Annotated in this window: 43 protein-coding genes and 5 pseudogenes (1 of these 48 only partly in view); 33 read left to right on the top strand and 15 right to left on the bottom strand. The window is 62.5% G+C overall.

Annotation, left to right across the window (positions count from 1 at the left end):
* Together FS665_RS14485 and FS665_RS14480 are read left to right on the top strand one after the other, a co-directional pair.
* Nucleotides 1–2,029 carry the end of a non-ribosomal peptide synthetase gene (locus FS665_RS14485; protein WP_256675094.1) on the top strand. The gene continues 4,229 nt to the left of window position 1, outside the view, so the window shows 2,029 of its 6,258 coding nt (coding positions 4,230–6,258); the start codon falls outside the window, past its left edge; the stop codon is at nt 2,027–2,029.
* Between the two features lie 60 nt (nt 2,030–2,089).
* Nucleotides 2,090–3,040, top strand: a complete 951-nt coding sequence (locus tag FS665_RS14480; RefSeq protein WP_145189574.1) for an alpha/beta hydrolase — start codon at nt 2,090–2,092, stop codon at nt 3,038–3,040.
* Nucleotides 3,041–3,273: 233 nt separating this feature from the next.
* Here FS665_RS14480 and FS665_RS14475 read toward each other — a convergent pair whose 3' ends face one another.
* The 5 genes from FS665_RS14475 to pvdM all read right to left on the bottom strand — a co-directional run bounded on the left by FS665_RS14475 (nt 3,274) and on the right by pvdM (nt 11,163).
* Nucleotides 3,274–5,751 carry a TonB-dependent siderophore receptor gene (locus FS665_RS14475; RefSeq protein ID WP_145189545.1) on the bottom strand — a complete coding sequence of 826 codons (2,478 nt, stop codon included), beginning with the start codon at nt 5,749–5,751 and terminating at the stop codon, nt 3,274–3,276.
* 81 nt (nt 5,752–5,832) lie between these two features.
* Nucleotides 5,833–7,491, bottom strand: coding sequence for a cyclic peptide export ABC transporter (locus tag FS665_RS14470; protein ID WP_145189542.1), 1,659 nt, complete (start codon nt 7,489–7,491; stop codon nt 5,833–5,835).
* Nucleotides 7,492–7,635: 144 nt separating this feature from the next.
* Nucleotides 7,636–8,490 carry a formylglycine-generating enzyme family protein gene (locus FS665_RS14465; RefSeq protein ID WP_145189539.1) on the bottom strand — a complete coding sequence of 285 codons (855 nt, stop codon included), beginning with the start codon at nt 8,488–8,490 and terminating at the stop codon, nt 7,636–7,638.
* A gap of 25 nt (nt 8,491–8,515) precedes the next feature.
* Complete coding sequence (gene pvdN, locus FS665_RS14460) at nt 8,516–9,805, bottom strand: pyoverdine-tailoring periplasmic protein PvdN (protein ID WP_145189536.1); 1,290 nt, start codon at nt 9,803–9,805, stop codon at nt 8,516–8,518.
* Complete coding sequence (gene pvdM / locus FS665_RS14455) at nt 9,805–11,163, bottom strand: pyoverdine-tailoring dipeptidase-like protein PvdM (protein ID WP_145189533.1); 1,359 nt, start codon at nt 11,161–11,163, stop codon at nt 9,805–9,807. Before pvdM ends, pvdN begins: the two co-directional genes overlap by 1 nt.
* Before the next feature lie 177 nt (nt 11,164–11,340).
* On the opposite strand from pvdM, the gene FS665_RS14450 reads away from it, so the two are divergent.
* The 9 genes and pseudogenes from FS665_RS14450 to FS665_RS23710 form a co-directional block, all read left to right on the top strand.
* Nucleotides 11,341–12,975, top strand: coding sequence for a twin-arginine translocation signal domain-containing protein (locus FS665_RS14450; protein WP_145189531.1), 1,635 nt, complete (start codon nt 11,341–11,343; stop codon nt 12,973–12,975).
* A gap of 276 nt (nt 12,976–13,251) precedes the next feature.
* Nucleotides 13,252–17,504: pseudogene (locus FS665_RS14445) on the top strand (RHS repeat-associated core domain-containing protein).
* A 10-nt stretch (nt 17,505–17,514) separates the two neighbouring features.
* Nucleotides 17,515–18,099: an imm11 family protein gene (locus FS665_RS14435; protein WP_145189528.1), complete on the top strand. Its 585-nt coding sequence runs from the start codon at nt 17,515–17,517 to the stop codon at nt 18,097–18,099.
* Between the two features lie 25 nt (nt 18,100–18,124).
* A pseudogene (locus FS665_RS14430) lies at nt 18,125–18,583 on the top strand (type IV secretion protein Rhs); the annotation flags it as partial.
* Between the two features lie 165 nt (nt 18,584–18,748).
* Nucleotides 18,749–18,916: an AHH domain-containing protein gene (locus FS665_RS23930; protein WP_145189525.1), complete on the top strand. Its 168-nt coding sequence runs from the start codon at nt 18,749–18,751 to the stop codon at nt 18,914–18,916.
* 108 nt (nt 18,917–19,024) lie between these two features.
* Nucleotides 19,025–19,633, top strand: coding sequence for a hypothetical protein (locus tag FS665_RS14420; protein ID WP_145189523.1), 609 nt, complete (start codon nt 19,025–19,027; stop codon nt 19,631–19,633).
* Nucleotides 19,634–19,793: 160 nt separating this feature from the next.
* Nucleotides 19,794–20,956: pseudogene (locus FS665_RS23715) on the top strand (RHS domain-containing protein); the annotation flags it as partial.
* Between the two features lie 138 nt (nt 20,957–21,094).
* Nucleotides 21,095–21,538 (top strand): NTF2 fold immunity protein, encoded by a 444-nt coding sequence (locus FS665_RS14410; protein WP_256675093.1) that lies wholly within the window; start codon nt 21,095–21,097, stop codon nt 21,536–21,538.
* A 94-nt stretch (nt 21,539–21,632) separates the two neighbouring features.
* Nucleotides 21,633–21,988 (top strand): annotated as a pseudogene (locus FS665_RS23710) (sugar-binding protein); the annotation flags it as partial.
* A gap of 249 nt (nt 21,989–22,237) precedes the next feature.
* Here FS665_RS23710 and FS665_RS14400 read toward each other — a convergent pair.
* Entirely contained in the window at nt 22,238–23,194 is a 957-nt protein-coding gene (locus tag FS665_RS14400; RefSeq protein WP_145189520.1) for an endonuclease, read from the bottom strand.
* Between the two features lie 131 nt (nt 23,195–23,325).
* Between FS665_RS14400 and FS665_RS14395 the strand changes: the two genes are divergently transcribed.
* From FS665_RS14395 to FS665_RS14380, 4 genes are all read left to right on the top strand, one after another.
* Nucleotides 23,326–25,164 carry a diguanylate cyclase domain-containing protein gene (locus tag FS665_RS14395; RefSeq protein WP_145189517.1) on the top strand — a complete coding sequence of 613 codons (1,839 nt, stop codon included), beginning with the start codon at nt 23,326–23,328 and terminating at the stop codon, nt 25,162–25,164.
* A gap of 131 nt (nt 25,165–25,295) precedes the next feature.
* The gene (locus tag FS665_RS14390) at nt 25,296–26,294 is read left to right on the top strand and encodes a sensor domain-containing diguanylate cyclase (RefSeq protein ID WP_145189514.1); all 999 of its coding nucleotides are present in this window, start codon (nt 25,296–25,298) and stop codon (nt 26,292–26,294) included.
* A gap of 240 nt (nt 26,295–26,534) precedes the next feature.
* Nucleotides 26,535–27,401, top strand: coding sequence for a hypothetical protein (locus FS665_RS14385; protein ID WP_145189511.1), 867 nt, complete (start codon nt 26,535–26,537; stop codon nt 27,399–27,401).
* A complete protein-coding gene (locus FS665_RS14380; protein ID WP_145189508.1) occupies nt 27,398–28,120 on the top strand; it encodes a TylF/MycF/NovP-related O-methyltransferase in 723 nt (240 codons plus the stop codon). The genes FS665_RS14385 and FS665_RS14380 overlap by 4 nt, the downstream gene beginning before the upstream one ends.
* A 69-nt stretch (nt 28,121–28,189) precedes the next feature.
* On the opposite strand, the gene lpdA is transcribed toward FS665_RS14380, so the two are convergent.
* From lpdA to FS665_RS14360, 4 genes are read right to left on the bottom strand one after another with little or no spacing between them, the layout of a single operon-like run.
* On the bottom strand, nt 28,190–29,569 hold the full coding sequence (lpdA, locus tag FS665_RS14375) for a dihydrolipoyl dehydrogenase (protein ID WP_145189505.1): 1,380 nt from the start codon (nt 29,567–29,569) through the stop codon (nt 28,190–28,192).
* A gap of 2 nt (nt 29,570–29,571) precedes the next feature.
* Nucleotides 29,572–30,864 (bottom strand): dihydrolipoamide acetyltransferase family protein, encoded by a 1,293-nt coding sequence (locus FS665_RS14370; protein WP_145189502.1) that lies wholly within the window; start codon nt 30,862–30,864, stop codon nt 29,572–29,574.
* A complete protein-coding gene (locus FS665_RS14365) occupies nt 30,865–31,923 on the bottom strand; it encodes an alpha-ketoacid dehydrogenase subunit beta (RefSeq protein ID WP_145189500.1) in 1,059 nt (352 codons plus the stop codon).
* A gap of 1 nt (nt 31,924) precedes the next feature.
* Nucleotides 31,925–33,157, bottom strand: coding sequence for a 3-methyl-2-oxobutanoate dehydrogenase (2-methylpropanoyl-transferring) subunit alpha (locus FS665_RS14360; RefSeq protein WP_145189497.1), 1,233 nt, complete (start codon nt 33,155–33,157; stop codon nt 31,925–31,927).
* A 196-nt stretch (nt 33,158–33,353) separates the two neighbouring features.
* On the opposite strand from FS665_RS14360, the gene bkdR reads away from it, so the two are divergent.
* From bkdR to FS665_RS14345, 3 genes are all read left to right on the top strand, one after another.
* Nucleotides 33,354–33,839 (top strand): Bkd operon transcriptional regulator BkdR, encoded by a 486-nt coding sequence (gene bkdR / locus FS665_RS14355; RefSeq protein WP_145189494.1) that lies wholly within the window; start codon nt 33,354–33,356, stop codon nt 33,837–33,839.
* A 141-nt stretch (nt 33,840–33,980) separates the two neighbouring features.
* A complete protein-coding gene (locus FS665_RS14350; protein WP_178108351.1) occupies nt 33,981–35,222 on the top strand; it encodes a glutamine synthetase family protein in 1,242 nt (413 codons plus the stop codon).
* Between the two features lie 128 nt (nt 35,223–35,350).
* The gene (locus FS665_RS14345) at nt 35,351–36,694 is read left to right on the top strand and encodes an MFS transporter (protein ID WP_145189488.1); all 1,344 of its coding nucleotides are present in this window, start codon (nt 35,351–35,353) and stop codon (nt 36,692–36,694) included.
* A 126-nt stretch (nt 36,695–36,820) separates the two neighbouring features.
* Here FS665_RS14345 and FS665_RS14340 read toward each other — a convergent pair whose 3' ends face one another.
* From FS665_RS14340 to flgA, 4 genes are all read right to left on the bottom strand, one after another.
* Nucleotides 36,821–37,564, bottom strand: coding sequence for a flagellar brake protein (locus FS665_RS14340; RefSeq protein ID WP_145189484.1), 744 nt, complete (start codon nt 37,562–37,564; stop codon nt 36,821–36,823).
* Between the two features lie 80 nt (nt 37,565–37,644).
* Nucleotides 37,645–38,112, bottom strand: a complete 468-nt coding sequence (locus tag FS665_RS14335; protein WP_145189481.1) for a flagella synthesis protein FlgN — start codon at nt 38,110–38,112, stop codon at nt 37,645–37,647.
* A gap of 50 nt (nt 38,113–38,162) precedes the next feature.
* A complete protein-coding gene (gene flgM, locus FS665_RS14330) occupies nt 38,163–38,477 on the bottom strand; it encodes a flagellar biosynthesis anti-sigma factor FlgM (protein ID WP_145189478.1) in 315 nt (104 codons plus the stop codon).
* Between the two features lie 151 nt (nt 38,478–38,628).
* The gene (flgA, locus tag FS665_RS14325; protein WP_145189475.1) at nt 38,629–39,381 is read right to left on the bottom strand and encodes a flagellar basal body P-ring formation chaperone FlgA; all 753 of its coding nucleotides are present in this window, start codon (nt 39,379–39,381) and stop codon (nt 38,629–38,631) included.
* A 78-nt stretch (nt 39,382–39,459) separates the two neighbouring features.
* Between flgA and FS665_RS14320 the strand changes: the two genes are divergently transcribed.
* Both FS665_RS14320 and cheR read left to right on the top strand, forming a co-directional pair.
* On the top strand, nt 39,460–40,389 hold the full coding sequence (locus FS665_RS14320; RefSeq protein WP_145189472.1) for a chemotaxis protein CheV: 930 nt from the start codon (nt 39,460–39,462) through the stop codon (nt 40,387–40,389).
* A gap of 52 nt (nt 40,390–40,441) precedes the next feature.
* Complete coding sequence (gene cheR, locus FS665_RS14315; RefSeq protein ID WP_145189469.1) at nt 40,442–41,269, top strand: protein-glutamate O-methyltransferase CheR; 828 nt, start codon at nt 40,442–40,444, stop codon at nt 41,267–41,269.
* Between the two features lie 144 nt (nt 41,270–41,413).
* Here cheR and FS665_RS14310 read toward each other — a convergent pair.
* Nucleotides 41,414–41,832 (bottom strand): annotated as a pseudogene (locus FS665_RS14310) (T6SS immunity protein Tdi1 domain-containing protein); the annotation flags it as partial.
* Between the two features lie 274 nt (nt 41,833–42,106).
* Between FS665_RS14310 and flgB the strand changes: the two are divergent.
* The 13 genes from flgB to FS665_RS14245 all read left to right on the top strand — a co-directional run bounded on the left by flgB (nt 42,107) and on the right by FS665_RS14245 (nt 57,404).
* On the top strand, nt 42,107–42,514 hold the full coding sequence (flgB, locus tag FS665_RS14305) for a flagellar basal body rod protein FlgB (protein ID WP_145189466.1): 408 nt from the start codon (nt 42,107–42,109) through the stop codon (nt 42,512–42,514).
* Between the two features lie 3 nt (nt 42,515–42,517).
* Nucleotides 42,518–42,961, top strand: a complete 444-nt coding sequence (flgC, locus tag FS665_RS14300; RefSeq protein ID WP_145189463.1) for a flagellar basal body rod protein FlgC — start codon at nt 42,518–42,520, stop codon at nt 42,959–42,961.
* A gap of 15 nt (nt 42,962–42,976) precedes the next feature.
* Entirely contained in the window at nt 42,977–43,684 is a 708-nt protein-coding gene (gene flgD, locus FS665_RS14295) for a flagellar hook assembly protein FlgD (RefSeq protein WP_145189461.1), read from the top strand.
* A 31-nt stretch (nt 43,685–43,715) separates the two neighbouring features.
* The gene (gene flgE / locus FS665_RS14290) at nt 43,716–45,068 is read left to right on the top strand and encodes a flagellar hook protein FlgE (protein WP_145189458.1); all 1,353 of its coding nucleotides are present in this window, start codon (nt 43,716–43,718) and stop codon (nt 45,066–45,068) included.
* 8 nt (nt 45,069–45,076) lie between these two features.
* A complete protein-coding gene (locus tag FS665_RS14285) occupies nt 45,077–45,262 on the top strand; it encodes a hypothetical protein (RefSeq protein WP_145189565.1) in 186 nt (61 codons plus the stop codon).
* A gap of 175 nt (nt 45,263–45,437) precedes the next feature.
* Complete coding sequence (flgF, locus tag FS665_RS14280) at nt 45,438–46,178, top strand: flagellar basal-body rod protein FlgF (RefSeq protein ID WP_145189455.1); 741 nt, start codon at nt 45,438–45,440, stop codon at nt 46,176–46,178.
* A 47-nt stretch (nt 46,179–46,225) separates the two neighbouring features.
* Complete coding sequence (flgG, locus tag FS665_RS14275; RefSeq protein WP_145189452.1) at nt 46,226–47,011, top strand: flagellar basal-body rod protein FlgG; 786 nt, start codon at nt 46,226–46,228, stop codon at nt 47,009–47,011.
* Between the two features lie 60 nt (nt 47,012–47,071).
* Nucleotides 47,072–47,767, top strand: a complete 696-nt coding sequence (flgH, locus tag FS665_RS14270; protein WP_145189449.1) for a flagellar basal body L-ring protein FlgH — start codon at nt 47,072–47,074, stop codon at nt 47,765–47,767.
* A gap of 12 nt (nt 47,768–47,779) precedes the next feature.
* Nucleotides 47,780–48,889 (top strand): flagellar basal body P-ring protein FlgI, encoded by a 1,110-nt coding sequence (locus FS665_RS14265; RefSeq protein ID WP_145189562.1) that lies wholly within the window; start codon nt 47,780–47,782, stop codon nt 48,887–48,889.
* 11 nt (nt 48,890–48,900) lie between these two features.
* Nucleotides 48,901–50,064 (top strand): flagellar assembly peptidoglycan hydrolase FlgJ, encoded by a 1,164-nt coding sequence (gene flgJ, locus FS665_RS14260; protein WP_145189446.1) that lies wholly within the window; start codon nt 48,901–48,903, stop codon nt 50,062–50,064.
* Between the two features lie 12 nt (nt 50,065–50,076).
* A complete protein-coding gene (flgK, locus tag FS665_RS14255; RefSeq protein ID WP_145189443.1) occupies nt 50,077–52,125 on the top strand; it encodes a flagellar hook-associated protein FlgK in 2,049 nt (682 codons plus the stop codon).
* Between the two features lie 11 nt (nt 52,126–52,136).
* Nucleotides 52,137–53,708 (top strand): flagellar hook-associated protein 3, encoded by a 1,572-nt coding sequence (locus tag FS665_RS14250; RefSeq protein WP_145189440.1) that lies wholly within the window; start codon nt 52,137–52,139, stop codon nt 53,706–53,708.
* A 114-nt stretch (nt 53,709–53,822) separates the two neighbouring features.
* On the top strand, nt 53,823–57,404 hold the full coding sequence (locus FS665_RS14245; protein WP_145189437.1) for a glycosyltransferase: 3,582 nt from the start codon (nt 53,823–53,825) through the stop codon (nt 57,402–57,404).
* Nucleotides 57,405–57,671: the final 267 nt, after the last annotated feature.

The following is a 57,671-nucleotide window of genomic DNA, read 5'->3' as shown; positions in this document are numbered from 1 at the left end:
CCGAGGCTATCAGAACCGTCCTGGGCAGAGTGCCGAACGCTTCGTCGCCGATCCGTTCGGCGCCCCCGGCGCGCGGCTGTACCGTACTGGCGACCTGGTGCGCCTGCGCGAGGATGGCATCCTCGATTACCTGGGGCGTATCGACCAGCAAGTGAAGATCCGCGGTTTTCGTATCGAGCTGGGCGAAGTCGAAGCGGCGTTGCGCCGTCAGCCGGCGGTCGAGGATGCCCTGGTGGTCGCCCGAGACGGCGCCTCGGGCAAGCAGTTGGTGGGGTATGTGGTAGGTGACCCGGCCCTGTCGGGGGACAGCCTGAAGATGGCCTTGCGCGCCAGCCTGCCGGACTGGATGGTGCCCATGCAGGTGCTGGTGCTGTCTGCGTTCCCGGTCACGCCCAACGGCAAGCTGGATCGCAAGGCGCTGCCGGAACCGAACGTCCAGCAGCACGCCTATGTGGCGCCGCGCAACGAGCAAGAGCAGTTGCTGGCACAGGTCTGGGCCCAGGTGCTGCAGGTCGAGCAGGTCGGCATCGAAGACAACTTCTTCGAGCTCGGCGGTGACTCGATTCTCAGTCTGCAAGTGGTATCGAAGGTGAAGAACCACCCTGGCCTGGCGCTTGACCTGAAACTGCGCGACCTGTTGCGCTACCAGACCATCGCTGGGATTTGCGAGCGACCGGTCGAAACGCTCGGTGATGCGCTCGAGGACGGCAGCCTGGTGGCGGTAGAAGGCGCATTCCGCCTGCTGCCGATTCAGGAGTGGCTGTTCGCCGAGGACATGCGCGAGCCGCAGCACTTCAACCAGGCGCTGATGCTCAAGGCACGTGGCGCGCTGGACCTTGATGCGCTGGAACAGGCGCTGGGGGTGATCCAGTGCCATCATGACTCGCTGCGCTTGCGTTTCAGCCGTGACAGCGGCCGCTGGCTGCAGCATTACCTGCCCGAGGACGCCGAGGCCCCGCAGTTGTGGCGCCGTGCTGCTGCCGACGCCGAGGCGCTGGAGCAGCTGACCAACCAGGCGCAACGCAGCCTGAACCTGGCCGACGGCCCGATGTGGCGGGCCATGCACGTGACCATGGCCGATGGAGAGGCACGCCTGCTGCTGGTGATTCACCATTTGGTGGTGGATGCGGTGTCGTGGCGGGTGCTGCTCGAGGACCTGCGCAGCGCTTATGAAGCCTGTAGCCAGGGCCAGCAGCCCACCCTGCCGCTGCGCAGTAGCAGCTACCGGGCCTGGGTCGAGCGTCTGGCAGCGGATGCCGAGCGGATCGCGGCCGAGCAAAGCGCCTGGTGGCTGCAGCAACTGGAGTGTCCGGGGCAGGATTTGCCCTGCGACAACCCGCGTGGCCGCAACCAGGTAAGCGAGCAGGCGGTGGCTCGTGTGGTGCTCGACAGCAGCCCGACCAGCCGCCTGCTGAAGGAAGCGCCGGCCGCCTATGGCACGCAGATCAACGACCTGTTGCTGACCGCCCTGGGCCGGGTGCTGTGCCGTTGGAGCGAGCAGGATTCGGTATTGGTGCAACTGGAAGGCCATGGCCGCGAAGACCTGTTCGAAAACCTCGACCTGTCGCGCACCCTGGGTTGGTTCACCAGCATGTTCCCGGTACGCCTGCAGCCGGAGCAGGACATCGGCAGCTCGATCCTGGCCATCCAGGGTCAACTGCAAGCGGTGCCGGACAAGGGCATCGGTTATGGCGTACTGCGCTACCTCGGGCCGCCTGCGCTGGGCGAGCGCCTGGCGCGCCTGCCCCAGGCGCGGATCACCTTCAACTACCTGGGGCAATTCGACCAGAGCTTCGACGAGCAGGCGCTGCTGGTGCCGGCTGCCGAAGGCACCGGCGATTGCTACAGCCCGGTGGCACGGCTGGGCAACTGGCTCGAGATCATCGGTCAGGTCTATGACGGCTGCCTGGCGCTGCGTTGTGTCTACAGCACACGCCGCTACCGTCCCGAGACCGTGCAAGGGCTGATGGACGACTACCGTGCTGAGCTGGAGTTGTTGATCGAGCATTGCCTGGAGCGGCTCGCCTGAGTCTTTTCGTCTTTCACTACGAGGGGCGGGCCTGCACGGGCCTGCCTCTGCTTGGGGAACATCATGCTGCATCCTGAACTTGAAGCTTTTCTCGACCTCGCCGAAGCCAATGCTGGCAACGCGCCGCTTCACCGCCTGAGCCCTGAGCAAGCCCGGCGTGTTTTTCAGCAGTCCACCGAGCAGCTGCGTTGGCCAGCGCCCGCAGGGTTGGTCTGCCAAAGCCTGCACGCGCCGGCGCGGGATGGCGCGGCCGTACCGCTGCGCCTGTACCGGCGGCCTGAGGCTGGCGGACCGTCGCCGGTGCTGGTGTACTTCCACGGCGGCGGTTTCGTCGTTGGCAGCCTGGACAGCCACGACGGCGTCTGCCGTGAGCTGTGCGCCCGATCGGGCTGCGCGGTGTTGGCGGTGGGCTACCGGCTTGCGCCGGAGCACCGTTTTCCGGTTGCCCTGCAAGACGGTGAGGATTGCCTGGCGTGGCTGGCCACCGAAGCGCAAGCGTTGGGCCTGGACAGCACCCGCGTCGCTTTCGGTGGCGACAGCGCAGGGGCGACCTTGGCCACGGTGCTGGCCATCCAGGCTGCGCGGCTGGGTGAGCGAGCGCCGCTGGTGCCCAGCGCTCAACTGCTGTGCTATCCCGTCACCGACGCCAGCCGGCAGAGTGTGTCGCGGACCCTGTTCGGCGAAGGCTATCTGCTGGAAAGCGACACTCTGGAGTGGTTCTACGATCATTATGCGCGCACCCCGCAGGACCGCCATGACTGGCGTTTTTCGCCGTTGCTGGCCGAGGATCTGCACGGGGTCGCGCCCGCCATCGTCGCCCTGGCCGGGCTCGATCCTCTGCTTGACGAGGGTCGGGCCTATGTCGAGCGCTTGCGCGAGGCCGGCGTGGCGGTTGAGCTGATCGAGTTGCCGGGGCTTACCCATGACCTGTTGCGCATGGCTTCGGTGCTGCCGGAGGTGCTCGAGGTGCATGAGCGGTTGGGGGCGGCGTTGGGGAGGGCCATGGGGTAGGGGGCGAGCGCCGCCCGTGGGACGCATCGCGAGCTGCGCTCGCTCCTACACCGGGCCCGAAAAAAACCGTAGGATCGAGCGCCGCCTGCGCGGCGCATCGCGAGCTGCGCTCGCTCCTACACGGGCCCGAAAAAAGCCGTAGGAGCGAGCACAGCTCGCGATGCGCCGCGCGGGCGGCGCTCCACCGTTCAGGTGCTGCAACCTGCAAGGCGAACGCTAGCAGCGAGCACCCGTCAGAAATCCCCCTTCAGGGTCAGCATGAAGTTGCGCGGCTCGCCATAGTAATTACCCCAACCCGTGGCCCCGATGGTGCTGTAGTACTTCTTGTCGAACAGGTTGTTGCCGTTGACCGCCACGGTCCAGTGTTCGTCCAGGCGATATTGCACACGGCCGCTCCACAGGGTGTAGCCCGCTTGCTCGATGCGGGTGTTGCCCTGACGGCGGAAGTTGTCGCTCTGGCTGGACACCCCTGCACCGATCGTCCAGCGATCCAGCGCACCGTCGAGCTGGTAGTCACCCCAGACCTTGAGCATGTGCCGCGGAATGAAGCTGGAGGTGAAGGTCAGCTCGGTTGGGTCGGTGTCGTTGATGGTTTTCAGGTACTTGGTCTGGGTATACGTGTAACCGGCAAGCAATTGCAGACGGTCGATCGGCGAGCCGCTGATTTCCGCCTCGAAACCCTGGGCACGGACCTTCCCGCTGTCGGTGTAGCAATAGCCGTCGCTGGAACCGGCGCAGACATTTTCATAGTCGGTTTCAGCGCGGTGGTCTTCGATGGTGCGGAACAGGTTGAACGAGGTGTTGAGGTTGCCGTCGAACAGCTCGCCCTTGATCCCCAGTTCATAGCTGCCACCCGTCTTGGGCTGCAGCGACTGACCGTCAGCGGTGGTCAGATTGCCCTGTGGCTGGAAGATCTGCGCATAGCTGGCGTACGCGGTCCACTGCTCGTCGAGGTCGTAGAGCAAGGCGCCGAACGGGGTAACTTCGCCGTTTTCCTGGCTGCGGATATGCTCCCAGCTGTCCCAGCGCTGGGTGTAGGAATCGCGACTGTTGCGGTACCAGCTGACGCGGGTGCCCAGCACCAGGGTGAGGGGCTCGGCCAGTTTCAGGCGCAGGTTGGCGTAGGTGCCCCACTGGCTGGTAGTGGAATCGGTCGGAAATGGCCCGCCGCGAAGGGTGCCGGTCTGATAATCGGCCTTGGACGGGTGCGGAAAGTTGTCCGAGGGGTCGAACGGGTTCTGCCTGCCGCTCAAGGCCAGCAAGGCGAAGTAATCATGGTTCTTCTGCCGACTGGCGTTGACCCCGACGATCAGCTCGTGCTCCAGCCCGAACGCATCGAACTTGCCATCGATGTAACTATCGAAGCCGTAGTCGTCCTGGTCGTAGTCGAAGCGGCCCGAGTAACGACCCATGGCTCCGGCATTGGCCCCTACCGGCACCGAGCCCTCGGAATAGCCGTACTCGATGTTCTGGTTGTTGTGGGTATACACCGACGCAAAATTCAGCGACCAGTCATCGTTGAAACGGTGCTTGAGGTCGGCGAAGGCGGTGATGCGCTCGCTTTGCAAGTCGTTCCAGCTGGCGCCCAGGCAGGTCGAACGCGACAGCTTCAGGTCGCTGCCGTCGGCATAACGGGGCAGGCCGTGATAGCAGGGCGTGGCATCGACATCCTCGTAAGCCAGGCCGAAGCCGAGCGTGGTGTCGGGGGTCACGTCCCAGTCGATGGCGCCGTAGGCGATACGGTCCTGGCGCTTGGAGTTATCGTAGAAATACTGTTTGTCCTGCAGCGCCGCCACGGCCCGGCCGCGGACGCTGCCCGACGCGTTCAGCGGGCCGCCCACGTCCACCTGGCTGCGGTAATTGTCCCAGCTGCCAGCGGAGAGGGTGATACTGGTATGGGCTTTGTCCTGACCACGCTTGCGCACGAAGTTGACGCCACCGGCCGATGAACCCGAGCCTTTCATCATACCGGCCGCGCCTTTGAGGACTTCCACGCGATCATAGAACGCCATGTCGCTGGAAAAGCTGTTGGCCTGCACGTAGTTGCCGCCCACATCCAGCGGCACGCCGTCGTACTGGTACTGGCCGTCGAGATTGAAACCGCGCGAATAGAAGTACTTGCCGCCCATGGGCGAGTCGTAGGTGGTGATACCGGGCGTCTTGTCCAATACCTGCTCGAGGGTGTTGAGGTTCTGGTCATCGAGCATCTTGCGGGTCATGACGGTGACCGACTGCGGCGTCTCCTTGAGCGTGTGCACGCCCTTGCCGATGGTCACGGCGCGCGCGGCATACGAGTTGGTCCCCTCACTCGTCGCCGTCAGCGTGCTGGCATCGATATTCAATGGCCCCAATTCCATTGCCGATGAGCCAGAGGCGCCACTGAGCGTCACGGTGTGGCCGTCGAGCTGGTAGGTCAGGCCGCTGTCGCGCAGCAGTAGACGCAATGCCTGCTCCGGTTCCATGTTGCCGCGGATCGCCGGTGCGTTGGTGTTGCGCAAGGTGTCCGGGCTGTACAGCAATTGCAGGTCAGCCTGCTGGGCCAATGCGTTGAGCGCGCCGATCAGCCCCTGGGCCGGGATGTCCAGGGCGACAGGCTCGGCATGGGCGTTCATGCAAACTGCCAGCGCGCAGGCCAGCAGTGACGGGTTGAGCAACAGCGATGTTTTACTGCGAACCGCCCGGGCGAGCGGCGAAACCGTGATCATGGTCATGCGGATACTCAGTGTCAGCAGATTGATTAGTTATGAGTTTTTTTGCGCTACGTAGCGTGCCCGGTCGCCACACCGGGAAGATCACTGGGCCAGGGCGGCGAGTTCCTCCTCCACTCGCTTGCCGTCGCGCAGTCGCAGCAAATGATCGGCCACATCGAAGTAGCGGTCGTCGTGGCTGATGACGATGATGGTCTTGCCCAGGCGCTTGAGCTCAGGCAGCAGTTCGGTATAGAAAATGCGCCGGAACGTTGGGTCCTGGTCAGCAGCCCACTCATCGAACACCAGCACCGGGCGCTTCTCCAGCCAGGCGTTGACCAGCGCCAGACGCTTACGCTGGCCGGTCGAAAGATCGGTGGTGGTGAAGGCGCCGTCGCGGATCTGCACCTTGTGCGCGATCTCTAGCCGTTGCAGATATTGACCAGCGTCCTCGGGCAGGGCCTGGGCATCCTGCAGCAGGTCGTCGAACAGGTAGTAGTCGGCGAACACGGTGGTGAACAACTGGCGGTAGTCGTCGCGGTTGGCAGCGCTGACGGGCTGGCCATCGAGCAGGATCTGGCCGTGCTGAGGCGCATACAAGCCCAGCAGCAGCTTGATCAGGGTGGTCTTGCCGCAACCGTTCTCACCGACGATGAACAGGATGTCGCCCTGTTCGATGCGCAGGTTGATCGGGCCCAGTGCGAACGGCGCAGCGCCCGCCACCGGCGGGAAAGCGAAACCGACGTCACGCAGTTCCAGGCTGCGGATCTGCTGATCTGGCACCTCGGCTGCGGCCAGCAGCAGGTGCGGCTCAGGCGAGGAAAACTGCTGCGATAGCTCGGCGATGCGGCGGAAGGCAATTTGCGCGCGACTGACGATCGGCAGGGTCGAGACCAGGTGCTCCAGCGGCCCTTTCATGTAGAGCAGCACCAGCACGAAACCACTGGTGACCTTGGGGTCGCTGACCAACTGGGCCTGTTGCAGGGCCAGTACCAGGCCGATGACCACGAAGAACAGCATCGAGCCCAGGCTCTTGGCGATGACGAAGATGTTGATCGAGCGTACGTGGGTATCGCGGATGAAGTTCGCCGTGCGGCTGATGCGGTCATTGAACATGCGCTGGCGACGCGGGCGGCTGATGCGCAGTTCCTTGGCGCCGCTGGCAACGCCATCATAATGTTTCTGTAGCTCGTCCTCGGCTTCGCGCGCCGCGTTGAAGCCGCGTATGCCACGGACCCGTGCGATGTATTGCACCGCGGTGCCGAGCAGTACGGCCAGGGCGGCGATCAGAAACATCGGCCACGACAGCTGCGCCAGGTAACCCAGGCAGCCCAGGGTCACCGACAGCGAGATGGCCAGCGGTGCGAAGGCGAAGGCGAAGTCGCTGATGGTATCGACATCGTGGGTCAATACCGGGATCAGACGGTGGCTGCGATAGCGCTCGATCTGCTCGATGGGAGCGCTGAGCACTTTCTCGCCCAGGTCACGGCGCAGGCCGGCGATGACATGCTGGCCAACGTAGTTGGTGCCGATGTCCGATGCGATGGATGAGCCCAGTGCAACCACGCAGATCCCCGCGAACGCCAGCACCACTCCCCAGCTCAATGCCCCAGGCGCGTGCAGCAGGTTGTTGATGTTGGCCAGCAGCAAGGTGATGCACAAGCCGCCGACGATGCCCAGCCCGACGGCAATGGCGACGATCAGCCGGTAGGGCTTGAGCAAGCCGAGGAGTTCGCGAAGTGCGCCAGGGGTCGATCGGTTCATGGTGGGGTTCCTGGTGGATGCGCTTGGCAGCGCTGTGGGGCAGGCGCCATAGGGGCCATTGCCCTGTGAGGAAGACGTACGAGGGGTCTGCAAATTTAGGCGGCCCAGGCAAAACGCCTGGGCCGGGGGCGTCAAACGCCCGCGCTAGAGCTCGCGGGCGACCCTGAAACCTAGCCAGTCGCCGCGCACGTAGGGTTCGCGGTAGTTGCGATTGCCCGAGCGGGAGAACACCGGCGCCTCGCTGTAGTCGTTGCCGCGAATGTGGTTGTACTCGCAGCTCGTTTCCATCCAGGCGCTGCCATCGGCAGGGGCGCCGACATAATCGTCGTGGCGACAGTCGGCGACCCATTCGTAGACGTTGCCGTGCATGTCGTACAGGCCAAAAGCGTTGGCCGGGAAGCTGCCGGCAGGCGAGGTGTAGTTGTAGCCATCGGCGGCGCCGTAGGTGTTGGCATGCTTGGCGATGCTGTAGTCCTTGCCTTCGTCGAAGGGGAACGGGAACGGGCCGCTGCTACCAGCGCGAGCGCCATATTCACGCTCGGCTTCGCTGAGCATGCGATAGTGTTTGCCGGTTTTTTTCGACAGCCAGGCCACGTAGGCCTTCACCTCGTCGTAGGCGATGCACACCGCCGGTTGCTCGGGGCCTTGCGGGTAGCTGGGCTTGCCGTTGGTGCAGCGCCGGCCGGGACGGTCGTCGCCGTCAGGCAGGGTGATCTTGGCGTCGCGCTGCCAGGCTTGCAGCTGCTTGGCCTGCACCTGGAACTGACTGACCGCGAACGGCTTGGCGAAGGTCACGGTGTGCATCGGGCCTTCGTCCGGTTGGCGGCCCACTTCATCGTCTGGCACGCCCATGGTGAAGCTGCCTGCGGGCAGTACCACCATCTGCGGGCAATCCTTGCAGTCCTTGAACGTCTGGCCGGGCGCGTGCGCATCGGTGGCCAGGGCGCTGCCGCTGGCGAGCAGGGCGGCCACCAGGGCCAGGGGTTGGTAACTATGCATTGGCGGTACTCTTCAAAGGCAAATGTCAGGCGAGTTGCGAGGTGAGAATGGCCATCAGCCGGTCGATCTCGCTTTCGTCATTGAGCAGGCTGGGGGCCAGGCGCACCACCGGGCCCACGTCACGGTCAACGGCGTCGCTGATGACCTTGTTGGCCATGAGGTGGCGAGCGACGGCGTCGCAGTCGCGGCCCTCGACACGGAAGAACGTGAAACCGGCGCTGAGCTGGCTGCTGCGCGGCGTCACCAGGTGCACCTTGGCGTGCTCGGCGAGACGCTGCTTGAGGTAGTCGTTGAGCTGGTGCACACGGGCCTGCACGTCGGCCTTGCCCAGTTGCAAGTGCAGTTCGAACGCCTTGCCCAGGGCCAGCCGATGGTCGAAGGCGTGGTAGCCACCAGGGGTCATCAAGGTGCCGAAGTTCTCGCCCTTGGTGAAGGTCGGCAGGCTGGGCACCAGGTAGGGCTGGGGCGTGGCCTCGCGGGCGATGATCACGCCGGTGCCGCGTGGGCCGAACAGCCATTTGTGGGTGCCGGCGATGAAGTAGTCGCAGTTGAAGTCGGCGAAGTTCACATCCTCGATACCGAAGCCATGCACGCCGTCGACCACATAGATGATGCGATCCTGCTCGTCACGGCTGTGGTTCAGGGTTTTCACCAATTCGCCGACTTCGCGAATCGGCAGTTTGACCCCGCTACCGGATTGCACCCAGGTCATGCCCAGCACGCGGGTCTGCGGGCCGATAGCCTGGCGGATGTTGCCGAGCATCTCGTCCACCGAAACCTGCTGCGGGTCCTTGAACAACGCTACTCGGCGCACCTGGGTGCCCATCAGCTGTTCGCGATAGGCCAGGCGGGTGTTGGTGGAGTAGTGCTCATGGGCACTGACCAGGATTTCCTTGCCTGGCGCCACCTGCAGGCCACCGTAGATCATCGACAAGCCTTCGGTGGTGCTGCCGGTGAGGGCCACTTGGCCCGGCTGCACGCCGAAATAGCGACCGGCCCAGGCGCGCACTTGGTTTTCATAGCCCCAAAGCTCTTCGCGGTCCCAGTCGACCATCTCGCCCGGATTCTGATCCAGGCGCGCGCGAAAGCCTGCGATCGCCTCGCTGACCACACGGGGATGCGAGGCGAGCAGAAAATTGCAGAAGTGCAGGTAGGACGGGTCGAGGTCGAACTGCTGGCGCAGGGCCTGCCATTTATCCTCGCTGGGCCGGGCAGCAGGAACGGCAGCCAACGCGCTCGGGGTGAAGCTGCCACTTAACGGAAGGGCGGCGGCGAACAGGCCGGCCTGCTTGAGAAAACCGCGACGATCGTTCATCAGCCGCGCTCCGTATTGGCGTTGGCAGCAGGCTTGGCCAGGCGCTGCACCGCTTCCCAGACCCGCAGGAAGTTGCCGCCCCACAACTTGGCGATGTCGGCGTCGGAATATCCGCGCTGGATCAGCTCGGCGGTGACATTGCGCGACTCGCCGACGTTCATCCAGCCGGTGACGCCGCCACCGTCATTGAAGTCCGACGCGATACCGACATGGTCGATGCCGATCTTGCGCACCGTGTAGTCGATGGCATCGACCATGTCCTTGACCGTGGCGCGGGGCTCTTCGTCGAGGATGGCGTACAGCGCACTGGCATACTCGCCGAACTTCTTCTCGGGCCAGATGGCGATGATTGCGTCACCCGGCATCAGGGCGTTGGCCAGGCCGGTCAACGGCTGCAGGTCAAAGCGCTTGCGCAGGGCCGCGAGCTTGTCCAAGGTGCCTTGGCTCAAGGGCTTGAGGTAGGCCGGGAAGCCGACCACCTGCACCACCCCGCCGCTGCGCTTGATCAACTGCAACTCGCGGTCGCTGAGGTTGCGCGGGATATCCACCAGCGCGCGCGGCGCCGAGTGCGAAGCGACCATCGGCGCACGGCTCAGCCGCGCGACGTCTTCCAGGGCCAGGGTGGACATCTGCGAAACGTCGATGATCACGCCCAGGTCGTTGAGCCGGGCCACGGCCTGCTCCCCCAGCGCTGAGAGACCGCCGAGGGCATCAGGGGTGTCGTTGAGAAACGGCAGCGGGCGCGAGGAATCGGCCCAGGCATTGTTGCCCACGTAGCTGAAGCCGAACATGCGCATGCCGCGCGCGGCCCAGGTATCGAGGGCGCCAAGATCCTCGCCCAGCGGGTAGGCGTTGAGCATGCTCAGGAATACCGCGAACTTGCCTTCGCCGTGCAGACGGCGCAAATCCTCCGGGGTATAGGCAATGCCGACCTGGTTGGGGTAATCGCGGACCATGCCGGTGAGAATCTTGTAGCGCATCTCCTGCTGCAGGCGCGCTTCATCGACGAAGGCGGCGGTAGGCCGATGCGGCGCATTGGCGCCATTCCAGATTTCCGGCCAGCCGAAGATCGTCAGCGCCGCGCCTGAAAGCCGCCCGCGGCCGGCCTTGACCAGGTCGAACTGGCCATTGCCGTCTTTGTCGGCCTCCTTGCCTTCGGTGCCAAAATTCAGCGGCACGGTGATATGGCTGTCGAAAGAGATGATGCGTTCCTGAAGGTCCTCGGCGTGTTTCATCACCTCGCGCGGATAGCCGGCTGGCAGATAAATGAAGAAGTACCAGGCTGCGGCGCCGGCGAGCGCGAGGATCAGCGCCAGGGCAGCGAGGTAGGGGGCCTTGCGCAAGCGTGTCGTGTTCATTGCCATCCCGTTGGTTGCAGGGTCGATGCGGTTGCGGCAGCCGCATTCGCGGGATTTGCCTGTCCCCGAGGGACGAGGCCGCCAATGGGAAATTTAGCGGCGGGCACCCGGTAAATTTGCCGGGTGGCGTCTCGTTCTAGCTCGATAGGCGTGACTGACACGGATACGGATGTGGCGATGAGGTTTTCCAGGCGCGGGTTCATGGCGGGGTTGGCGGTGGCCGGGGCAGCAGGTTCGGCCGCGTGGTATGCGCGCCAACCGCGCGACTACGATGAACAGCTCGAACGAGACGAAGTGCAGACGCCTGGCGAAGCCACGGTCGAGGCCGCCGCCAGCGCAGGCGTGCGCATGGCCGACAAGCTGCGCGGCATCTGGGACGTGCGCTTCAGCGGTGCCGAGGCCGGCCTTGATGGCCTGCCGCTGGCGGGCGTGCAGATGCTCCTGGATGTCGGCCCCACGGGGCGTTCGCTGCGCGGCTATGTCGATGTCGGCGAGGGCCTGCGCAGCACGGCCGAGCCGCACTACCGGGTGCTCGGCGAGCTGGTCGCCGCTGATGCGCGCAGCGTGCGCTGGCGCCTGGTGCCGGCAGGGGCCAGCGCGCCCAGCCATGCGCTGCAAGCGACCCTCGACGAGGTTTGGGCAGGCTGGGGCGATGCCGGTGCCGGCACTTTGACCGGGCGCATTCGCCGCATCGATCGACCGTTGTCGAGCGTTGAGCCTGACAATCACTTCGTCGCCACCAAGCGGGCCTTTCCCGAGGCCCACCAGACCTCGCCGCTGGCGCCGGCCCTGGTGGCCTGGCTGGTCTCCCCCGAGCACCGGCTGTTCCACCAGCTGTGGCACGCGACCCGAGATAAATGGCACCGCCTGGATGAGCACAAGCGCGATGGCCTGCGCGGCGCCGGCTGGCAGCCCGGCCCGCGTGATGGCGAACGGGCCGCACGCGGACGGCGCAAGCACCTCAACGGCTCGGGCGAGGACTTTTTCTTCATGCACCGGCACATGCTCGCGCATGCCCGCCGCTTGCAGCCCGACCTGCCTGACTGGACACGCTTGCCATTGCCCTCGCCGCTGCTGGAGTACGACCGTCTGGGGTTCATTCGCTACCAGGAAAACCACGACGGCAACTCGGTACCGCCGGCCTGGGTCGCCGCCGATGACGACGAGCTGAGCCAGTGGCTGCACGGCATCAAGGCCGCCGAGACGTTTTTCAGCAACTTTCAGGTGTGGGAATCGCAGTACCAGGACCCGGACTACCTGAGCCAGCTGACCTTGGGCCAGTTCGGCTCGGAGGTCGAATTGAACATCCACGACTGGCTGCACATGCGCTGGGCCACGGTCACCCGCGACCCGGCCAACGGCATGCCGGTCACCGGCGATCGCAACCAGACCGACTACGCGCCGCGCTGGTTTGGCCAGGACAACGACTTTCTCGGCGACCCGTTCTCATCCCACGTCAACCCAGTGTTCTGGCGCTTCCATGGCTGGCTCGACGACCGCATCGAAGACTGGTACCGCGCCCATGAGCGTGCCCACCCTGGCGAGGTGCAACGCCGGGAGGTCAATGGTGTGCCGTGGTTCGCACCGGGGCGCTGGGTCCAGGTCGGCGACCCCTGGCTTGGGCCGCTGACCCATGGCTGTGGCGGCATTGCCGATGCTGGCGGTGGCGCCGGGGAGATGGAAGTCGAGGCGATGAAGCTGGCCCTGCGCATCGCCTTCAGCGGCGAAGAGGACGCCGCCGATCTGCTCCGGCGCACACCGCGCAGGCCCTGGTATGCGCGGCATATGCGCATGCCGAAGGGGCAATCGTAGGACCTTCAGCCTGCCTGATGTCGGGTATTCCCTCTTCGCCACAGTAGTCCGTGGGATTTTTCTTACAGACGTTTCTGAAATTCCAAAGCCGCGCCGCACAAGGGCTGCAATCGGTTGACAGTCCAACACGCGAGCCTATTTACTCAGCGCCTTCACGGATGATTACACGGCAATTGGATTGACATTCACCGTGCGTTTCAGGGAGATGCTGATGTACAGGGATCGACGCGAACCGGTCGCAGGCTGCCCCGTTTCTGGCGAACAGGAGTAACCCTCATGTTCGAAGCAGCCAGGTTCGGCGACCAGATTTCACACACAGGCGCATTGGGTGGCTTCCTGCTGGGCGCGGCCTTGGGCATCGCGCTGGTGGCCACTGTGGCCATTGCCACGTTCACTTGCGGATTCGGCGTGGCCTTGCTGGCCGGCCTCGCTGCCGGTATCGGAGGCAGCTTGCTGACCGCCGCCGGAGAGGCGCTAGGCAGTATGTTCTCGTCACCCACAGGGACGATAACCACTGCCTCGCCCAACGTCTTCATCAACAGCCGCAAGGCTGCCCGCGTTGAAAAGAGCATCGGGGCGTGTGACAAGCATCCTGGGCCGGTGCAGATCGCCGAAGGTTCGACCAACGTTTTCATCAACAGCGTGGCGGCCGCGCGCAAGGGCGACAAGCTGACCTGCGGGGCGAGCATTTCCAGTGGCTCCGACAATGTCATCATCGGCGGTGGCACCTATCGTTACCTGCCCGTGGACGACGAAATTCCCGAATGGTTGCGCACCACGGTAGACGTGCTGATGGCCGTCGCCGGTGCTGCGGGTGGTATCGCCCAGTTAATCAAGGCCGGTACCCAGGCCGGCATGAAAGCCATCATGCCTTGCGCCCTGAAATTCACAGCGGGCTTCGTGGCAGGTGAGGTCGCCAGCCGCTATGTGGTCGAGCCCGTGGCACGCCGCGCCATCGGTGGCTTGATTGGCAACCCGGTCGACCTCACCACCGGGCGCAAGGTCATCCCCGATGAGATCGACTTCAGCCTACCAGGCCTGATGCCCATCGAGTGGTCACGTTTCTATGCCAGCGACCTTACCGTCGATAGCGTGCTCGGGCGCGGTTGGGTGCTGCCGTGGGAACAGAGCCTGCGTCGCGAAGGCCGATTCATCTACCTCACCGATAACCAAGGCCGCGAAGTGCCGTTCGTGAGTCTGCAACCCGGCGAGCGCATCTACAACCCGCACGAACAGGTGTACCTGGTGCGCACCGAGGGTGGCCACTACATCCTGCAGACCCTCGACAATGTGTTCTTCTACTTTGGTGAAGTGCCTGACAGCAATACCGAGGTGCCACTGCAACGCATCGAAAACGCCCTTGGCCACTTCCTGCATTTCACTCGCACCTCTGACGGTACCCTGACCGATATCAGCGCCACCGGCGGCACCCGCGTGCACTTGCACTACGATAACCCACTGGGTCGCCTGACCGACATCAAGCGCGTGGTGAATAACCAGGCCGTCGAAACGCTCACGCAGTATCGCTACGACGAACACGGCCAGCTCAGCGCGGTGATCAATCGCAACGGCGACACGGTGCGCAGCTTCAGTTACGCGCAAGGCCTGATGGTCACCCACAGCAACGCCCTTGGCTTGGGCTGTCATTACCGCTGGGAGACCCTGGGCGGCAAACCGCGGGTGGTCGAACACTGGACCAGCGATGGCGAGCACTACCAGTTCCGCTATGACCTGGGTGCCCGCACCAGCTGGGCCACCGACGTGCTCGGCCGCGAACTGGAAGTGCGGTACAACGCCGATCACCGCGTCATCGCCAGCCGTGACTACGGTGGCGAGCGCTATGCCATCGAGTTGGACGAGCAGGGCAACATGGTCGGCCTCGACCTGCCGGACGGCAATCGCCTGACCTTCAAGTACGACGAGTTCGCCCGCTTGCTCGAAGAAGCCGACCCGCTGGGCCGCAAGATCCAGTACGAGTATCACCATCTGACGACGCTGGTCACCAAGGTTACCTACCCGGATGGCAGCACCTGGACAGCACGTTACGACGATAAGGGCAATCTGCTTGCCGAGTTCGATGCGCTCGGCCAAATGACCGAATACCTCAACAGCGACGATGGCCTGCCGCACACCATCATCGATGCGACCTACAAGGCCAAATACCTGTGGTGGAACGGCCTGGCCCAGGTCGAGCGCTATCAGGACTGCTCGGGCAAGAGCACCTACTACCGCTATGACGAGCGTTCGCAGTTGGTAGCCGTGACCGATGCGCTGAACCAAACCACTACCCTTGAGCGCAAACCGGACGGCGAGGTGGTGCGCATTACTCATCCGGATGGGACTCGGGAGTCGTTCACCTACAACGTCTATGGCCAGGTGCTTAGCCACACCGACGGCAAAGGCCAGACCACCCGCCTGATGCGCACTGCCCGCGGCCTGCCGAGCAGCCGTCAGGACGCCAAGGGGCAGCGGGTTCGCTATGAGTACGACAAGGCGATCCGCCTGACCGCGCTGGTAAACGAAAACAACGCGACCTACAGCTTTGCCTACGATGCCTCGGACCGGCTGAGCGAAGAAGTGCGGGTGGACAACCTGACTCGGCGCTTCAGCTACAACGAAGGTGGTCATCTCACCCGGCTGGATGAAATCGGCTATGGCGAAAACGCCGAGCGTCCGGAGCGGCATACGCTGTTCGAGCGAGACACCATTGGCCGTCTGGTCGCCAAGCTCAACCGCGATGCACAGCAGCGCTTCGCCTATGACGAGGCCGACCGACTGCTGAGCACCGAGCGACAGCCGAGCGGCATCGGCAAGCAGCTTGGGGTGACCGAAGAAAAGCTGGAATACGCCTACGATGTGCTGGGCCGGCTGACGAAAGAAATCACCCCTGATGGGACGCTTGGCTACGCGTACGATCCGCTCAGCAACCTGACCACGCTGACCCTCCCGGATGGCCGCAGGCTCAACCACCTTTACTACGGCAGCGGGCACCTGCACCAGTTGAACCTGGATGGCCAGGTGATCACCGACATGGAACTGGATGACCTGCACCGTGAGGTGTACCGCACCCAGGGCAAGCTCACCAGTTGCTTTGGCTACGATGCGATGGGGCGCAAAGCTTGGCAGTTTGCCTCGACCTTGCCCGCCGACAAGCTTTCGCAGGTGCACAACACCGGCATCAATACCTCGCTGCTGGTCGAGCATGCCTATAACCCGATTCATCGCCGCTATCAGTACGACCCAGCGGGCGAGCTAGTGCGCACGCTCGACAAACTGCGAGGCGAGATCAAGTACGAGTACGAAGCCAACGGCCAGTTGCGCAGCCGCGATACTGGTTCGCTGGTAGGCAGTGCAGAATTCCGCTACGACGCGGCGGCGAACCGGCTGGACTTCAATGCCCGGCAGTTCGACAAGGTTAAAGACAACCGGATCAAGCGGTGGCGTGATCAGGAGTACCGGTATGATCCCTGGGGCAACCTGGTCGAAAAGCGCTCTGGGCATACAAGCTGCAGACCTTTGCATACGACTGCGAGAATCGGCTGGTCCGTGCAGAAACGGTGGTCAATGGCAAGCTGGAGAGTACCGGCCAGTACCGGTACGACAGCCTTGGACGGCGGGTGGCCAAGCGGGCTGAGATCAATGGCGAGGTCGAGCAGAAGCGCTTCCTGTGGCAAGGGCTGAGGATGCTGCGGGAGGAAAGCCCTGGGCAGAACATCGTGTACCTGTATGAGCCGGGGAGCTATGCGCCGTTAGCGCGGGTGGATCAGGTGGAAGGGGAGGTGCAGAAGGTTTATTACTTCCATACTGACCACATGGGGCTGCCGCTAGAACTGACAGATATCAATGGAAGTGTGGTATGACAAGTAACTTATCAGAGCTGGGGGGGTAATGGGGCTACAATTAACCAGTTTGAGCAAAACTTGCGGTTTCAGGGGCAGTATTTCGATAGTGAAACTAGCCTTAATTATAGCCTTTTTAGATACTACTATCCTGCGATAGGTCGATTCATTACGCAGGATCCGTTGGGCGTATTAGGTGGCGAGAATCTATATGTGTATGCCCCTAACCCTATCTCGTGGGTGGATCCTACAGGCCTCTCACCCAGCAAACTCCTTGCAGCAGCCATGGGAAAAGCTGGAAATACTGTACCTCCAGGATATGCCGCTCATCACTTGATACCTACCAACGTGATCAATAAATCCAGCTTAATCCAGGAGGCTATGATGCGTGGGATATATAGTCCTGATGGAACAACTAACGAGTTAGCATTGCCAATCACGTCGGCCGAAGCACTAGCGACAGGGAAGCCTTTGCACAGTGGTGGACATTTGGGTTCATATTATGATGCTGCCCGAAGTCGTCTGATGGTTGCAGAGCAGGAAATAGGAAATCTATCAGCGGCATCTGATAAAGAGCTTCTCAAGAAAATTGGAGCGGTTGAACGCAGCATGCGTATGAGCCTAGGGTCGGACACCCTGCGGTTGCAAACTACTGATCCCAGGCCAAAAGGTACCCGGTCAACATGTTAGGAGATTAGAAATGATTTATTATTCGATGTGTCATGAAGTGATGGATGGAGGATATACGGACGGGGAAGTGTTATTTTCTCCAGCGCTAGATGATTACTATCAACTTGGGAAAAATTTTGCACTGGAAGGGTTGATGGTTTCAGTAACTCTAGATAAAAGAGTTCGAAATCTAAAGTCAGATTTCTTTCTGACTACTGTAGGCGCATTTTTTGTTTCGAAAGAATTAAAAAATATTCTTGAGGAAGTGAATGCCAAGGTTGAGTTTGCCTTGGCCAGTGTCAGGTATTTCAATGGGAAGCCTAGCGACAAAGAATATTTCCTCATTCACGCAAATGAAACGTGCAAATGTTTAGACTACCAGTTGTCGGAGTATTCTGGAAAGTCTATGGTTTTGAATAAAATTCAGGCAGGTGAGTTGAGCGCTGATTATAAAGTTCGCGGGATTAAGAGAATGTGCGTTGACGAAGCGGAAGCGGGCGGCTTGGATTTCTTTTTTGTAGGGGGGGTGATCTGGATCGATCCGATTGCCTCGGAAAGATTAGTGAGTAAAATCAAAAAGAAAAAACTTTTTATTAAATTCAATGCAATTGGGTGAGCTAGCGTGCAGACGTTGGCTTCTCGTGGTTTTCGGGCAAGCCGACGGTGAAGTAGTGGGAATTATGCGGTACGAGTACGACAAGGCGATCCGCCTGACCGCGCTGGTCAATGAGAACAACGCGACCTACAGCTTTGCCTACGATGTCTCGGACCGGCTGAGCGAAGAAGTGCGGGTGGACAACTTGACTCCGCGCTTCAGCTATAACGAAGGTGGTCATCTCACTCGGCTGGATGAAATCGGCTATGGCGGAAACGCCGAGCGTCAGAAGCGGCATACGCTGTTCGAGCGAGCCACCATCGGCCGTTTGGTCGCCAAGCTCAATCGCGATGCACAGCAGCGCTTCGCCTATGACGAGGTCGACCGACTGCTGAGCATCGAGCGACCGCCGAGCGGCATCGGCAAGCAACTTGGGGTGACCGATGAAAAGCTGGAATACGCCTACGATGTCCTGGGCCGGCTGAGGAAAGAAATCACACCTGATAGGGCTAGTATGCGGTCAACCCTCTTATCGGGATCGACTCATTAGGATTCTCATGCGCTACTGATGCTAAGGTGTTGAGAACCAATGTGATTGAAGCTGGTAAATCTGTGTCCGGGGTCAAAACGCTGCTTATCACATAGCTATTTGAAATTTGAAGATCACAGAATGGTCGCGCTGCAAGAAAAGATGGAACGGCTTGGAATCGATATAAATGCTTCGGAGAACGGTATGTTTTTGCCGTCTAGCAGCAAAGTGAAGCTAGCAGCAGGAAGTAGATTGCCGAGCCATGCTGGCATACATACAAACGCGTATAAGCAGAAAATACATCACTGATTAATCGACATTGATAACGCGGACAAATTTCTAAATGAGTTAAAAAAGATAGGAAACGAGATTGCTTGCGGAGTCTTTTAAAGATAGGCTTTGGGGCTGGAGAAGAAAATGTGGAATTTGCTAGAATTAGAAAAAGAGTTCAGCAATGCTGCTCTAAATAAAATCAGCGCATTAAGCGACATGTTGATTACTGCTAAATCCAAAGAAAAACAAAAAATTATTACGAAAGGACCATTTTTCAATTTTCGACCCTATGAATTGGAAAGAGCGGGTTACAAAAAGGGAAGGCAATTAAATGAATTGCCCAAAAATATAAAAAACACACACGTTTATCACTTCGATGTTAGTGATAAGATTCTGTACCTTGAAGTTTATGGGCAGCATAAAGACATTGTTAGTGTAGAGTTTTACGAGCATTACGATGATGGTCTTCGGCGGATTTATTACGATAGTGTTGGGAGGTTAAGAAACATTTCATTTTCAGGTTTTGTCGATGGCGTCCTGATGAAGGACATGAATTGGGGAAGGTTTGGATGTAGTGAGTCTGATTATATCTATGAATGTGGAAGGCTGACCAAGATATTGGTCAGGCAAGCGGAGCATGGCGAGTCGGATTTTTCGATTTATGAGGTTCGATTCGAGTACAAGCAAAGTGATCTAGTATCTATACATAACGTATTTACTAACGGTCATGAGGAAAAGATCTTTCCTTCATAGAATATCTATGGCTTGCGGGGCTTGGAATCACCTGGCAGGCAGCTATGAAAAATTTTTCCATCTAGCAAGAAGTCTCACGGTACGTCTGAGGGTTTGGTAAGGGGCGGCTAGACAATCGCCCTCAAAAACAACGGATACGAATTACTGAGGATCATAGGTTGTCGGCAAGCAGCATGGTGTAACTGAGGGGGAGCTGGAGCACGCCTACGATCTAGGGGGCCGGCTGACGAAATAAATCACGTCTGATATGACGCTTGGCTACGAGTCTGACCCGCTTAGCAACTTGACCGCACTGATTTTGCCGGATGGTCGCTAGGTCAATCACCTGTACCACGGCAGCGGGCACCTGCACCAGTTGAACCTGGATGGCCAGGTGATCACCGACATGGAACGGGATGACCTGCACCGTGAGGTCTACCGGACCCAGGGCAAGCTCACCAGTTGCTTTGGCTACGATGCGATGGGGCGCAAAGCTTGGCAGTTTGCCTCGGCCATGCCTGCCGACAAGCTTTCGCAGGTGCACAACACCGGCATCAATACCTCGCTGCTGGTCGAGCATGCCTATAACCGATTCACCGCCGCTATCAGTACGACCCAGCGGGCGAGCTAGTGCGCACGCTCGACAAACTGCGAGGCGAGATCAAGTACGAGTACGAAGCTAACGGCCAGTTGCGCAGCCGCGATACTGGTTCGCTGGTAGGCAGTGAAGAATTCCGCTACGACGCGGCGGCGAACCTGCTGGACTTCAATGCCCGACAGTTCGACAAGGTTAAAGACAACCGAATCAAACGGTGGCGTGATCAGGAGTACCGATATGATCCCTGGGGCAACCTGGTCGAAAAGCGCTCTGGGCATAGCAAGCTGCAGACCTTTGCCTACGACTGCGAGAATCGGCTGGTCCGTGCAGAAACGGTGGTCAATGGCAAGCTGGAGAGTACCGGCCAGTACCGGTACGACAGCCTTGGACGGCGGGTGGCCAAGCGGGCTGAGATCAATGGCGAGGTCGAGCAGAAGCGCTTTCTGTGGCAAGGGCTGAGGATGCTGCGGGAGGAAAGCCCTGGGCAGAACATCGTGTACCTGTATGAGCCAGGGAGCTATGCGCCGTTAGCGCGGGTGGATCAGGTGGAAGGGGAGGTGCAGAAGGTCTTTTACTTCCATACTGACTAAATGGGTACGCCGCTGGAGTTGACGGACGCGGGTGGCAGAATTATATCGCAGGCGACATATCGTTCTTGCATGAGTAAGCGCTTGGGTGGAAGAGGTAAAGATGGCGTTTTCCCTCCATTGAGAGGCATACATCGTGGTGAATACATAGCTTTTTAATCTCAGGTTGCAAATGTCGTTCAGAAAAAAGGTGTTGTGGATATCGAGCTAAACTTCAGATAAGTAACGCTGGTGCGCGCCGCACATCCATAACCTATGATATGCTCCATCAGGGCGAACATATACTTGAGGGGTTTATTGGAAATCAATATGTCAAAAAGATATCTATCAGAAGATGTGCCGAAAGCTCTTGTCGAGTTCATGGGTGAGATGAATGCATGGGAGATCGAATTTTTTGATAAGCGAAAACAAGCCCTCGGCAAAGGAATTGATGATCCAAGGCTAAAGGAGGAGTATCGGCAGAAGTTAGAGCTGATTCTCAAAGGTTACGTGATAAAAGATAAGTTTAATTATGGGCGACTTATTGATTTAGGCTGCGCTAAGCCTGCAACCTACGATCCTGATGTCGACGAGATTGATGTCCTAGGCGGCGATGAAAAAAGTTTAATCCTTCACGTTCGGCAGGTTAGAGGTGCTGGGATAACTTCGAAAATTTACATGGTAATGAAGGAGGCCAAGTGGAAAGTGAAGAAGAAAGAAATATTGAGTTTTGATGAGAAATGGCGTCGTGCTCCGCTATGAGTCTGCTGGCTATAGTTGCGCTGGCACATGCGAAGATTTCTGCCTGATCGAGACTTTCCGGACCGCTTCAATAGCTGAACAGCGGGGATTACCGCTGCACCGGTTGAACCTGGATGACTAGGTGATCAGCGACATGGAGCATGACGACCTGTACCGCGAGGTTCACCGCATTCAAGGCAGACTCACCAGTGGCTTTGGCTACGATGCGATGCGGCACAAGGCTTGGCAGTTTGCCTCGACCTTGCCCGCCGAGAAGCTTTCGCAGGTGCATGACACCGGAATTGATAGTCGCACTTGGTGGAGCATGCCTATTACCCGATTCACCGCCGCTATCAGTAAGACCCAGCGGCCGAGCTGGTGCGCACGCTCGGCAAACTGCGAGGCGAGATCAATTACGAAGGTTGCGGTCCACTGCGCAGCCGCGACACCGGATCGCTGGTGGGCAGCGAGTCGGTCGCTCAAGCGAGGCCGCCCACGGCCATGGGTTTCGATGAAGAGATCGAAGACTACTCCCCAGACCTCGTCCGAGCGTTCGTAGCGCTATGCCGTCACAGAACTCCTTTGCGTCGATGGCGGGTGGCTGTACAAAATCTCGGTGTTCAAGAGGCGGCGCTTGGATTTCTTGAAATTTCGTACAGAGCACTAGGCGTGGGACATCACACACCTGGTGCAAGCCCACACCGAACACACCTCGCTCGCTTATTTGCAGTTACCCGCCTTGCGATACCCTGCAGCCTGGGCCTCGGCCTCGCTGCCAAACGCCACCTGGTTCTTCTGCGCCACTTGGCTGTAGCCAGGGCAGCCGTTGGAGAGGTGGTAGATATGGCTGTTGCGGTTGCCTAACACCGCACCGGCCGAAACACTCCTGGCCAGCGAGGGTTTGGCCGGTGCTGGCGCTGCGGTGTTCTGCACCAGGCCTGCACCTTGTGGCGTATAGCCCTGCGTCCATTTGCGCTCGCCGGTGACGAACGGATTGCTGTGGCCCATGATCGCGGCGATGCGCTGGTCGCGTTGCTTCTCCCAGGCGGTGACCGGGTGCTGCTTGTCCCAGGCCATCATCAACTGCTGCTGCTGGCGCGACATGCTCAGCTTGTAGCGATCGAACATATAAAACGTAGTGCGCGCTACCAGTCCCTTGACCTCGTCGCGCGGCTCGGCGGTGCGCTGCTGGAAGTCGACCTTGGTGGTGCACTGACCGTATTGCGGGGCGACGCCGGAAACCATGCCGTAGTTGAAGTTGCTGCGGTCACCGTTCACTTCGCCCACCGACGGGTACAGGTTGAACAGGTCGGCTTCCATGGCGCGGAAGGTCGGGTCGCTGCCCACGCAGTGCTCGCGCCCGCCGTTCTGCCAGCATTGGCGCTGGTGGCCGAAGGTCCACGCCGGCACGATATGCTCCCATTCGGTACGCTCGGCACGGGTCTGCAGCTTGCGGGTTTCATAGCCACACGATTTCGCATCCACGCGCCCGCCGGACTTGCCGACCCAGGTCCACTTGCAGCCGCAGTACAACTCGCCGTTGGCACTGTTGGCTTGATCGAGGTAGATCTTTTGTTTGGCAACGGCTTTGGCTTCGCTGAACGTGGCGGGCGGGGTAGCGAAGGCAGCGGGGATGGCCATAATGGCCAGTGTGATGGCACAGAGCAGTTTCTTCATGAAGGAACATCTTCGTCTTACAAAAGAGCGCGATTATACGGCTTGAGCGCGTCGGTTACAGCGTTGAAAGGCTTGCGCTTGAGCGCTGCGCCGCTATCGTTTGCCGGTAGGATTTTGCCGAGCGAGCCGTCATGCAAATCGCCCCGATGCCCCTCAACGAAGCAGCCCGCCAGTGCTACCTGCAAAGCCTGGACATTCTCGATACGCCGCCGGAGGAGACCTTCGACCGCCTTACCCGCCTGGCCTGCGTGCTGCTCGATGCGCCGATGGCCCTGGTTTCGCTGATCGACGTCAATCGCCAGTGGTTCAAATCGCGCCAGGGGTTGGAGATCACGCAAACCAGTCGCGACCTGGCGTTCTGCGCCCACGCCCTGCACGCCGAGGACATGCTGCTGATCCCCGATGCTTGCGCCGACCCGCGTTTTGCCGACAATCCGCTGGTGACCGGCGGACCGCGCATTCGCTTCTATGCCGGGGTGCCGCTGCGCTTTGCCGACGATCTCACCCTCGGCACCCTGTGCGTCCTCGACACCCGGCCGCGCCAGTTGACCCAGACCGAGCTTGCGCACCTGCGCGATCTGGCGCGGATCGTCGAGCGTGAAATGCTCCACCGCAGCCTGGCCAAGGATGCTGGCAGCGCCGTGGAGCAGGCCGGGCGCACTGCCAAGGCCAGCGCCCAGGCGCACTTTCATCGGGTCTTCGACAACAGCCCGACCAGCAAGACGCTGGTCAGCCCGCAAGGGCGCATCCAGCAGGCCAACCGCGAATTCTGCCAACTGCTGGGCCGGCCCAAGGAAGCCCTGGTCCTCACGCAACTGCGTGCACTGATCGACCCGCAGGACCAGGCCACGCTGGATGCCGACTGGCAGCGAATCGTCGCTGGCGAGCTGGACTCGCAGGTCAGTGAAGTGCGCCTGATCACCACTGCCGACCCCGCGCTGTGGGCCGAGCTGAGCCTATCGGCGCTGCGTGACGCCCAGGGCGCGATCGAGCAACTGGTGGTGTTGGTGCGCGACATCAGCGCGCGCAAGCGTCGCCAGCAGCAGTTGCAGCGCTACCAGAGCACGCTCGAGCAGCAAGTGGCGCAGCGCACCGAAGAGCTGGCGCGCAGCCAGGAAACCCTGCAGGCGATTGCCGATAACCTGCCCGTGCTGATCGCCCACATCGGCACCGATCTGGCCTACCGCTTCAACAATGCGGTGTACCGGCAGATCTTCGGCGTCGAGCCGACCCAGCTCAAAGGCCGCAAGGTCGAGGATGTACTGCCAGCGCAGGTCTACGCGCAGTTGCTGCCGTATTTCCGCAAGGCCCTGGCCGGCGAGCGGGTCGAGGCCGACGATGTGCGCTACAGCCCGCATGACGCGCGTATCTGGCATGCCACGTATGTGCCTGATATTCGCAACGGCAAGGTCGAGGGCTTTTTCGTCATGTCCCTGGACGTCACCGAGCGCAAGCACAAGGAACGCCTGCTGCTCGATCAAGCCACCCTCGACCCGTTGACCGGCTTGCCCAACCGCGCGGCGTTGCACCAGAGCCTGGCGCTCGCCTTGCAGCAGCGCGCCGCCCTGGCGCTGCTGTTCATCGACCTGGACGGCTTCAAGCAAGTCAACGACCGGCACGGTCACGAAGCCGGTGACGCGGTGTTGCAGGCCGCAGCCGGGCGCATGCTGGCGGCGATGCGCGCCGATGACACGGTGGCGCGTCTGGCGGGCGACGAGTTCGTGATCATCGCGCGCGGCGTGAACAGCCAGGCCTCGGCGCGTGATATTGCCCGCAAGCTGTGCGCGGCGCTGGCGGCGCCGATTGTATTGGCTGGCGCCGAGGTCAAGATCGGCGCCAGCATCGGGGTGTACCTCAATGCCGCTGGGCAGCCGCCGCAGAGCGCCGAGCAGGCCCTGGCGCTGGCCGACCAGGCCATGTACAGCGCCAAGCGCGCAGGGCGCAATGGATTCAGCGTCAGCCAGGGCTGAGACGGCGCGGTAAAAATAGCTCGGTGGGCTATTCCGATCGTCATCGGCCGGGCATATGCTTGCCTGCCGCACACCGACCCGGTCGGCGCACCTCGAGCGGCGCGCAGGTGCTGGGTCCACGGAGAGCGTCCATGAGTCAGGTAGCACCGCCGGCGCCTGCCGGCTTCGACGAGCAGCAACTGGCCACGCTGTTCGAGCTGGTCAGCGATGGCGTCTGGGACTGGAACGCCAACACCGGCTACGTCTACCGCAGCCCCGGCTGGTACGCCATGCTCGGCTACACGCGCCATTCCAAGGCCAACACCGTGCTGACCTGGGAACACGTCATCCACCCGGAGGACTACCCGCGGGTCATGGCGCACTTCGAGGCCTACATTACCCAGCGCAACGAGCGTTACCTGATCGAATACCGCTGTCGCTGTCAGGACGGCAGCTACCTGTGGATCGAAGACAGCGGCCAGATCATCGCCCGCAATGAAGATGGCTCGGTGGCGCGCATGCTCGGCGCCCACCGTAACATCGATGCCGGCAAGCGCCTGATCGTCGAGCTGGAGCAGAAGAACCATTCGCTGGAGGCCCAGGTGCTCGAGCGCACCCGCGAACTGTCGTGGGTCAACCAGCAACTGCAACGGCAGTTGGACGAAAACCGCATCCTCGCCGAACGCGACACCCTGACCCGGGTGGCCAATCGCTACCGGCTGGAAAAGACCCTGCAGCAGGAATGCGAGCGGGCCGAGCGCTTTCGTCAGCCGCTGGCGCTGATCGCCATGGACCTGGATGACTTCAAGCCGATCAACGACCGTTATGGCCACGCCTGCGGCGATGCCACCCTGGTGCGAGTGGTCGAGCACCTGCGCTTGCGCCTGCGCGAGCTCGACCTGCTGGCGCGCTTGGGCGGTGACGAATTCGTCATGGTGCTGCCGCAGACCACCCTGGGCGAGGCGCTCGACCTTGCCTCGCTGCTGCGGCGAGCCATGCAACTGCTCGAGCCGGTGGGCGAATGCCGTCTGACCATGAGCTACGGCGTGGTCCAGCGCCACGACGGCGAAGACCAGCAAGCCCTGCTGGCGCGGGCCGACCAGGCGCTGTACCGGGCCAAGGACGCGGGCAAGAACGCCATCAGCGAATGAGCCTCCGATCGGCCAGGGTCGTGGAGGGCGTTTTTAGCCCCAGGCCGGCTTAAAGTTTCTGCGCCCCATGCCGATCCACTGGTCACTGGATACGGGCAATGCACCTGTATCGCCATGACTTGAAGTGCTTGCCCGAAGCGGCAGGCTTGCGTCGCCTTGCGTCCACTTCAATGGATGCCCTGCTGCCGGTCGACGCAGCCTGTGCGGGCATCGGTCTCAAGAGTGCTGAAGGGGGCAAGTATGAATCTTTACGTCAACCAGGTGAAAAACAAGCCGGACTATCGGGGTGCGCTGTTCAAGGGCGATATCTTCCTGGAAACCGGCCTTGGCCACGCACACCAGTTGTGCGCCCTGGCCCGGCACAGCATCACTGCGGCGTTCGAAGGTGAAACCGATCACCAATCGCTGCACAAGATGATGCCGGTCGAAACCTTCGTCGAGCGTGTCACCGCGCTCAAGCGCCAGTTCACCAACGGTGCCGAAGCCAAGGCCTTGATCCGCGGCTTCATCCGCGAGATCGGCGCCGACCCCAAGGACTACATCTTCGACGTGCCGCGGGTGCGCGTGGTACCGCATTACGATTACCTGCATGCCGGCGTCAGCTATGCCTACAAGCCGCACCGCGACACCTGGTATGGCAGCGTCGAGAGCCAGGTCAACACCTGGATGCCGGTGTACAGCATCGAGCCCGAACAGACCATGATGATCAACCCGGCCTACTTCGAGCGGCCGGTGCAGAACAGTTCGGCACAGTGGAGCCTGAACGACTGGATCAATGTGCAGCGGCACAAGGCCTCGCAGAACATCACCGAGGAAACCCGCGTGCACCCGGTGCCGCTGGAGGCCATCGACACCAGCGCCGAGTTGCGCGTGGCCGCCAACAGCGGCGAGATGCTGATCTTCTCGGGCGCCCACCTGCACGGCACGGTCGCCAACTTCACCGACAAGGTGCGTTTCAGCGTGGACTTCCGCCTGATCCACCTGCAAGACTTGCTGCACAAGCGCGGCGCGCCGAACGTCGACAACGGCTGTTCGGATGCAGATGCCGGCTTCAAAGACTTTTTCAATGCCAGCGACTTTTCGCAATTCCAGGGAGTTAACCCATGACCAAGCGTCGTCTGACCGCTGCCGAGGTCGAGTACAACGAAAAGCGCGCCAGCGTGCTCAGCCGCGTCGATGCCCAGTACGTGGCGGATGCGCCGTTCGTGTTCGCCAACCGCATCGCCGTGACCGCGGCCTTGTCGCGCATCGAGCTGTTCAAGATGGTCCAGGACATCCCTGGGGCGATCGTCGAGTGCGGTGTGTACAAGGGCAACTCGTTGATGCTGTACATGCAGCTGTCGATGATTCTCGAACCCTACGCGATCAACCGGTCGATCATCGGTTTCGATACCTTCGGCGGCTTTGCCAGCATCGATGCCGAGCAGGACCCGGCCGACATCAACGAAAGCATGTTCTCCGATACCGACGAGACGCTGATCCAGGACATGATCGATGCCAACGACCTGATCCGTCCGGTCAACCGTATTCCCCGCTGCGAGATCGTCAAGGGCGATATCCTGGAAACCGTGCCTGCCTTCGTCAAGACCCGCCCGGACCTGGTGGTGGCCATGCTGATCCTCGACACTGACCTGTACAAATCGACCAAGGTGGCGCTGGAGACCTTCCTGCCGTACATGCCCAAGGGGGCGATCGTGGTGCTCGACGAGGTGGCCTACCGCAACTTCCCAGGCGAAACCCAGGCGCTGCGTGATGTGCTGGACCTGAACAAGATCGAGCTCAAGCGCCTGCCATTCGATTCGTCGGTCGGTTACTTCCGCGTCTGATTGCGCCGCACGAAAAAAGACCCGCGGCGCCGTTGGCGCAGCGGGTCAATACGGCTGTGCCGCTTGCGATCAGATGTGCAGGGCGTGGCCGAGCGCCCGCAGCGCCGCTTCCTGCACCGCTTCGCCCAAGGTCGGATGGGCATGGATGGTGCCGGCCACATCTTCCAGGCGCGCCCCCATCTCCAACGACTGCGCAAATGCCGTCGACAGCTCCGACACCGCCACGCCGACGGCCTGCCAGCCGACGATCAGGTGGTTGTCACGCCGCGCCACCACGCGCACGAAACCGCTTTTCGCCTCCAGGCTCATGGCCCGGCCATTGGCCGCGAACGGGAACTGTGCGACCAGGCAATCCAACCCTTGCGCGCTGGCCTGCTCGGGAGTCACGCCAACCACTACCAGCTCTGGGTCGGTGAAGCACACCGCAGCGATCGCCGCTGGCTCGAAACGCCGAGCCTTGCCGGCGATGATCTCGGCGACCATCTCACCCTGGGCCATGGCGCGGTGCGCGAGCATCGGCTCGCCGGCCACGTCACCGATCGCCCAGACGTTACGCATGCTGGTCTGGCAGCGCTCATCGATGGCGATCGCCGCGCCGTTCATGCGCAGGTCCAGGGATTCGAGGTTGAAGCCCTGGGTGCGCGGGCGACGGCCGACCGCCACCAGCACCCGATCTGCCTCGAGACGCAATTGCCCGCCCTGGCCGTCGCTGGCCAGCAGGCAGCCGTCTGCATAACCTTCGACGCTGTGCCCCAGGTGCACGGCTATACCCAAGCGCTGCAGCGCGTCGGCCACTGGCGCGGTGAGCTCGCGATCGTAGGTGGGCAGAATGCGCTCGCGCGCTTCCACCACGCTGACCTGCGCGCCCAGCTTGCGGTAGGCAATGCCCAGCTCCAGGCCGATGTAACCGCCGCCGACCACCACCAGGTGCTGCGGCAGGTCCTCAGGCGCCAGGGCTTCGCTGGAGGAGATGATCGGCCCGCCCCATGGCAGCATCGGCAATTGCACGCTGCTGGAACCGGTGGCCAACAGCAGGTGTTCGCAACGAATGCGCTGGCCGTCCACCTCGACGTGCTTGCCGTCCAGCACCCTGGCCCAGCCGTGGATGACCCTGACCCCGTGCTTTTTCAACAGGGCGGCCACGCCAGTGGTCAGGCGGTCGACGATGCCGTCCTTCCAGGCCACGCTCTGGCCGATGTCCAGACGCGCACCCGTGACGCTGATGCCCAACGGCGAAGGCTGGCTGAAACGCTCGGCCTGATGGAACTGCTCGGCCACATGAATCAGCGCCTTCGAGGGGATGCAGCCGACGTTCAGGCAGGTGCCGCCCAGGGCCTGGCCTTCGACCACAACGGTGGGTATGCCCAGTTGCCCGGCACGAATGGCGGCCACATAGCCGCCGGGGCCGCCGCCGATGATCAGCAGGGTAGTGTCGATGATCGGTTGCATGCTCACTCCACGAACAGACAGGCAGGTTGCTCGAGCAGGCCGCGCACGGCCTGAATGAACAGCGCGGCATCCATGCCGTCGACCACCCGATGGTCGAACGAGCTGGACAGGTTCATCATCTTGCGCACGACGATCTGGCCATCGATCACCACCGGGCGCTCGACCATGCGGTTGACGCCGACGATCGCCACTTCCGGGGTATTGACCACCGGTGTGCTGACGATGCCGCCGAGCGCGCCCAGGCTGGTCAGGGTAATGGTCGAACCGGACAGCTCCTCGCGGCTGGCCTTGTTGCTGCGGGCGGCCTGGGCCAGACGGGAAATTTCTGCGGCGTTGGCCCACAGGCTGGCGGCTTCGGCATGGCGCAGCACCGGGACCATCAGGCCGTTGTCGCCTTGGGTGGCGATACCCACATGGACGGCGCCATGGCGGGTGATGACCTGCGCTTCATCGTCGTAGGTGGCGTTGATCTGCGGAAAATCGCGCAGCGCCACGACCAGGGCACGTACCAGCAAGGGCAGCAGGGTCAGCTTGCCGCGGCTGTCGCCGTGCTTGGCGTTCAAGTGCTGGCGCAGGGCCTCAAGGGCAGTGACGTCGATTTCCTCGACATAGCTGAAATGCGCGACGCGGCGCTTGGCGTCCTGCATGCGCTGGGCGATCTTGCGGCGCAGGCCGATCACCGGCACCTGCTCGCTGTCGGTGCGCTTTGCTGCTGCGCTGGGCGCCTGGCTGGCGACGCTGTGCGGTTTGCTGATGAAGGCATCGAGGTCTTCATGCAGGATGCGCCCGGCCGGGCCGCTGCCGTGCACGTAACGCAGCTCGATGCCGGCATCCATGGCGCGCTTGCGCACCGCAGGGGAGGCCAACGGCTTGTCGCCCGCCTGGCGCGGCACCATGGCCGTATGGGTCGGCGCAGCGACAGCGGCCGGCTGCGCCGCTGCACGGGTGACGTCAGGTTGCGCGGTTTGCACCGGCGCCTGAGTCTCGCTGACGGGGGACGCTGGGGCGGCTGGCACCGCTTTTTGTGGCGCGGCCTCGACATGGTTGCCGCTGCCTTGCACTTCGATGCGGATCAGCTCGCTGCCGACCGCCATCACTTCACCTGGCTGGCCGCCCAGGGCCAGCACCTTGCCGCTGACCGGCGAAGGGATTTCCACCGTCGCCTTGTCGGTCATGACATCGGCCACCACCTGGTCCTCGGCGATCTCATCGCCGACCTTGACGAACCACTCGACCAACTCGACCTGCGCGATGCCTTCGCCGATGTCTGGCATCTTGATGACGTGCGTGCCCATTCAGACCTCCATGACCCGTTTCAATGCCGCACCCACCCGCGACGGGCCGGGGAAATACGCCCATTCCTGTGCGTGAGGGTAGGGCGTGTCCCAGCCGGTGACCCGCTCGATCGGTGCTTCGAGGTGATGGAAGCAGTGCTCCTGCACCAGCGCCACCAGTTCGGCACCGAAACCGCAGGTGCGGGTAGCTTCGTGCACGACCACGCAGCGGCCGGTCTTCTTCACCGAGGCGATGATGGCTTCCAGGTCCAGCGGCCAGAGGCTGCGCAGGTCGATGACTTCGGCATCGACGGCGGTTTCTTCGGCCGCGACCTGAGCGACATAGACCGTGGTGCCATAGGTCAGCACGGTGACGTCATTGCCAGGGCGAGCGATGGCGGCCTTGTCCAGCGGCACGCTGTAGTAGCCATCGGGTACGGCACTTTGGGGATGCTTGGACCATGGCGTTACCGGGCGGTCGTGATGGCCGTCGAACGGGCCGTTGTACAGGCGCTTGGGCTCCAGGAAGATGACCGGGTCGTCGCACTCGATCGAGGCGATCAACAGGCCTTTGGCATCGTACGGGTTGGACGGCATCACCGTGCGCAGGCCGCAGACCTGGGTGAACATCGCCTCCGGGCTCTGGCTGTGGGTCTGGCCGCCGTAGATACCGCCGCCGCACGGCATGCGCAGGGTCAGCGGGGCGATGAACTCACCGGCCGAGCGATAACGCAGGCGTGCCATTTCCGAAACGATCTGGTCGGACGCTGGGTAGAAATAGTCGGCGAACTGGATCTCCACCACCGGGCGCAGGCCGTAGGCGCCCATGCCCACGGCAGTGCCGACGATGCCGCTTTCGGAAATCGGCGCATCGAATACGCGGGACTTGCCGTACGTGTTCTGCAGCCCTTCGGTGCAGCGGAACACGCCGCCGAAGTAGCCGACGTCCTGGCCGTAGATGACCACGTTGTCGTCGCGCTCGAGCATGATGTCCATGGCCGAGCGCAGGGCCTGGATCATGGTCAGTGTGCTGGTGGCCATGGCGGTTTCCGGATTGATGCTGTTGGTGTGGTCGTTCATCTCAAACCCCCAGGTCCTGGCGCTGACGGCGCAGGTGATCGGGCATGTCCTTGTACACGTCCTCGAACATCGAAGCGGCGCTCGGGATGTGGCCGTTGGCCAAGGTGCCGTACTGTTCCGCTTCCTTCTGCGCGGCGATCACGGCGGCCTCGAACTCGGCCGTGGTGGCCTGATGCTCTTCATCGGACCAGTGACCGGCCTTGATCAGGTGCTGCTTGAGGCGGGCGATGGGGTCGCCCAGCGGGAAGTGATTCCAGTCATCGGCGGGGCGGTACTTGGACGGATCGTCCGACGTCGAATGCGGGCCTGCGCGGTAGGTCACCCACTCGATCAGTGTCGGGCCAAGACCCCGGCGGGCGCGCTCGGCCGCCCAGCGCGAAGCGGCATACACAGCGACGAAGTCATTGCCATCGACGCGCAGCGAGGCGATGCCGCAACCCACGCCACGCCCGGCGAAGGTGGTCTGTTCGCCGCCGGCAATGGCCTGGAAGGTCGAGATCGCCCACTGGTTGTTGACCACGTTGAGAATCACCGGGGCGCGGTAGACGTGGGCGAAGGTGAGCGCGGTGTGGAAATCCGACTCGGCGGTGGCGCCGTCGCCGATCCACGCCGAGGCAATCTTGGTGTCGCCCTTGATCGCCGAAGCCATGGCCCAGCCTACCGCCTGCACGAACTGCGTGGCCAGGTTGCCGCTGATGGTGAAGAAGCCGGCTTCGCGCACCGAGTACATGATCGGCAGCTGACGTCCCTTGAGCGGGTCGCGCTCGTTGGACAGCAACTGGCAGATCATCTCTACCAGCGACACGTCGCGGGCCATCAGGATGCTTTGCTGGCGATAGGTGGGGAAGCACATGTCGGTGCGGTTGAGCGCCAGGGCCTGAGCGCTGCCGATGGCCTCTTCACCCAGGCTCTGCATGTAGAAGCTCATCTTCTTCTGGCGCTGGGCAACCACCATGCGGCTGTCGAAGATGCGCGTCTTGAGCATCGCGCGCATACCCTGACGCAGGATCTGCGGGTCAATGTCGTCAGCCCAGGGGCCTTGGGCGTTGCCGTGCTCGTCAAGCACCCGGATCAGGCTGTACGACAGGTCTGCAGTGTCTGCAGCGTCGACCTCGATGGGCGGTTTGCGCACCTGGCCTGCGTCGTTCAGGCGCAGGTAGGAGAAATCGGTCTGGCAGCCTGGCCGGCCGGTGGGCTCGGGCACATGCAAACGCAGGGGGGCGTACTCGTTCATGCTGATAACGCTCGCTCGTGATTGTTTTTGTGAGCTTTGAAGCGGCCGCCGCTGATTGCCGGCTTGTGACTGGCAGGTCAGCGATACCTACATGGTAGTGACAGCACAGGAGAATTTTTCTCTCAAGTTGATTGCCTTTGTCGGGCAGGGAAGATAAACATTCCGCATAACCACAAGAAACCGGTGAATCTGTCTCATGCGCAAGCTCGATCGAACCGATATCGGCATCCTCAACCGCTTGCAGGAAAACGCCCGCATCACCAACGCGGAACTGGCCCGGTCGGTGAATTTGTCACCCACGCCCTGTTTCAACCGGGTCAAGGCCATGGAGGAGTTGGGGGTGATTCGCCAGCAGGTGACCCTGCTGTCACCTGAAGTACTGGGGCTGGATGTCAACGTGTTCATCCACGTCAGCCTGGAGAAACAAGTCGAGCAGGCCCTGCACCGCTTCGAGGAAGAAATCGCCGAGCGGCCCGAGGTGATGGAGTGCTACCTGATGACCGGCGACCCGGACTACCTGCTGCGGGTGCTGCTGCCCAGCATTCAGGCGTTGGAGCGTTTTCTCGATTACCTGACGCGCTTGCCGGGCGTGGCGAATATCCGTTCGAGCTTCGCCCTCAAGCAGGTGCGCTACAAGACCGCCTTGCCGTTGCCGGCCAATGGCATGGCGCTGCGCGAGTAGCTATGGTGTTGTCAGCCTATAACGACAAGGACCCGCGTCATGACCACCGCCGCCCATCGCTCGGTTGCCGAGCTCCTGCAGGGCATCGACCAGATCGAATGCGTCACGCCCGACCTCAATGGTGTCCCGCGCGGCAAAGTGATGACCGCCGAGGGGTTTCTCGAAGGTCGTCGCTTGCAGTTGGCCCGCGGGGTCCTGCTGCAATGCATCATGGGTGGCTACCCACCGGCGCGTTTCTACGGCAGCGATGACGGCGACCTGGCGCTGGTCGCCGAGCCTTCCCAGGTGCACCGGCTGCCGTGGAGCGAGGAGGGCGTGGCCCTGGCGATCTGCGACGCCAACGAACTCGACGGCAGCCCTTCGGGCTTGTCCACGCGGGGCTTGCTCAAGGCGGTGATCGCCCGTTATGCCGCCCACGGCCTGGCGCCGGTGGTGGCGACCGAGCTCGAGTTCTTCGTCTTCGCCCCCAACAGTGACCCGCATCAAGCCTTTCTGCCGCCGCTAGGCAAGGATGGCCGCCGCGAACTCGGTCACTCGGCGTTCAGCGTCAGCTCCAACAATGGCCTGCGCCCGTTCTTCCAGGAGGTCTACCAGTGCATGGCGGCGCTGGGCCTGCCGCGCGACACCTTCATGCACGAGATGGGCGTGAGCCAGTTCGAGATCAACCTGCTGCACGGCGACCCGCTGCTGCTGGCCGACCAGACCTTCCTGTTCAAGCACCTGCTCAAGGAAGTGGCGCTCAAGCATGGCCTGAGCGTGGTGTGCATGGCCAAGCCGCTGGCGCACACCCCCGGCAGCTCCATGCACATTCACCAGAGCCTGGTCGACATCGCCTCGGGGCGCAACGTCTTCAGCGATGCCCAGGGCCAGGCCACGCAAGCGTTCCATCACTTCATCGCAGGCCAGCAGGTCTGCATGGCCGACTTCACCGCGCTGTTCGCGCCCAACGTCAATTCCTATCAACGGCTCTGCCACCCCTACGCCTCGCCGAACAACGCGTGCTGGTCCGAGGACAACCGCGCAGCCGGCCTGCGCATCCCGGCCAGTGCCGCGAGCGCGCGCCGGGTTGAGAACCGCTTGCCTGGCGCCGATGCCAACCCGTACCTGGCCATTGCCGCGAGCCTTGCGGCCGGGTTGCACGGCATCGAGCAGAGTCTGCAACCGACTGCGGCGATACAGGGCGAGTTCGTCGTGCCTGATCACCTGGTATTGCCGTGCACCTTGCATGCGGCCCTGGAGCGCCTGAAGGGCAGTGCACTGGCGCGGGAACTGTTCGGCAGCGAGTTCATCGAAGGCTACGTTGCCAGCAAAACCCTCGAGCTGACGGATTTCTTCAACGAAATCACGCCTTGGGAGCGGCGGGTGTTGGCAGCACAGGCCTGAGCGCGACACAACCGGCACTGGCCACGCCCCGCTTGGGCAAATTGCCCGGAGGGGGACTGCACCGGCGCCGTTTTGCTTTTATGCTGGCCAGGCCATCGTCACCGGACCCAAGGAGCTCGACGGGACTTATGCGTAACATCTGGAAGCCCTTTCAGTCGCTGTATTTCGCCGCCTTGATGATGCTGATCGGCTCCGGTCTGCTCAGTACCTACCTGGCGCTGCGCCTGGCCGCCGATCATGTCGACAGCTTGTGGGTCGGTGCCTTGATGGCAGCCAATTACTTCGGCCTGGCCCTGGGCGGCAAGATCGGCCACCGCTTGATCGGCCGGGTCGGGCATATCCGTGCCTATGCCACCTGCGCCGGGATCGTCGGCGCCGCGGTGCTTGGCCACGGCCTGACCAATTGGCTGCCGGTGTGGGTGGGGCTGCGGATGATCGTCGGCCTGGGCATGATGTGCCAGTACATGGTCATCGAAAGCTGGCTCAACGAGCAGGCCGAGGCCAAGTACCGCGGGGCTGTATTCAGTGGCTACATGATCGCCTCGTACCTGGGCCTGGTGCTTGGCCAGCTGATCCTGGTGGTGCACCCGCAACTGGGCCCTGAGCTGTTGATGCTGGTCGCCATGTGCTTTGCCTTGTGCCTGGTGCCGGTGGCCATGACCCGGCGCATCCACCCGGCGCCGCTGCGCCCGGCGCCGATGGAACCGAAATTCTTCATCAAGCGTGTGCCGCAGTCGCTGAGCACGGTGCTCGGGTCGGGTTTGATCGTCGGTTCGTTTTATGGCCTGGCCCCGCTGTATGCCTCGAGCCAGGGCCTGTCGACCGAGCAGATCGGTCTGTTCATGGGTAGCTGCATCTTCGCCGGGCTGGTGGTGCAGTGGCCGTTGGGCTGGCTGTCGGACCGCTATGATCGGGCGGTGCTGATTCGTAGCGTTGCGGTGGGGCTGGCGCTGGCGTCGGCGCCCCTGGCGCTGTTGCCCAGCGTGCCGCTGGAGCTGCTGTTCGGCATTGGTTTCTTGGTATCCCTGCTGCAGTTCTGCCTGTATCCACTGGCGGTGGCGTTTTCCAATGACCACGTGGAAAGCGAGCGCCGGGTGTCGCTGACCGCGATGCTGCTGGTGACCTACGGCGTGGGGGCTTGTATCGGCCCGCTCGCCGCAGGTGTGCTGATGAAGCTGCTTGGTGCGCAGATGCTTTATGCGTTCTTCGCCTTCTTTGCCCTGGTGCTGGTGTGGCGCATTCGGCCCAAAGCGGTCACCGGGCTGCATCAGGTACAGGATGCGCCACTGGGCCACGTGGCCATGCCTGCGGCCGGTTCGCCGCTGTCGGCAGCGCTCGATCCACGGGTCGATGAGCAGACGGTGCAGGATGTGATGCAGACGCCGGTAGCGGCGGAGGACACCGAGGGTGACGACAAGCCTGAGCCGGTGATCGATATAGCCGCGGATGACCCGCTCAGCCGATCGGGTTGAGCGCGGGGCTCAGGCGGCAGGGAAAAACTGTCCTGCCTTTCTGGGCCAGTCCAGCTTGTGGGAGTAGCCTTGTGTGGCGAAAGGGCCGCCAGGCGGCCCCAATCGAAGCGAGCGGCGTTTGTGCGATCAATAATCGTCTTTGTCGAAGCGCCGTGCTTCGCGCTGCAGCTGGTAGACGAAGCTCTCGATCTTGCGCTGGGCCTGGCCGCTCAGGTTATGAAAGCGGACCCCGGCGAAGGTGGTGTTGATGCGCTCCTCGAAATGCAGGTGGCGCAGTTCGACCATGGTGTCGATCAAGCCCAGCGGATTGCTGGCCTTGAAGCGCTCATAGACCTGGCCCAGCTGCAGGCGCTCTTCGACATTGCCATCGAAGCGCAGCTTGCACCCGGTGGCGGAGATATCGAGCAACTTGCCGCGCAGGGCGCCATTGCCCTTGAGGTAGCTGCCGTCGAGGATGATGTCGACCAGCTGCGACAGCTTCAGCGCGGCGCGAAAGGCGTTGCGGCGCTGGTGGTAGGTCATTTCTTCGGGCATCGCGCCGCGGTAGCAACGGTTGCCATCGACCGACGACACCGCCAGGCCGTTTTGGCATTCCCAGGCGATACGCACGCCATCATGGAAGCCCTCGACCCGAAACGGCTCGCCATTCTCGATGAATTTTTCCCCATCGCGCGGGATCATCTCGTCCAGCGCCATGGTATTGCTGTCACGGTCCACGTGAACCACGTAGCTCTGGAACCGTTGGCTGCGCTCATGGAAGGTGATGATCAGTGGATCATGGGCTTCTTGCAGCTGGCGCAGGTTGGCCGCGATCTCCAAGGGCGTGTTCAGCACCTTCGGCGGTTGCGGGGCATCGGTCTCATTGAACACGGGTTATCAATCTCCAGGCAAAAACGACACACGCAATTAACGGCATTTTGCCAGTATGTTCCGTGCCATGATAGGAATAATCACACTTGGCTGAGCGCCCGGGGCTTGGCAAGTGGAGAGGTGGTGCCACGGCTGTCGTACAGCGACGGTGCTTCACCGCCCTGGAGGATGCGGATCTGATTGGCCGTGACGTGTTGCTGCACCTGGATGATCTTGCCATTGGTCTCGTTGACCCGTTGGCAGTCATTGATCAGGTCGTTGAGCACCTGCAGTTGCTGCAGGATCAGCTCGCCGTTGTCCGACTGCGCCGCCAGCACCTGTACACCGGCACGGTCGGCGCTCAGGCCGAGGCTGGTCAACAGGTGATTGCGGCGCATGCCTTGCTGCTCGAGCAGAACGATCAACGACTGCTTGCGCGCCAGAATGCCTTCCAGCGGCGTCATGTCGCGCCCGTGCAGGGCTACCGATTCCTGCTCAAGCAATTCGAGCAGTTCCTGGGCCGGGGCAATGTCGTCTTCGATCAGTTGCAGCAGGGTGATGTCGTGCATGGCTAACTCTTGGCTTTGGATAGCGTCCGTGAAGTCAGCGCGCCGAACGGTCAGCGCTGGGCTTCGAAATCGAGCAGTTTGCTGGCGACCCGGCCGGCATCGACCTGGTAGCTGCCGTCGGCGATAGCCTGCTTCAACTGCGCCACCCGGGCACTGTTGACCACAGGCTGTTCGCGCAGCTGGTCGCTGACCTTCTGCAACTGCTGTGCCTCTTGACTGAGGTGTACCGCTTCTCCGCTGGCGCTGGCGCTTTTCGCCGCTTCCGGGCTGGCGCCGGGCTTTTCGGCGGTGCCAGATGCGGCGGTGCCGCGCACGCCGCCATTGATGGACGGAGAGTTATTCAAACGACTGAAGTCGATGACCATGATCGGAAACCTCTGGGTTCTTGGACGCTTGCCTTGTTTTCGGCCAACCCGAAAGAAACTTTAGGCGCAAATGCATGGCTGCCTGTCAGCAAGCCCGCGACCCTGTTTCCGACACAGTTTAGGAAAAGCGGTTCAACACCGCCAGCGCAATCTACATGGCTACCTCGACCTGGCCGGGGCCGGTGACGCGGGCCTTGACCACCCGTTGCGAGTTCAGGTTGCGCACGCGGATCTGCTCGCCCTGGCCGCCCTTGGCCAGCGCCTCGCCGGGCATGCGCACGCTCAGGGCGCCGGCGTGGGCGGTGATCACCACATGGTCGCCCTTGCGCACCACCTCGGCCTGCTCCAGGTGCTGCGGGGTCAATACCTGGTCGAGCACGGTCGGGCGCAGCATCTTCATGCCCACGGCCTGGTCGAGGTCGGTGAGAAACCCTTGGGTCAGCGTGCCGACATCGCGCTCGCGCAAAGCCACATCGCCTGCACCGATGACGTTGTCGCGCTTGAGCGGGCGGGTCACCACCACCACCTCGCGCAGCAGCCGCACCGTGGCCGGGACGAAGACGGTCCATGGCGCGCTGCTGTCGCAGCGCACGCGCACGGTCACCCGGCCGATCGGCTGCGCCGGGCTTTCCAGGGAGGCGTCCAGGTCCTGGCTGCACAGCGGCATGCGCAAGCGCGGGTCCAGCGAGCTGACCTGGATCTCGTAGCGCCCCGCTGTCTGGGTGCTGGCCAGATAATCTTCCACGGCGAACTCAAGAAACCCTTGGGTGACACCGATAAGCTGTTCAGGCAAGGTTACCGCGTTCGCCAATGTGCGAACGCCGGGCAGCAACAGGCACACCATGGCGAGCCAGCTGCTCAGCGGGTGCGTCAGTCGTCGGGAATTTGTCGTTTTCGTGTACATGGCGCTCAAAAAAGCAAAGCCCGTGCCGACTTACTGAGCATGCAGCACAAAAAAGGCACAACGCATAAGGAGTCAGGCATGGCGGGGGTAATGGATTCAGTCAACCAGCGCACGCAGCTGGTGGGGCAGAATCGCCTGGAGTTGCTGCTGTTCCGTCTGAACGGGGCGCAGCTGTACGGCATCAACGTGTTCAAGGTTCGCGAGGTGTTGCAGTGCCCCGAGCTGACCCTGTTGCCGCGCTCGCACCGGGTGGTGCGCGGCGTCGCCAACATTCGCGGGGCGACCATTCCGATCCTCGATCTGTCGATGGCCACCGGCTTGCCGGGGTTGACCGAAGATACTCGCAGCAGCTTCGTGATCATCACCGAGTACAACACCAAGACCCAGGGGTTTCTGGTGCATTCGGTCGAGCGCATCGTCAACATGAACTGGGAAGAGATCCATCCGCCACCCAAGGGCACCGGGCGCGATCACTACCTGACCGCGGTCACCCGTGTGGACAATCGCATGGTCGAGATCATCGACGTGGAAAAGGTCCTGGCTGAAGTGGCGCCGTCCTCCGAGTCGGTGTCCGCCGGTGTGATCGATGCCGAGGTGCAGGACAAGGCCACGTTGCTACGGGTGCTGACCGTCGACGATTCGTCGGTGGCGCGCAAGCAGGTCAGCCGCTGCCTGCAGACGGTGGGGGTCGAGGTGGTGGCGCTCAACGACGGTCGTCAGGCCCTGGACTACCTGCGCAAGTTGGTGGACGACGGCAAGAAGCCTGAAGAGGAGTTTCTGATGATGATCTCCGACATTGAAATGCCGGAGATGGACGGCTATACGCTGACAGCGGCGATCCGCAGCGATCCACGCATGCAAAAATTGCACATCTGCCTGCATACTTCGCTGTCTGGGGTATTCAACCAGGCGATGGTGAAGAAGGTCGGGGCCGATGACTTCCTGGCCAAGTTCAAGCCGGACGACCTGGCCCAACGGGTGGTCGATCGGATCAAGGCAACGCATTGAGGCGGCCGGGGCAGTGCGCCCCGGCACCACTGATTGAAAAGAGGCGGCAGCAGTGTCTACGGGTAATTTGGAATTCGAACAGTTCAGGGTCTTCCTGGAAAAAGCCTGTGGCATCCTGCTGGGCGAAAATAAGCAGTACCTGGTCTCCAGCCGTCTCAACAAGCTCATGGAACAGCAGGGCATCAAGAGCCTCGGCGAGCTGGTGCAGCGCATCCAGACCCAACCGCGCAGCGGCTTGCGCGAGCAGGTGGTCGATGCCATGACCACCAACGAGACCCTGTGGTTTCGCGACACCTATCCCTTCGAGGTGCTGAAGAACAAGGTCATCCCCGAGTTCATCCGCAACAACCCGGGCCAGCGCCTGCGTATGTGGTCGGCTGCCTGCTCTTCGGGCCAGGAGCCGTATTCGATCTCGATGGCCATCGATGAATTCGAGCGCAGCAACCTCGGCCAACTGAAGATGGGCGCACAGATCGTCGCCACCGACCTGTCCGGGTCGATGCTGACCAACTGCAAAACCGGCGAATACGACAGCCTGGCAATCGCTCGCGGCCTGTCCCAGGAGCGCCTGCAGCGCTACTTCGACACCAAGGGCCCCGGCCGCTGGGCGGTCAAGCCGGCGATCCGCAGCCGTGTCGAGTTCCGCTCCTTCAACCTGCTCGACAGCTACGCCAGCCTCGGCAAGTTCGACATCGTGTTCTGCCGCAACGTGCTGATCTACTTCTCGGCCCAGGTCAAGAAGGACATCCTGATGCGTATCCACAGCACTTTGAAGCCGGGCGGTTACCTGTTCCTCGGTGCCTCCGAGGCGCTGAACGGGTTGCCCGACCATTACCAGATGGTCCAGTGCAGCCCGGGGATCATTTACCAGGCCAAGTGAGCAACAGGTGGGCCTGGTTTGCGCTGACATGCCCACCCCCTCGAGCGCCGCGCTGGCGGCATTCGAGGTTGGGTTGTACACCACGTTCTGCCTTGCGTGCTGCTGCTGCCAGCGGCACCGAGTGCGAGAACATGGAAGCCTTGCTCATGTCGATACTTCGGAGAAAAAATACGGCTCCAGGTCTGTGAGTTGGGAAAGGAAGATCAAATGCTCTACGGCGCTGACGTTCTTCAAGAACTTGAGTTGATCCGAGCCGCCCAGCATGAGGGCAGGGAAAAACCGTACATCTCGTCATGGTTGAGCTGGCCCAGTTCTTTCAAGGCCGGCTTGAACAGATCGTTGAAATCGTTGGGCTCGACTCGTGCAGAAAGGATAAAGCCTTGGAGCTCCGTCTCGAGCTCTTCTTTTGTTAAGCAGTCGCGATGGAAGCTATAGTGAGCACTCACGCTTGATAGTGTGCCCGACGCGCCGGTTTTTTCCCCCCAAAGGTAAAGGTCGCCGAAAGCGCTTCTAGCGATGAGATGATAAGCGTCTTGATGTTCGAGTGCCGTATCTTCGAGCCAAGACCGCTGTTCCTCGGCCGGTGGTCATGCTTGGTTGCATCAAATGGCCCAGGGCTCATCCGTCACTGCCGTCAATTTTTTGCTTTGCCGCCGTGGCCGCCCGCGATTTGCCGCTTTTGCTCCTCAAGGCGGAAGCACTTTGCCGCTTTTCTGGCATCCGGTCGCTGCCGGGCTCCCTGCAGCCCAGCAAATCCGCGCCTTCGCAAATCTGGCACAGCCCTTGCTAAAGCTTGGCCAACGACCATTGCGGCCTACCTTCGAAGGTTTTCCCGACATGAGCATCAGTTTTGACAAGGCGCTAGGCATTCATGAAAAGGCCCTGGGCTTTCGTGCGCAGCGCGCCGAAGTACTGGCCAACAACATCGCCAATGCCGATACCCCCAACTACAAGGCGCGTGACATGGACTTCTCGTCGGTACTCGCCGCCGAAAGCCAGAAGCAGCAGAACGGCCGCTTCGCCATGGACCGCACCAACAGCCGCCATATAGAGGCCGAAGGCCTGGCGATGGCCGATGACAGCATGCAGTACCGGGTGCCGACCCAGCCGTCGATCGACCAGAACACCGTGGACGCCCACATCGAGCAGTCCAACTACACGGAAAACGCCATCGGCTTCCAGGCCAGCTTCACCCTGCTCAACAGCAAATTCAAAGGGCTGGTGTCGGCCCTGCGCGGAGAGTAATCCATGTCCCTTTCCAGTGTTTTCAACATTGCCGGCAGTGGCATGAGCGCGCAGAACACCCGCCTCAACACCGTCGCCTCCAACATCGCCAACGCCGAGACCGTCTCTTCGAGCATCGACCAGACCTACCGCGCCCGTCACCCGGTGTTCGCCACCACCTTCCAGAATGCCCAGGCCGGCGTCGGCCAGTCGCTGTTCGAAGACCAGGGCCAGGCCGGGCAGGGCGTGCAGGTGCAAGGCATCGTCGAAGACCAGAGCACGCTGGAGGCGCGGTACGAGCCCAACCATCCGGCGGCGAACAAGGACGGCTACGTCTACTACCCCAACGTCAACGTGGTCGAAGAGATGGCTGACATGATCTCTGCCAGCCGTGCGTTCCAGACCAACGCCGAGCTGATGAACACCGCCAAGAACATGATGCAGAAGGTCCTGACCCTGGGTCAGTGATAAGGAATCCGAACCATGGCAGTCGACAGCAGTAGCGGTGTCAACCTTAACGACGTGATCGCCAACTCCGGCGTCAAGTCAGGCTCGCAGAACAAGTCCTCGACCAACGCCGCCACCGGTGGCCAGGCGCTGGGCAAGGATGCGTTCCTGCAGTTGCTGGTCACCCAGATGCAACACCAGAACCCGCTGGATCCACAGGACAACAGCGAATTCGTCGCCCAGCTGGCGCAGTTCAGCAGCCTCGAAGGCATCACTTCGCTCAACCAGTCGGTCAGCGCCATTACCAGCGCCATGGCCTCGTCCCAGGCGCTGCAAGCCTCCTCTCTGGTCGGGCGCTCGGTGATCGTGCAGAACGACAAGGCCGTGGTCGACACCAGCAGCAGCTTCAATGCCCAGTTCGTGGTGCCGCAGAACACCTCCGAGGCGAAGATCACCATCACCGACAAGGACGGCAACACGGTCAAGACCATCGAGCTTGGCGAGCAGAAAGCCGGCTACGGCGATTTCATCTGGGACGGCACCAACGACAAGGGTGAGAAAGTCGACCCAGGCACCTACACCTTCACCGCCACCACCACCGTCGATGGCAAGGCCGTGCAGATGAACACCCTGCTGCCGGCCAAGGTCACCAGCGTAAGTTTCAACAGCACCGGCGAGATGGTGCTGAACCTGGCAGGGGTGGGCAAAGTGTCCCTGTCCGACGTCCAAACCATCGGTATCTAAGGCCGACAGAACGGCAACAAGGAGCAACAGCATGTCTTTCAATATCGGCCTTAGCGGTCTGTACGCAGCCAACAAGCAACTCGACGTCACCGGCAACAACATCGCCAACGTCAACACCACCGGCTTCAAGTCCTCGCGCGCCGAGTTCGCCGATGTCTACGCCGGCGCCAACCGCCTGGGCGTGGGCAAGAACCAGGTCGGTAACGGCGTGCGCCTGGCGGCGATCTCCCAGCAGTTCAGCCAGGGTGACGTCAACAACACCGGCAACGTGCTGGACATGGGCATCCAGGGTCAGGGCTTCTTCGTGCTCTCGGACAACGGTGCGCGCGTCTACACCCGTGCCGGCGCCTTCCAGAACAGCAAGGACAACTTCGTCGTCACCTCCGATGGCCTGCGCCTGCAGGGCTACGCTGCCGATGAAAACGGCAACATCAAGCGCGGCGTGCTGACTGACCTGAAGATCGACACCTCGTCGCTGGCGCCCAAGGCCACCAGCCTGATCGACCAGGGCATCAACCTCAATTCCGAAGCGACCATCATTCCCCTGCCAGGCGGTACGCCAGCCGGCCCGACCTTCGATCCGGCCGATGACACCACCTACACCAAGTCCTTCCCGACCAAGGTGTACGACAGCCAGGGCAACGAGCACACCATGGAGCAGTTCTACCGCAAGACCGGTACGAACCAGTGGACCATGTACACCCTGGTCGATGGCCGCAACCCCATGGACCCGACCAGCAGCGCGCCGCTGGAAGCGTCGATGACCTTCAACTCCGACGGCAGCGTGGCGTCGATGACCACCGACCCGACCAGCATCCCGCCAGGGGCCGGGCCAGGCGCCGAGTGGGCGGTGACCAACAATACCTTCACCCTCAAGGGCTGGATCCCGGCGGCCAAGGATGCAGCAGGCAACTGGGCATCCAACGGCTCGGCTGAAAACGCCGCCGGCATGCGCCTGTCGATGAACAGCACCAGCTCGTACAACACCGAGACTGCGCGCATGTCGCAGTCCCAGGACGGCTATGCCACCGGCATTCTGTCGAGCCTGTCGATCGACTCCACCGGGGTGCTCTTCGCAAGCTTCAGCAACCAGCAGTCGCGCGCCATCGGCCAGGTGGCCCTGGCCAGCTTCGCCAACGAGCAGGGCCTGCAACAGATCGGCGGCACACGCTGGACCGAAACCTACTCCTCGGGCATCCCCGGCATCGATTCGCCGAAGACCGGCACCCTAGGCAGCGTCGAATCCAACTCGTTGGAAGCGTCGAACGTCAATCTGACCCAGGAGCTGGTCGAGCTGATCAAGGCGCAGAGCAACTACCAGGCCAACGCCAAGACCATCTCGACGGAAAGCACCATCATGCAGACCATCATCCAGATGACCTGATGGCAGTGATGAAGACGCTCGGGTTCATGCTCCTGGCACTGCTCTGCCTGTGCCAGGCGCAGGCCGGCACCGCGCCCTGGTGGCGCTGGGAGAGCCAGGCCGATGGCCGGCTGGTATGTGCGCAGTGGTCGCCAGGGCAGGGCTGGAAGAAATTTGCCGGACCGTTCAGCAATGGCGGCTGCCGCGAGCCTTGATTGCCGCTACCGGCAAGCGCGCGCCGGTTAACCGGCGCCAGCCCCCGAAGCCCCCTCGAAAAAGCCCGTATTCACGGGCTTTTTCACCAATTGACAAAGTTGGTTCAGAACTTGCTTTAGAGCCTGCACAGCAGCGGCGAGCGGCAAACGATCGTCAGTGCAGCGGAGGATGACTGTGGACAAGATGCTTTATGTGGCCATGACCGGCGCCAGCCAGAACGCGCTGGCGCAGAAGGCCCATGCCAACAACCTGGCGAACGTTTCCACCAACGGCTTTCAGCGTGACCTGGAACAGGCGCGCTCGATGCCGGTGTTCGGCGACAGCTTTCCGTCGCGGGCCTTTGCCATGACCGAACGCCCGGCCACCGACTTCAGCGAAGGGCCGATGGTCGAGACCGGGCGCGACCTGGACGTGGCCGTTACCGGCAAGGGCTTCATCGCCGTACAGGCACCCGACGGCAGCGAGGCCTACGTGCGTACTGGCAGCCTGAACATCGACGCCCTCGGCGTGCTGCGCGCCGGCAACGGCATGCCGGTGATCGGCAACGGTGGCCCGATCGCCATTCCGCCTGAGCAGAAAGTCGAAGTCGGCGCCGACGGCACCATCAGCATCCGTTCCATGGGCGAAGGCCCGCGGGTCATGGCCGAGGTCGACCGCATCAAGCTGGTCAACCCGGACATCAAGGGCCTGAACAAGGGCCTGGACGGGCTGATTCACACCCAGAGCGGCCAGCCGGCTGACGCTGACGTCAATGTCCGCGTGGTTTCGGGCTTTCTCGAGGGCAGCAACGTCAACGCCGTAGAGGAAATGACCTCGGTCCTGGCGCTGTCTCGCCAGTTCGAGCTGCACGTGAAAATGATGAACGCGGCCAAGGAAGGCGATGAAGCCATGGCGCGTGTTTTGCAAATCGGCTAACCAACATTGAACGGGTGCCGTAAAACAGGCGCACGAGGAGAATACTGATGCTTCCGGCTCTTTGGGTCGCTAAAACCGGCCTGTCCGCCCAGGACACCAACCTGACCGTCATTTCCAACAACCTGGCCAACGTCTCGACCACCGGCTTCAAGCGTGATCGTGCCGAGTTCGCCGACCTGCTGTATCAGATCAAGCGGCAACCTGGTGCCCAGTCGACCCAGGACAGCGAGCTGCCCTCGGGCCTGCAGGTCGGTACCGGTGTGCGCATCGTCGGCACCCAGAAGAACTTCCAGACCGGCAGCCTGCAGACCACCGAGAACCCCCTGGACATGGCGGTCAACGGCCGTGGCTTCTTCCAGGTGCTGCAGCCCGACGGCACCGTGTCGTACACCCGCGACGGCACCTTCCACCTGAACTCCGACGGCCAGATCGTCACTGCCCAGGGCTTCGCCCTGGAGCCTGCGGTGGTGGTGCCCAACGACGCCCAGACCTTCACCGTCGGCCAGGACGGCACGGTGTCGATCACCACCGCCGGCAACCCGGCTGCGCAGGTCATCGGCAACATTCAGACCGCCGACTTCATCAACCCGGCCGGCCTGCAGGCGATCGGAGACAACCTGTTCCTGGAAACCGCCGCCAGCGGCGCGCCGCAGGTGGGCACCCCGGGCCTGAACGGTTTCGGCACCACCTTGCAGCAGACCCTGGAAAACTCCAACGTCAGCACCGTTGAAGAACTGGTGAACATGATCACCACCCAACGTGCCTACGAGATGAACTCCAAGGTCATTTCCGCCGCCGACAAGATGCTGTCGTTCGTCACCCAGCAGCTTTAATCCCGGCCGTCGCTAGCCATCGTGCAGGTCCGACTCCCGCTACACCGTGAGGTAAGTGTCATGAAACGTCTGTTGTCTGTGTGCGCCCTGGGGGGGGCGGTTGTGCTGGCTGGTTGCGTCGCACCGACGCCCAAGCCCAACGACCCGTACTATGCGCCGGTCCTGCCGCGCACCCCGCTGCCGGCTGCAGCCAACAACGGTTCGATCTACCAGGCCGGTTTCGAGCAGAGCCTGTACACCGACCGCAAGGCGTTCCGCGTGGGCGATATCATCACCATCACCCTCAACGAGCGCACCTCGGCGAGCAAGAACGCCGGGTCCCAGATCCAGAAGAACAGCAAGGCCAACCTGGGCCTGACCTCGCTGTTCGGGGCCACGCCGAACACCAACAACCCGTTCGGCGGCGGCGATCTGTCGCTTGAGGCTGGCTACAGCGGCGACCGCACCACCAAGGGCGACAGCAAGGCCACCCAGGGCAACACCCTGACCGGCTCGATCACCGTGACCGTGGCCGAAGTGCTGCCCAACGGCATCATCGCCGTGCGCGGCGAGAAGTGGATGACCCTCAATACCGGTGAAGAACTGGTGCGTATTGCCGGCCTGATCCGTGCCGACGACATCGCTACCGACAATACCGTGCCGTCGACCCGCGTGGCCGATGCGCGGATCACCTATTCGGGCACCGGTTCGTTCGCCGATGCCAGCCAGCCTGGCTGGTTGGACCGCTTCTTCATGAGCCCGCTGTGGCCCTTCTGAGTACGCATGAACATGTTCAACCTTAGGCAGCTGATTGCCGCGACCCTGCTGCTGTCCTGCGCGTTCGGTGCCCATGCCGAGCGCCTCAAGGATATCGCCAGCATATCCGGCGTGCGTACCAACCAGTTGATCGGCTACGGCCTGGTCGTGGGCCTCAACGGCACCGGGGACCAGACCACGCAGACCCCGTTCACCCTGCAGACCTTCAACAACATGCTCTCGCAGTTCGGCATCAAGGTGCCGCCAGGGTCAGGCAACGTGCAGCTGAAGAACGTCGCGGCGGTGTCGGTGCATGCCGACCTGCCGGCCTTCGCCAAACCGGGGCAGGTGGTCGATATCACCGTATCGTCGATCGGTAACTCCAAGAGCCTGCGCGGCGGCAGCCTGCTGATGACCCCGCTCAAGGGCATCGACGGCAACGTCTACGCCATCGCCCAGGGCAACCTGGTGGTCGGCGGTTTCGATGCCGAAGGCCGCGATGGCTCGAAGATCACCGTCAACGTACCGTCGGCCGGGCGCATCCCAGGCGGCGCCTCGGTCGAGCGCGCGGTGCCGAGCGGCTTCAACCAGGGTGACAGCCTGACCTTGAACCTCAACCGGCCGGACTTCACCACGGCCAAGCGCATCGTCGACAAGGTCAACGAACTGCTCGGCCCAGGCGTGGCCCAGGCCGTCGATGGCGGTTCGGTGCGCGTCAGCGCGCCCATGGACCCCAGCCAGCGGGTCGATTACCTGTCGATCCTGGAAAACCTGGAAATCGACCCCGGCCAGGCCGTGGCCAAGGTCATCATCAACTCGCGCACCGGCACCATCGTCATCGGCCAGAACGTCAAGGTATCGCCGGCGGCGGTGACCCACGGCAGCCTGACCGTGACCATCACCGAAGACCCGATCGTCAGCCAGCCAGGGCCGTTCTCCAACGGCCAGACCGCAGTGGTGCCACGCTCGCGCGTGAATGCCGAGCAGGAAGCCAAGCCGATGTTCAAGTTCGGCCCCGGCACCACCCTGGATGAGATCGTGCGTGCGGTGAATCAGGTCGGCGCAGCGCCCAGCGACCTGATGGCGATCCTCGAAGCCCTGAAGCAGGCCGGCGCCCTGCAAGCCGACCTGATCGTAATCTGAGGACGCGGCCGATGAATCCGAAAAGCCTGGTTTCCGGCGCTGCCGACAGCGGCGCCTACACCGACCTCAACCGCCTGAGCGCGCTCAAGCACGGCGATCGCGACAGCGAAGCCAACGTGCGCAAGGTGGCCCGCGAGTTCGAGTCGCTGTTCGTCAGCGAGATGCTCAAGGCCTCGCGCAAGGCCAGCGACGTGATGGCCGAAGACGATCCGATGAACAGCGATTCGGTCAAGCAGTACCGCGACATGTACGACCAGCAGCTGGCCGTGAGCATGTCCCGCGACGGCGGCGGTATCGGCTTGCAGGATGTGCTGGTGCGCCAACTGTCGAAGAACAAGAGCACGCCGCCCAATACCAGCCCGTTCCCGCGCATCGAAGGCAGTGCGCCAGCGCTGTGGGGCAACAAGGTCGCCGAACCTGTGCATGCCCAGGCCAGCGCCACCCGCAACGACGTCGCGGCGCTCAACGCCCGGCGCCTGGCGCTGCCCGGCAAGCTCACCGACCGTCTGTTGGCCGGGATCGTACCGTCGGCCAGTACGCCGGCCGCCAGCGCCAATAGCGCTGCGGTGCCTGCCCGCGAAGGACAGTCGGTGGCGCGCGCCATCGCGGTGCCGGATAACGGCCTGCGCATCACCGGCCGCGCCGTGGCGCAGCCGCCGCTGGCGCCACAGAAAGCCTTCGCCGGCAGCGACGAATTCGTCGCCACCATGCTGCCGATGGCCGAGCAGGCCGCCAAGCGCATTGGTATCGATCCGCGTTACCTGGTGGCCCAGGCTGCCCTGGAAACCGGTTGGGGCAAGTCAGTGATGCGCAACAGCGATGGCAGCAGCAGCCACAACCTGTTCGGCATCAAGGCCAGTGGCAACTGGCAGGGTGATTCGGCGCGGGCGATCACCAGCGAGTTTCGCGATGGGCAATTCGTCAAGGAGACGGCGGCGTTCCGTTCCTACGATTCGTACCAGGACAGCTTCCACGACCTGGTCAGCCTGCTGCAGAACAACTCGCGCTATCAAGATGCGGTGAAGTCGGCCGATAACCCAGAACAATTCGTGCGAGAGCTGCAAAAGGCCGGGTACGCCACCGACCCTAACTACGCCAGCAAGATCTCGCAGATCGCAAGACAGATGAAGTCGTACGAGAGCTACGCAATGCTCGGCACCACGACGCAACTTTAAGGGCATGCAACCATGGCGAGTCTGATCAACATTGGCCTGTCGGGACTGACCACCTCCCAGGCCGGCCTGCACACCACCGGCAACAACATCGCCAACAGCGAAGTGGCCGGTTATTCGCGTCAGCAGAATATCCAGCGCGCCAAGGGCTCGCTGCAGGAAGGCCAGGTGTTCATCGGCACCGGCACCACCCTGGGCGACGTGCGCCGGGTGTACAACGCCTTTCTTGACGCGCAGTTGCAGACCGCCACCTCGCTCAACAGCGACAGTACCGCCTACCTGGGCCAGGTCACGCCGCTGAACAACATGCTCTCGGACAGCAACACCGGCATCACCGGGGCGCTGAGCAACTTCTTCTCGTCGCTGCAAAGCGCCGCCAACAAGCCAACCGAGGATGCCTCGCGCCAGCTGCTGTTGAGCAACGCCCAGGCCCTGTCTGGCCGCTTCAACAGCCTGTCGGCGCAGTTCAAGCAGCAGAACAACAACATCAACGGCAACCTCGGCACGATGACCTCGCGGATCAACGAGCTGACGTCCAGCATCGCTCAGTACAACGAGCAGATCAGCAAGGCCTCGGCCACCAGCGGCCAGCCCAACGAGCTGCTCGACCAGCGTGATGAAGCGGTGCGCCAGCTCAACGAGCTGGTTGGCGTGCAGACCGTCGAGCGCAATGGCAGCATCGATGTGTACCTGAAAAACGGCCAATCGCTGGTGCTGGGCAAGACCACCAACAAGATGAGTGCCGAGCCGAGCGCCAGCGACCCGACCCAGTTCGCGGTCAAGCTGCAGCGTGGCAGCACCACCATGGACGTCACCAACAGCATCAGCGGTGGCGAGATGGGCGGGCTGCTGCGCTATCGCAGCGAAACCCTGGCCCCGGCCATGAACGAGCTGGGCCGGATTGCCCTGGTGGTGTCGCAGCAGCTCAACTCGCAGTTGGGCCAGGGCATCGACAAGAATGGCGAATTCGGTGCCGCGCTGTTCGGCGACATCAACAGCGACAAGGCCATGTCGGCGCGCAGCACGCCCAAGGTCGGCAACGCCGGCAGCGCGGCGCTGAACGTGGTCATCCGCGACACCGGCAAGCTCAGCACCAGCGACTACCAGGTAACCTTCGTCGGCCCCGGCGCCGACAAGTACCAGGTCAAGAAGCTGCCTGACGGCACCGACATGGGCACCTTCAGCACCAATGACGATCCGGCGCCGGTGATCGACGGCTTCAGCATCGACCTGCGCGCCGGCACCGCCGCGATAGGCGACAGCTTCAAGATCACCCCGACGCGCAACGCCTCCTCGGAAATCGACGTGGTGCTCACCGACGCCAAGCGCCTGGCCCTGGCCGCGCCGTTGACCGCAACCTCCGGCAGCGGCAACACCGGTACCGGGGTGATCAAGCAGCCGGTGCTGACCTCGGTGCTGGACATCGCCGACCCGGCCCAGCGCCTGGAATTGCAGACCGGCATCAAGTATTCGACCCCGGTACGCCTGGTATTCGGCAGCGAGACCACCACGCCGCAGACTTACGAAGCCTTCGATGCCAAGGGCAACAGCATCGGTACCGGCACGTTCGTTCCGGGGGAGAACAATACCCTCAAGCTCAACGTGCCGATGATCGACTCGGCCGGCAACCCGATCACCGACGCCAGTGGCAACCAGAAATCGTTCAGCTTCGAGATGGACGTGGCCGGCTCGCCCAAGCAGGGCGACAGCTTCAGCGTGGCACTGACCGGTGCCGGGTCTTCGGACAACCGTAATGCGCTGTCCCTGCAGGAGCTGCAGACCAAGCAGACCATGGACATCGGTTCGACCAAGGGCATCAGCATCACCGATGCCTACGGCAAGCTGGTCGAGGATGTCGGTGCCAAGGCCAAGCAGGGCCAGATGGACACCCAGGCCACCGGCGTGATCCTGACCCAGGCGAGCAACGCCCGAGATTCGGTGTCGGGTGTGTCGCTCGATGAAGAAGCCACCAACATCGTCAAGTACCAGCAGTACTACACCGCCTCGTCGCAGATCATCAAAACGGCGCAGGAAATCTTCAGCACCCTGATCGCCGCGCTTTAAGGAGTTCGACCATGCGTATTTCCACGGCCCAGTTCTATGCGTCCAGCACGGCTAACTACCAGCGCAACTACTCCAACCTGCTCAAGACCAATGACGAGGCGAGCTCGTTCGTACGCGTCAACACCGCCGCTGATGATCCGGTGGGCGCAGCGCGTCTGCTGCAGCTGGGCAATCAGGCCGACATGCTGGCGCAGTACAAGACCAATGCCACCAACATCACCAACTCGCTGAACCAGACCGAGACCACCCTCAACTCGATCAACACCATCCTCTCGCGGGTCAACGAGCTGGCACTCGAATCCGGTAACGCCGGCTACACCGACACCGAGCGCAAGGCCAAGGCGGCCGAGCTGGGCCAGTTGGAAGACCAGTTGCTGAGCCTGATGAACAGCCGTGACGAAAATGGCCAGTACCTGTTCGCCGGCTCCAAGACCGATACCGCGCCGTTCGTGCGTAACGCCGATGGCACCTACAGCTACCATGGCGACCAGACCGAACAGCAACTGCAGGTCGGCGACATGCTCAAGATGGCCGGCAACAGCAGTGGCTACAGCGTCTTCGAGCAGGCCCTGAACACCAGCCGTACGGAAACCCGCATGACCGCGCCTGCGGTGGACGACGGCCGGGTCAAACTGTCCAATGGCCAGGTATCGGGCAGCGTCAACTACAATGACCGCTTCCGAAGCGGCCAGCCTTACACCGTGACGATGCTCAGCAGCACCAAATTCAGCATCACCGACAGCCAAGGCAACGATGTGACTGCCGAAGCGACCCAGGGCGGCAACTTCGACCCCAATACCGCCGGCGGCTCGATGGTCACCTTCCGCGGTGTAGACCTGCGCCTGAACATCAACCTCAAGGACGGCGATAACGCCGACGCCGTGGTTGCCGGGCATTCGTTCACCCTGCAGAGCAAGCCCGACACCATCACCGCCACGCGCAGCCCAGGCAACCCCTCCAGCGCCCAGGTGTCGTCGATCGCCATCACCGATCCGGCCAAGTACCAGGCGATGTTCCCCGGGGGGGCCGCGGTCATCAAGTTCACCAGCGCCACCGACTTCGAGCTGTACGCGCAGCCGTTGAACGCCGACAGCCGGCCGGTGGCCAGCGGTACCATGGCCGGTAACGTTGCCTCTGCCGGTGGTGTGCAGTTCACCTTCTCCAGCACGCCGCCACAGCAGTCGGGCGACCAGTTCATGGTCAACGTCGACAACCACCAGACGCAGAACGTGCTCGACAGCGTGGCCAAGCTGCGCACCGCCTTGAGCCAGCCGATCGACGGTGACAACGCCGCCTACCAGCAGCTGCGCGCCGACCTGGACTCGGCCATCGCCAACATCCAGAGCGGGCAGGACACCCTGAGCCGCGCCGTCACCGACATCGGTGCACGGGGCAAGGCGCTGGAAATCCAGCAGAACACCAACGAGAGCCTGAGCATCGCCAACACCACGACCCAGTCGTCGATCCGCGACTCGGACCCGGCCGAGGTGATGATTCGCCTGACTCATCAAAAAGCCACGCTGGAAGCCTCGCAACAGGCTTTTGCGCGGATCAGCCAGCTGAGCCTGTTCAACGTCCTCTGAGTGCGCCTGTAGCCGGCGGCTGCCCCTTGCCGGGCAGGCGCCGGCGCCTTGTTCCAATGTACCAGCGACTGTTCTGAATTCTCTGCGGGCAGTCACCTGTCGAGAGATTTCCTCGTGAGCCACGCCCCTTTAGTCAGCCTTGTCATTCCCGCCTGCAACCCGCAATTCTTCCGTGCCGCGCTGCTGGGTGCGTTGGCGCAGGACTACGACAACCTCGAGGTGATCGTCTGCGACGACAGCGCCGGGTCACAGATCGAGGCTGTGGTCGAGGAGCTGCGCGAGCTTTCGCGCCACCCGCTGACGTACCTGCGCAACCCGCAGCCGCTGGGCTTTGCTGGCAACCTGCAACAGGGCCTGGCGTATAGCCAGGGCGAATACATCAAGTACCTGTGCGACGATGACCGACTGCTGGCCGACTGCGTGTCGAGCCAGGTGCAGCTGTTCCAGGCGCGTGAGGACCTTAGCCTGGTCGCGGCCCGCCGGCAGCTTATCGATGCTGAAGATCACATCCTGCCGCAGCGCCTTGAAAGCAGCCCGGTGACCTTTGGCGTCACGCTGTTCAACGGCGACGACCTGCTGGATTTCTTCGAAACCCGCCAGCTCAATTTCATCGGTGGCCTGAGCAGCGTGCTGCTGCGCGCCGAGGATCTGCGCGAACTGCTGCCGGCCCTGGCGCCAGGCTTCGTCGCGCTGCTGGACTTGGTGCTGTTCGTCTGCCTGCTGCGCCGTGGCCACCTGGGCGTGACGGCTGGCGTGCACTGCATGGAGCGCGTGCACCCCGCGCAACTGCGCCGTCAGGCGCAGGTGCAAGCTGCAGCCGTGACCGAGGCCCAGCACCTGCGAGAGATGTTCGCCGCTCGTGTCGCCGAGCGCGAGCCGTTTTCCGGTTGGGTGCGCGTGCAGTTCATCTACGGCGATGCCCGCGACCAACAGCGTCAGTGGGAAAACCTGTTCCTCATCCATACCTTGCGCTGCCTGCAGGCGATTCATGATTCACATGTCGGCAGCGACAGCGACAGCTTTGCCGAGCTGTACGGCAAGTGGCTGGCGTGCCGCCAGGACCCGCTGGTGCTGGCGCGGCTGATGCGCCTGAGCGAACACTGGCCACAGCGCCCGCGCATCGTGCCGGTGGTGCTCGATAGCCACGGCGATGCCCAGGCCCTGCAACTGACCCTGGACAGCATTGCCGCACAAGCCTACGGCGCCCACTCGACCCTGGTGTTGTCCAGCTCGCGCGTGCCGGCAGCGCTGCAAAACGGCGTGCACAGCCAGCCGTTGCAGCAAGACTGGGCCAGCCAGCTGAACACCTTGATCGCCGAGCGCGACCCGGCCGATTGGGTCTACCTGCTGCGCGCGGGCGACCGGCTCAATGCCTTCAGCCTGATGCTGCTGGCCGAGCGCATCGTCTCGCGCCCGCAGATTGCCTGTTGCTACGGCGACGAGGGCGGCCTGCGCGAGGGCGAATCGGTGGAACCGGTGTTCAAGCCGGACTTCAACCTTGATTTGCTGCGCGGTTATCCCTACACCGGGCGCATGCTGGCGTTCGCCTGTGAGGCGGTGCAGGCGCTGGACGGCTTCGCTGCCGGCTACCGCGAGCTGGCGCCCCATGATCTGCTCTGGCGACTGGTCGAACAGCGCGGCCCGCAGACCGTCGAGCACATTCCAGAAGTGCTGGGGCAAAGCAGCTTCGGCTATGCCGCGTGGTTATCCTCGCCTGCGGTGATTGCGGAAAACCCCAAGGTGCTGGCTGCTCATCTGCAGCGCCTGGGGGTGGACTATCGCTTGCAGAACAGCGGCGGGGCGATCAATCACGTGCGCTACCTGCACGCCGCACAACCCCTGGTTACCTTGGTGCTGAGCGCCAAGGACCAGCAGGCGGCGCTCGAGCGCTGCCTGGAAAGCGTGCTGCAACAGACTGCCTACGCCCATTACGAAGTGCTGATCGTCGACAACGCCAGTCAGCAAGCGGCCACCCATGCCTGGCTGGCTGCCCTCGAGCAACTGGGCGGCGACACGTTGCGCGTGCTCAGGCTCAGCGAAGACAGCAGTTTTGCCGCTGTGCAGAATCACGCTGCGCAACACGCGCGCGGTGACTACTTGCTCATGCTCAGCCCCTTCGCCGTGGTCACCGAGCCGGACTGGCTGGACGCCATGCTCAGCCATGGCCAGCGCCACGAAGTCGGCGCGGTGGGTGCCAAACTGTGCAACGCCGAGGGGCTGGTGGTGCATGCCGGTGGGGTGCTGGGGCTGCGCGGTGCGGTCGGCTCGCCCTTTGTCGGCGAGCCGATGGAAGCCGGCGGCTACATGCAGCGTTTGCAAGTTTCGCAGAACTATTCGGTGGTCGGTGCCGATTGTCTGTTGCTGCGCAAGCAGCTGTTCCTGGAGCTTGGCGGGCTGAACGATAGCGTCTACAGCCTGGCGTTCAGCGACGTCGACCTGGGCCTGCGTCTGGGCCAGGCCGGCTACCTGGTGGTGTGGGCCGCCGACGCCCGGGTGGTGATCGACCCGGTCGCCGCACCTGCGCTGGATCCTGAGCAGGAAGCCAAACGCCAAGTATGCCTGGCCGAACAGCACGAAGCCTTCCTGCGCACCTGGATGCCGGTAGTCGCGCGGGATCCGGCCTATAACATCAACCTGTCGCTGAACGGCTCGAGCTTCTGCCTCGACCCTGGCCTCAAAGCCGCCTGGACGCCGTTCATCAGCCGGCCGTTGCCGCATGTGCTGGCGCTGCCGATGAACAAGACTGCGGTCGGTCACTACCGCGTCATCCAGCCGGTCGAAGAGCTGGAGAAGGCCGGTTGGGTCACCCAGCAGCAGTACTTCGAAATCCCCACCAACGTCGAGCTGGAGCGCTGCTCGCCGGACGTGGCGGTTCTGCAAGGGCGTTACACCGAAGGCTTCGTCAAGGAAATCGAGCGCCTGAAGACCTTCTCCAAGGGCTTCTGCATCTACGAGCTGGACGATTACGTGATCGATGTGCCGAAAAAGAATGGCCACTTGAAGCACACGCCCAAGGACCTGCAACGCTCGCTGCGCCGCGGCATCGAGCGCTGTGACCGCCTGGTGGTGTCGACCCAGGCTCTGGCTGATGCGCTGCATGATACGCACAGCGATATTCGGGTCATGCCCAACATGCTGGCCGAGCCGCTCTGGACCCAGCTGCGCAGTCAGCGCCGTACCTCGCGCAAGCCGCGCGTGGGTTGGGGTGGCGGCACCAGTCATACCGGTGACCTGGAGGTCATCGCCGAAGTGGTCAAGACCTTGGCGCACGAGGTCGAGTGGGTGTTCTTCGGCATGTGCCCGCCGGCGCTGCGTCCTTATATCAGCGAGTTCCATCCACCGGTGCCGCTGGAGCTGTACCCGGCCAAGTTGGCCAGCTTGAACCTGGACCTGGCTTTGGCGCCGCTGGAGTATCACATCTTCAACGACTGCAAGAGCAACCTGCGCCTGCTCGAATACGGCGCCTGCGGCTACCCGGTGATCGTGACCGATACCCGCGCCTACGAAGGCTACCTGCCGTGCACGCGGATCAAGACCAACAGCACGGTCGAATGGCTGGAAGCGATCCGCATGCACCTGGCCGACGCTGACGAAAGCTACCGCCTGGGCGATCGTCTCAAGCAGGAGGTGCTGCGCGACTATGTGCTGCGTGAAGAACATGTGCAGCATTGGTACAGCGGTTGGATGCCGGGTTGAGCTCGAGCGCCGCCTGCGCGGCGCATCGCGAGCTGCGCTCGCTCCTACGCATGGTGCGACAGCGCGCCTGTCACAGAGTCACTGCCCCGAGAAGACCGTAGCGATGCGCCGCGCGGGCGGCGCTCGATCTCACAGGCGCCCTAAAACCCACGCCAAGCCAAAACCGCCACCTGGCGCGTTTCCTGCGAGGCCCGCGTGCTGCGTGAAGAACATGTGCGGCATTGGTACAGCGGTTGGATGCCGGGTTGAGCTCGAGCGCCGCCTGCG

The organism is Pseudomonas sp. URMO17WK12:I11, from assembly GCF_007677725.1.
Taxonomy (GTDB): Bacteria; Pseudomonadota; Gammaproteobacteria; order Pseudomonadales; family Pseudomonadaceae; genus Aquipseudomonas.
This window is presented reverse-complemented; position numbering and strand designations above follow the sequence as displayed.

Coding starts and splice junctions, on each gene's coding strand:
- FS665_RS14335 (WP_145189481.1), bottom strand. CDS start 38,112: ATGCACGACATCACCCTGCTGCAACTGATCGAAGACGACATTGCCCCG.
- flgM (WP_145189478.1), bottom strand. CDS start 38,477: ATGGTCATCGACTTCAGTCGTTTGAATAACTCTCCGTCCATCAATGGC.
- FS665_RS14250 (WP_145189440.1), top strand. CDS start 52,137: ATGCGTATTTCCACGGCCCAGTTCTATGCGTCCAGCACGGCTAACTAC.
- FS665_RS14345 (WP_145189488.1), top strand. CDS start 35,351: ATGCGTAACATCTGGAAGCCCTTTCAGTCGCTGTATTTCGCCGCCTTG.
- flgA (WP_145189475.1), bottom strand. CDS start 39,381: ATGTACACGAAAACGACAAATTCCCGACGACTGACGCACCCGCTGAGC.
- pvdM (WP_145189533.1), bottom strand. CDS start 11,163: ATGAACACGACACGCTTGCGCAAGGCCCCCTACCTCGCTGCCCTGGCG.
- flgJ (WP_145189446.1), top strand. CDS start 48,901: ATGAATCCGAAAAGCCTGGTTTCCGGCGCTGCCGACAGCGGCGCCTAC.
- flgG (WP_145189452.1), top strand. CDS start 46,226: ATGCTTCCGGCTCTTTGGGTCGCTAAAACCGGCCTGTCCGCCCAGGAC.
- FS665_RS14320 (WP_145189472.1), top strand. CDS start 39,460: ATGGCGGGGGTAATGGATTCAGTCAACCAGCGCACGCAGCTGGTGGGG.
- FS665_RS14390 (WP_145189514.1), top strand. CDS start 25,296: ATGAGTCAGGTAGCACCGCCGGCGCCTGCCGGCTTCGACGAGCAGCAA.
- FS665_RS14395 (WP_145189517.1), top strand. CDS start 23,326: ATGCAAATCGCCCCGATGCCCCTCAACGAAGCAGCCCGCCAGTGCTAC.
- FS665_RS14450 (WP_145189531.1), top strand. CDS start 11,341: ATGAGGTTTTCCAGGCGCGGGTTCATGGCGGGGTTGGCGGTGGCCGGG.
- flgK (WP_145189443.1), top strand. CDS start 50,077: ATGGCGAGTCTGATCAACATTGGCCTGTCGGGACTGACCACCTCCCAG.
- FS665_RS23930 (WP_145189525.1), top strand. CDS start 18,749: ATGGTCGCGCTGCAAGAAAAGATGGAACGGCTTGGAATCGATATAAAT.
- FS665_RS14370 (WP_145189502.1), bottom strand. CDS start 30,864: ATGGGCACGCACGTCATCAAGATGCCAGACATCGGCGAAGGCATCGCG.
- FS665_RS14470 (WP_145189542.1), bottom strand. CDS start 7,491: ATGAACCGATCGACCCCTGGCGCACTTCGCGAACTCCTCGGCTTGCTC.
- FS665_RS14465 (WP_145189539.1), bottom strand. CDS start 8,490: ATGCATAGTTACCAACCCCTGGCCCTGGTGGCCGCCCTGCTCGCCAGC.
- FS665_RS14360 (WP_145189497.1), bottom strand. CDS start 33,157: ATGAACGAGTACGCCCCCCTGCGTTTGCATGTGCCCGAGCCCACCGGC.
- flgD (WP_145189461.1), top strand. CDS start 42,977: ATGGCAGTCGACAGCAGTAGCGGTGTCAACCTTAACGACGTGATCGCC.
- FS665_RS14400 (WP_145189520.1), bottom strand. CDS start 23,194: ATGAAGAAACTGCTCTGTGCCATCACACTGGCCATTATGGCCATCCCC.
- FS665_RS14350 (WP_178108351.1), top strand. CDS start 33,981: ATGACCGCCGAGGGGTTTCTCGAAGGTCGTCGCTTGCAGTTGGCCCGC.
- FS665_RS14385 (WP_145189511.1), top strand. CDS start 26,535: ATGAATCTTTACGTCAACCAGGTGAAAAACAAGCCGGACTATCGGGGT.
- lpdA (WP_145189505.1), bottom strand. CDS start 29,569: ATGCAACCGATCATCGACACTACCCTGCTGATCATCGGCGGCGGCCCC.
- FS665_RS14380 (WP_145189508.1), top strand. CDS start 27,398: ATGACCAAGCGTCGTCTGACCGCTGCCGAGGTCGAGTACAACGAAAAG.
- flgH (WP_145189449.1), top strand. CDS start 47,072: ATGAAACGTCTGTTGTCTGTGTGCGCCCTGGGGGGGGCGGTTGTGCTG.
- flgB (WP_145189466.1), top strand. CDS start 42,107: ATGAGCATCAGTTTTGACAAGGCGCTAGGCATTCATGAAAAGGCCCTG.
- FS665_RS14265 (WP_145189562.1), top strand. CDS start 47,780: ATGTTCAACCTTAGGCAGCTGATTGCCGCGACCCTGCTGCTGTCCTGC.
- FS665_RS14435 (WP_145189528.1), top strand. CDS start 17,515: ATGATTTATTATTCGATGTGTCATGAAGTGATGGATGGAGGATATACG.
- flgC (WP_145189463.1), top strand. CDS start 42,518: ATGTCCCTTTCCAGTGTTTTCAACATTGCCGGCAGTGGCATGAGCGCG.
- FS665_RS14475 (WP_145189545.1), bottom strand. CDS start 5,751: ATGACCATGATCACGGTTTCGCCGCTCGCCCGGGCGGTTCGCAGTAAA.
- FS665_RS14285 (WP_145189565.1), top strand. CDS start 45,077: ATGAAGACGCTCGGGTTCATGCTCCTGGCACTGCTCTGCCTGTGCCAG.
- FS665_RS14420 (WP_145189523.1), top strand. CDS start 19,025: ATGTGGAATTTGCTAGAATTAGAAAAAGAGTTCAGCAATGCTGCTCTA.
- FS665_RS14365 (WP_145189500.1), bottom strand. CDS start 31,923: ATGAACGACCACACCAACAGCATCAATCCGGAAACCGCCATGGCCACC.
- pvdN (WP_145189536.1), bottom strand. CDS start 9,805: ATGAACGATCGTCGCGGTTTTCTCAAGCAGGCCGGCCTGTTCGCCGCC.
- flgE (WP_145189458.1), top strand. CDS start 43,716: ATGTCTTTCAATATCGGCCTTAGCGGTCTGTACGCAGCCAACAAGCAA.
- bkdR (WP_145189494.1), top strand. CDS start 33,354: ATGCGCAAGCTCGATCGAACCGATATCGGCATCCTCAACCGCTTGCAG.